The following is a 57,671-nucleotide window of genomic DNA, read 5'->3' as shown; positions in this document are numbered from 1 at the left end:
GACGCTCACCCCGCTGCCCGGCCCGAGCCCGGAGGCGATCCGCGCGCACATCTCCTCGGCGCCGGCGGCGGCGCAGGCCAGGTCGGTGCAGACGTGGAGCACGGTCGCCGGGCGGGGCCGCACGGAGAACAGGGCGTAGAAGGTGGCGACGCCGTACGCCTCGGCCGGCGGGACCGTCAGCCGCCGGCACAGATAGTCGAGGGCGCCGTCGCTGATCCAGCCGATCCGGTCGTTGATCGCGTGCAGCCCCGGCAACAGCAGGTCGCGGCGTTCACGGGCCGCGCGGCCGCCGCGCGCCCACCTCAGGTCCTCGGTCCTCATCTCGTCCCGGGCCGCGCCCTCCCAGGAGGACTGAGGAGGGCCGAGCAGGGCGTCGACGGCCGCCCGTTCCTCGTCCGTCGGCTTGCTGTCGCCGAAGTGCAGATCCACCAGGTCACCTCACTTGGACATGTCGCGTGGGTCGAGCGGTGCGGTCAGCCGACGGTCGTGGTGATCGGCAGCTTCTCGATGCGGATCGCCGACGCCTTGAACTCCGCCGTCCCCGCGATCGGGCAGTTGGCCTCGATCGTCAGCTGGTTGGTGTCGACCTCGTCGGGGAAGTGCATGGTCATGAACGCGAGCCCGGGGCGCAGGGCGGTGTCGATCCACACGGGTGCCACGACCGAGCCGCGCCGCGAGGTCACCCGGACCTCCTCGCCGGCCACGACCCCGTACCGCTCGGCGTCCTCCGGGCACAGCTCGACGTACTCGCCACGACGCAGCGGTGAGGCGAAACCACCGCTCTGCACACCGGTGTTGTACGAGTCGAGCCGCCGTCCGGTGGTGAGCCGGATCGGGTACTCCTCGTCGGTCAGGTCGACCGGCGGGTCGTGCCGGACGAGCCCGAAGGGCGCGAGCCGGCCCCGCTTCGCCGGGTCCGCCTCCCACAACCGGCCGTGCAGATAAGGCGGTTCGAGCAGGTCGGTGCTCCGGCACGGCCACTGGATGCCCTGGTGTTCGGTCAGCCGCTCGTACGTCATCCCGTAGTGGTCCGGCGAGAGGGACCGCAGCTCGTTCCAGACGGCCTCGGCGTCGGCGTACCTCCAGTGGTGGCCGAGCCGACCGGCCAGCTCGCAGAGGATGTCGATGTCCTCGCGCGCCTCACCGGGCGCGGTGACGGCTCGGCGCACCCGCTGCACCCGCCGCTCGCTGTTGGTGGTCGTGCCGTCGGTCTCCGCCCAGCCGGCGGTCGCGGGCAGCACCACGTCCGCCAGTTCGGCCGTCCGCGTCAGGAAGATGTCCTGCACGACCAGGAAGTCCAGCTCCTTCATCCGCCGTACGGCCTGCTCGCTGTCGGCCTCCGACTGGGCCGGGTTCTCGCCGATGCAGTAGACCGCCCGCAGCGTGCCCTCCTCCATCGCCTCGAACATCTCCGTCAGATTGAGCCCGTAGTGCGGCTGGATGACGGTGTCCCACGCCGACTCGAACTTCAGCCGGACGCCGGGGTCGAGGAGGTCCTGGAACCCCGGCAGCCGGTTGGGGATGGCCCCCATGTCGCCGCCGCCCTGCACGTTGTTCTGGCCGCGCAGCGGCTGCAGGCCCGAGCCGTAGCGGCCGACCTGGCCGGTGAGCAGGGACAGGTTGATCAGCGCCCGGACGTTGTCGGTGCCGTTGTGGTGCTCGGTGATGCCGAGGGTCCAGCACAGCTGGGCGCGCTCGGCGCGGGCGTAGGCGTGCGCCAACTCCCGTATCGCGCGGGCCGGTACGCCGGTCACCCGCTCCGCGAGCGACAGCGTCCAGGGCTCGACGAGCGCCCGGTACTCGTCGAAGCCGGAGGTCGCCCGCGCGATGAACGTCTCGTTGGCGAGCCCCGCGTGGATGATCTCGCGGCCGATCGCGTGCGCCATCGGGATGTCCGTGCCGACGTTGAGGCCGAGCCAGCTCTCCGCCCACTCGGCGGTCGAGGTGCGGCGCGGGTCGACCGCGTACATCCGGGCGCCGTTCCTGATGCCCTTCAGCACGTGCTGGAAGAAGATCGGGTGCGCGAAACGGGCGTTGGAGCCCCACATCACGATGACGTCGGTGTGCTCGATCTCCTCGTACGAGGACGTCCCGCCGCCCGAGCCGAACGCGGCCGACAGGCCGGCCACGCTCGGGGCGTGACAGGTGCGGTTGCACGAGTCGACGTTGTTGGTGCCCATCACCACGCGGGCGAACTTCTGTGCCACGTAGTTCATTTCGTTGGTCGCCCGGGCGCAGGAGAACATGCCGAAGGCGCCGTGGTTGCGCCGCAGCCCGCCGGCGGTGCGCTCCAGCGCCTCCTCCCAGCTCGCCCGCCGGAAGGGCTCGTCGCGCCGGTCGCGGACCAGCGGGTGGGTGAGCCGGGTGTAGGTCTTCGGTTGCCGTTTCCTCATGCGGCGCTCCTCAGCGCGAGCAGGTCCGAGATGGCGTGCACGGTGCGCAGGGTGGGCACCTGGACGCCGGTGATTGCCGCCAGTTCGACGACGGCGGCGAGCAGGACGTCGAGTTCCAGCGGCTTGCCGCGCTCCAGGTCCTGGAGCGTGGAGGTGCGGTGGTCGCCGACCCGCTCCGCGCCCGCGAGCCGCCGCTCGATGGAGACCCCGACCTCGCAGCCGAGGGATTCGGCGACCAGGAGGGTCTCGCGCATCATGGTCTCGATGACCCGGCGGGTGCCGCCGTGCAGGCACATCTGCCGCATCGTGGCCCGGGCCAGGGCGCTGATCGGGTTGAACGAGATGTTGCCGAGCAGCTTGAGCCAGATGTCGTTGCGCAGCTCGGGCTCGATGGGGCACTTCAGGCCGCCGGCCCGCATGGCCTCGCCGAAGTCCGTACAGCGCGCCGAGACGCTGCGGTCGGGTTCGCCGACCGAGAACCGGGTGCCTTCCAAGTGCCGTACCACGCCCGGGGCTTCGAGTTCGGTGGCGGCGTACACGACGCAGCCGACGGCCCGTTCGGGCGCGAGCACCGCACTGACCGCGCCGCCGGGGTCCACGCTCTCGACGCGGTGGCCGTCGTGCGGGCCGCCGTGGCGGTGGAAGTACCACCAGGGGATGCCGTTCTGGGCCGCCACCACGGCCGTCCGCTCGTGCAGCAGCGGTTCGATCAGCGGCCCGCACGCCGCGTACGCGTGGGCCTTCAGGCCCAGGAAGACATAGTCGACCGGGCCGACCTCGGCCGGGTCGTCGGTGGCGTGGGCGTGCGCGGTGAAGTCGCCGCGCGGGCTCAGCACCCGTACTCCGTGCTGCCTCATGGCCGCCAGATGCGGTCCACGGGCGATGAGATGCACATCGGCGCCGGCGCGGTGGAGCGCGGCACCGACGTAGGCGCCGATCGCACCGGCGCCGAGAACTGCGACTTTCACGGGGAACGCTCCGTTCGGTTTGAGGGATACCGCGGAGGTGGGGGAGAGGAGGCGTGCTGGTAAGTGCCGGGGAGCGATGGGGAGCGATGTGGACCGAATCTCGTCGACGAAATATTGTCTACAGTATGGGAAGAGGGTCGACAAGGGGCCCGGCGACCGTTCATCGCATGTCGCATACCGCTCATCGCATACGGTCGACCCGACGCCTTCTCAACCATCCCGCGCCTCCCTATCGTTCGCGATCATGAGTCCCCCACTCGCACCGCCGGGGTGGAGCCGCTGGCTCGTCCCGCCCGCCGCGCTCTCCGTCCACCTCTCCATCGGCCAGGCCTACGCCTGGAGCGTGTTCAAGCCGTCCCTGGAATCCGCGCTCCACCTCGACGGCACCCAGAGCGCGCTGCCCTTCCAGCTCGCGATCGTGATGCTCGGGCTGTCGGCCGCGTTCGGCGGCACCCTCGTCGAACGCAACGGACCGCGCTGGGCGATGACCGTGGCCCTCGGCTGCTTCTCCTCCGGCTTCCTGATCTCCGCACTCGGCGCGTGGAGCGAGCAGTACTGGCTGATCGTCCTCGGCTATGGCTTCGTCGGCGGCATCGGCCTGGGCATCGGCTACATCTCGCCCGTCTCCACCCTGATCAAGTGGTTCCCGGACCGGCCCGGCATGGCCACCGGCATCGCCATCATGGGCTTCGGCGGCGGCGCGCTGATCGCCTCACCCTGGTCGGCGCAGATGCTGGATTCCTTCGGCACCGGCCCCTCGGGAATCGCGCTCGCCTTCCTCGTGCACGGGCTGACCTACGCGGTGTTCATGGCACTCGGCGTGTTCCTCGTCCGGGTGCCCCGCGGCACCGACCGCGCCACGGCGGCCGGCGCGCCGAGCGCCGCCGAGGGCGTCCAGGTGTCGGCCCGCAGCGCCGTGCGCACCCCGCAGTTCTGGTGCCTGTGGGTCGTGCTGTGCACCAACGTGACCGCCGGCATCGGCATCCTGGAGAAGGCCGCGCCGATGATCACGGACTTCTTCGCGGATTCCAGCGCTCCCGTCACGGCGTCCGCCGCGGCCGGGTTCGTCGCGCTGCTGTCCGCGGCCAACATGGCGGGCCGCATCGGCTGGTCCTCCACCTCCGACCTGATCGGACGCAAGAACATCTACCGCGTCTACCTGGGCGTCGGCGCGCTGATGTATCTGACGATCGCCCTGTTCGGGGACTCCGCCAAACCGCTGTTCGTGGTGTGCGCGCTGGTGATCCTCTCCTTCTACGGCGGCGGATTCGCGACCGTCCCCGCCTATCTGAAGGACCTCTTCGGCACCTACCAGGTGGGCGCCATCCACGGCCGGCTGCTCACCGCCTGGTCCACCGCCGGAGTGCTCGGCCCGCTGATCGTCAACTGGATCGCCGACCGGCAGGAGGAGGCAGGCAAACACGGCTCGGCCCTGTACGGTCTGTCCTTCGCCATCATGATCGGGCTGCTGCTCGTCGGCTTCGTCGCCAACGAACTCGTCCGCCCCGTCCACGCCCGCCACCACGTGCCCGCGCCGCCGAAGGAGGCCGCCGATGTCCGGCGAGAGCAGTCCGCCTAGCCGCCGTGGCCTGATCGCCTTCGCCTGGGTGTGGGTGGGTGCGCCCCTCGGCTACGGGCTGTACGAACTGGTCCAGAAGGCCACGCAGTTGTTCACGGGATGATCGCCACGGCGTCCGCGGTCCTGACGGAAGCCGACAACGCGGGCGCCCGAATCCTGTGGCCTTACCTGCCGACGTACCCGCGAGTCACTGAACACACTGGTGAATCCCGCTGCCCGTGCCCACAAGGGGGATCCCAGATGAACGGCTCACGCATCGCCGCCGTCGGCCACTACCAGCCCGCCAAGGTGCTCACCAACGAGGACCTGGCGGGCCTGGTCGACACCAGTGACGAGTGGATCCGGTCCCGGGTGGGCATCAGGACCCGGCACATCGCCGGGCCCGAGGAACCCGTGGACGAACTCGCCGCGCAGGCCGCCGCCAAGGCGCTCGCCGCGGCCGGCCTCACCGCCGACGCCATCGACCTGGTCGTGGTCGCCACCTCCACCGCCGTCGACCGGTCCCCGAACACCGCCGCCCGGGTCGCCGCCCGGCTCGGCATTCCACGGCCCGCCGCCCTGGACCTCAACGTCGTGTGCGCCGGCTTCACCCATGCGCTGGCCACCGCCGACCACACCCTCCGCGCGGGCGCCGCGAGCCGGGCGCTGGTCATCGGCGCCGACAAGATGTCCGAGGTGACCGACTGGACCGACCGCAGCACCTGCGTCCTGGTCGGTGACGGGGCGGGGGCCGCGGTCGTCGAGGCGTGCGCGCCCGGCGAGGAACCCGGGATCGGGCCGGTGCTGTGGGGCTCGGTGCCGGAGATGGGGCACGCCGTGCGGATCGAGGGCACGCCGCCGCGGTTCGCCCAGGAGGGCCAGAGCGTCTACCGCTGGGCGACCACCCAGCTGCCGCCCCTGGCCCGCCGCGCCTGCGAGAAGGCCGGGCTCGCCCCCGAGGACCTGGCCGCGGTCGTGCTGCACCAGGCGAACCTGCGCATCATCGAACCCCTCGCGGAGAAGATCGGCGCGGTGCGAGCCGTGGTCGCCCGGGACGTCACCGAGTCCGGCAACACCTCCGCCGCCAGCATCCCGCTGGCCCTGTCCAAGCTCGTCGAGCGGGGCGAGGTGGGTGCCGGCGACCCGGTGCTGCTGTTCGGCTTCGGCGGCAACCTGTCGTACGCCGGGCAGGTCGTGCGGTGCCCGTGAGGCGTGCCGTGAGCCGGTGCGGGCGGTCACCGGCCGCGATGTGACGCGGTCGACCGCCGGTCCCTCTGGCATCGGTGCGCCGTAGACTGTAGACGAAAGACAATCGATACTGGGCTCGGAGCGCGCACGAGCCGTCGTCCGCCGTGCACGGCCCTGCCCAGGAGGGGGACCGCGATGTTGTCGACCGGACTGCCACAGGGGGCCGTGCCCAAGCTCGAACGGCCCGGCCCGCTGCGCGACCGGGTCTACGAGGCACTGCTCGAACTCATCACCACGCGCGCACTGCAGCCCGGCCAGCACCTCGTCGAGAGCGAACTCGCCGGGCATCTCGGGGTGTCCCGGCAGCCCGTGCGGGAGGCGTTGCAGCGGCTCAACACCGAGGGCTGGGTGGATCTGCGGCCGGCCCAGGGGGCGTTCGTGCACGAGCCGACCCAGGACGAGGCCGATCAGCTGCTCACCGTGCGGACGCTGCTGGAGGCGGAGGCGGCGCGGCTCGCCGCGGCGAACGCGGGCAGCGAGGGGATCGCGGCGCTCAAGGAGCTGTGCGCGCAGGGGGAGAAGGCCGTGGCCGCGGACGACGTGGACGGCGCGGTGGCGCTGAACGCGGCCTTCCACGCCAAGATCATGGAGCTGGCGGGCAACGCGGTCCTCGCGGAGCTGGCCGGGCAGGTCGACCGGCGGGTGCGGTGGTACTACACGCCGGTGGCCCGCCGGCGCGGCCGGCAGTCCTGGGTCGAGCACCGCGCCCTGATCGCGGCGGTGGCCGACCGCGACGAACAGCTCGCGACTCAACTGATGCGCGAACACACGGAACACACCCGCCACTCCTACCACGACCACCCGACCCCCTGACCACCGCGACGGCGCCTCGCGCGGGGGTCCGGGCGATGCGGGCTGCGGGTGGGGCCGGGTGTGTGCGGGGGCGCGTCCACGCAACGCCCTGAAGGGGCGCGGGGAACCGCGCGAGCAACGACGACGGCGCCGCGGCCGGGGGACGACCGGACACGGACGGCGGGTCCGCGCCCGCACCGGGTGCGGGTTGTGGGGTGGCTGCGCCCCGGGCGGGCGGGTTTGTCCGCTCGGTTGAGGGCGGGTTGGGCCTCCGGGGGCGGCGAGTCCCGCGTGCGCGTGCGGTGTGCGCCTGCCCCTTGACCGGGCAGGCAGGACTGTTCGGCCGGCCCGAGGCGGGGCCGGTGTGTGAGGCGGCGCGTTCCGTGTGCGGGCGCGCTGTGCCCGGGCGGGTGGCGGCCTGCCGCCTGCCGCCTGCCGGTCGCGCGGGCGAGGTGGGCTGGGGTGGCCTTGGCCGGTTGGGTCGGCGCTGTGGTGGGGCCCCGGCCGTACGTCGATGACGGCTCCTGGCGGCCGCTGGTCCCCGGCGCCGGCTGATCGGGCGAGGCCAGGCTTGTGGGTGCGGCCGGGGTGTGGGGTGTCTGTGGGTGGGGTGATTTTGTGGGGTTTCTTGAGGTTCATCATGGTTCTCTCGCCGGAGGCGGGGCGTCTTTGTCCTGTGAGAGGAGAAAGTTCGCAGGAATCCGTGCACAGCTTCTTCCCAGCTACGGCGGTGACTGCTACGTTCCCCTCGAAAGACACCACCGGATGGCCGAATTGAGGCGGGGAGGGGCACGTGAGACGCATGACCGCACGACCCGCGAACGCCCATCAGGCCAGGCTGCTCAAGCTGCTGCGCGACGGAGGACCCAACTCCCGAGCGCAGCTGGGTGACCAGATCGACCTCTCGCGGTCCAAGCTGGCCGTGGAGGTGGACCGACTCCTGGAGACCGGACTGGCGGTCGCCGACGGCCTCGCCGCCTCCCGCGGCGGACGCCGGTCCCACAACATCCGGCTCGCCCCGAACCTCCGGTTCCTCGGCGTCGACATCGGCGCGACCTCGGTCGACGTCGCCGTCACCAACGCCGAACTGGAGGTGCTGGGACACCTCAACCAGCCCATGGACGTACGCGAGGGCCCCGTCGCGGTCTTCGAGCAAGTCCTCGCCATGGCAGCGAAGTTGCGGGCCTCGGGGCTCGCGGAGGGCTTCGACGGCGCCGGCATCGGCGTCCCGGGACCCGTCCGCTTCCCCGAGGGCGTCCCGGTCGCACCGCCGATCATGCCGGGCTGGGACGGCTTCCCGGTACGGGAGGCGCTCAGCCAGGAACTCGGCTGCCCGGTCATGGTCGACAACGACGTGAACCTGATGGCGATGGGGGAGCGGCACGCGGGCGTCGCGCGTTCCGTGGGCGACTTCCTCTGCGTCAAGATCGGTACCGGCATCGGCTGCGGCATCGTCGCCGGCGGTGAGGTCCACCGCGGGGTGACGGGCAGCGCGGGCGACATCGGGCACATCCAGGCGGTGTCCGACGGCCGGCCGTGCGCGTGCGGCAACCGGGGCTGCCTGGAAGCCCACTTCAGCGGGGCCGCACTCGCCCGCGACGCACTGGAAGCGGCCCAACAGGGCCTGTCGGCGGAACTCGCGGCGCGGCTCGCGGCGAACGGCACCCTGACGGGTGTCGACGTCGCCGCCGCTGCCGCCGCGGGCGACGCCATCGCGCTCGGCCTGATCCGCGAGGGCGGCAACCACGTCGGTCAGGTCATCGCCGGACTCGTCTCCTTCTTCAACCCCGGCCTTGTGGTGATCGGCGGTGGGGTGACCGGCCTCGGCCACACCCTGCTCGCCGCGATCCGCACCCAGGTCTACCGCCAGTCACTGCCGCTGGCCACCGGCAACCTGCCCATCGTCCTTGGGGAGTTGGGTCAGAACGCCGGAGTCATCGGCGCGGCCCGCCTGATCAGCGACCACCTGTTCTCACCCGCGTAGCCGACTCCCGCACCACCCTCCTTCGCGCACCACCCTCCTGTCCGCACACCCTCTTCCGTGCACCACCCGGCAGGGCGCCCCGCGCCGCCCTGCGCTGCTCCCACACGCCTGCGCACGCAGGTCGCCTCGCCCTGACCCAGGCCCCGCACGCCCGCCGAGGGGAACCCACATGGCATCAGAACCACCGCTGCTCAGCATGTCCGGCATCACCAAGTCGTTCCCCGGCGTACGGGCCCTCGACGGCGTCGACCTCGATGTCCAGGCCGGTGAAGTGCACTGCCTGCTCGGCCAGAACGGGGCCGGCAAATCCACCCTGATCAAGGTGCTCGCGGGCGCCCACCAGCCGGACAGCGGCACCATCAACTGGCGCGGCGAGGCGGTCACGCTGCGCTCGCCCATCGCCGCCATGCGCCTCGGCATCGCCACCATCTACCAGGAACTCGACCTGGTGGAGCACCTGTCGGTGGCCGAGAACGTCCACCTCGGCCATGAGCCGACGGCCGCCGGGTTCGTCGTACGCCAAAGGGCCGCGCGCGCCTCGGCGGCCCAGCTCCTCAAGCGACTGGGCCACCCGGAGATCGACCCGGCCCGGCTCGTCGGCGAACTGTCCGCCGCCCAGCAGCAGATCGTCTCCATGGCCCGGGCGCTCTCCCACGACGTACGGCTCATCGTCATGGACGAGCCGTCCGCCGCCCTCGACCCGGACGAGGTGGACAACCTGTTCCGCATCGTCGCCGCCCTGACCGCGGACGGCGTGGCGGTCGTCTACATCTCGCACCGCCTGGAGGAGATCCGGCGCATCGGCGACCGGGTGACGGTACTCAAGGACGGGCGCGCGGTCGCGGGCGGACTGCCCGCCAAGACGACACCGACCCGCGACGTCGTGGCGCTGATGACCGGCCGCAACGTCGAGTACGTCTTCCCCGAGCGGCCCTCCGCCGCGCCCGCCGGCGCCCCGGTCCTGGAGGTCCGGGGGCTGTCCCGGGCGGGCGAGTTCGCACCGCTCGACCTCACCGTCCGGGCCGGGGAGATCGTCGGTCTCGCCGGGCTCGTCGGCTCGGGCCGCTCCGAGGTGCTGGAGACCATCTACGGCGCCCGCAAGCCCAGTTCCGGCCAAGTCCTGGTGGACGGCAGCCCGTTGCGGCCCGGCAGCGTACGCTCCGCGGTGCGCGCCGGACTCGGCCTCGCCCCCGAGGAACGCAAGGCGCAGGCCCTGCTCATGCAGGAGTCCGTCACCCGGAACGTATCCGTCTCCACCCTCTCCCGCTTCTCGCGCGGCGGCTGGCTCGACCGGCGCGCCGAACTGGGCGCGGCCCGCGCGGCGACCCGCGAACTGTCGCTGCGCCCCGACAACCCCTCCGTACCCGTGCGCACCCTCTCCGGTGGCAACCAGCAGAAGGCCGTCCTGGCCCGCTGGCTGCTGCGCGGCTGCCGTGTCCTGCTGCTCGACGAACCGACCCGCGGCGTCGACGTCGGCGCCCGCGCCGAACTGTACGCGGTCGTGCGCCGGCTGGCCGACGAAGGGCTCGCCGTGCTGCTCGTGTCCAGCGAGGTCCCCGAAGTGCTGGGGCTCGCCGACCGCGTGCTGGTACTGCGCGAGGGCCACGTCGTACACGAGGCACCCGCCCGCGAACTGGACGAACACCGCGTACTCGACCTCGTCATGGAAGGAAGCCCGGCGTCATGACGCAGCACGCCTCCCCGCCGCGGGGCAGCACCGACAAGGTGCAGCCGATCGGCCCCCTGCCCGCCTGGCGCTCCCTCGTGGCCCGCGCCGACGTCCGCACCCTCTCGCTGCTCGGCGTGCTGCTCGCACTCGTCGTGGTCGGCGGCATCACCAAACCGGACGAGTTCCTGGACACCCGCAACCTCCAACTGGTCCTCACCCAGGCCTCGGTGATCGGTGTCGTCACGGTCGGCATGACCTTCGTCATCACCTCGGGCGGCATCGACCTGTCGGTCGGCGCGATCGTCGCCCTCGCCTCGGTGTGGGCGACGACGGTGGCCACCCAGGACTTCGGCTTCGCCGGCATCCTGTTCACCGCGGTGCTCGTCGGTGTGGGCTGCGGACTGGTCAACGGCGTACTCATCGCCTACGGCGGCATGGTCCCGTTCATCGCCACCCTCGCCATGCTGGCCTCGGCGCGCGGCCTCGCCCTGCAGATCACCGACGGCAAGACGCAGATCGTGAACGTCGACGGCATCCTCAAGCTCGGCGAGCGCGACTCCTATGTGCTCGGCATCCCGCCGCTCGTGCTGGTCTTCGCGTTCGTGACGATCATCGGCTGGCTGGTGCTCAACCGGACCACCTTCGGCCGCCGCACGGTCGCCGTCGGCGGCAACGCGGAGGCCGCCCGGCTCGCCGGCATCGACGTGCGCCGCCAGCGGCTCTACCTCTACCTGCTGTCCGGACTGTGCTGCGGCATCGCCGCCTTCCTGCTGATCATCCTGTCCGGCTCGGGCCAGAACACCAACGGCAACCTGTACGAACTCGATGCCATCGCGGCCGCGATCATCGGCGGAACCCTGCTCAGCGGGGGTCGCGGCACCATCACCGGCTCCGTGCTCGGTGTCCTGATCTTCACCACGATCACCAACATCTTCGCCCTGAACAACCTGCAGAGCGACGTCCAGCAGATCGCCAAGGGCGCGATCATCGTGGCCGCCGTGCTGGTCCAGCGCCGTACCGCGAGCACGACCTGAGGAAAGGGTTCACCGCCATGTCACAGCTCACCAGCCGCAGAGGACTGCTCTTCGGGACCGCCGCGGTCTCCGCCGGAGCCCTGCTCACCGCTTGCACCAGCAACGAGAGCAAGGACGAGAAGCCCGCAGCGAACGACCAGCCGTCCGCCGACGACAAGCCCGGCAAGCCGGTCACCATCGGATTCGCCGGCCCCCAGGCCGACCACGGCTGGCTCAACGCGATCAACGAGAACGCCAAGAGCCGCGCCAAGAAGTACTCGGACGTCACCCTGGAGATCACCGAGGGCTCCAACGACACCGCCGCGCAGATCGGCCAGATCGAGACCCTGATCAACAAGAAGGTCGACGTGCTGGTGATCCTGCCCGCCGACGGCAAGGCCCTCACCCAGGTCGGGCTGAAGGCGATGCGCGCCGGCATCCCGGTGATCAACCTGGACCGGATCTTCAACACCCCGCAGGCCTACCGCTGCTGGATCGGCGGCGACAACTACGGCATGGGCTTCAACGCGGGCAGCTACATCGGCGAGAAGCTGAAGGGCAAGGCGGACGCCCGCGTCGTGGAACTGGCCGGCATCGACAACCTGGAGCTGACCAAGCAGCGCACCCAGGGCTTCGACGACGCGCTCAAGAACTACCCGAACATCAAGAAGGTCGCCCGCCAGGCCGCCGACTTCACCGTCGAGTCGGGACAGGCCAAGATGTCCCAGCTGCTCCAGGCCCAGTCGAAGATCGACGCCGTCTGGAACCACGACGACGACCAGGGCGTGGGCGCGCTGCGCGCCATCGAGCAGGCCGGACGCGACGAGTTCCTGATGGTCGGCGGGGCCGGGGCGCTCTCCGCCTTCCAGGCGATCAAGCAGGACAACGGCGTGCTGAAGGCGACCGTGCTCTACCCGCCGACCATGGCCGCCTCGGCGATCGACCTGGCGCGCGCCCTCGGACAGAGCAAGGGCATCGGCGGTCTCGCCGAGTACGAGATCCCGTCGTCGATCACGCTGTACTCGGCCGTCGTCGACAAGGACAACATCGACCAGTACATGTCCACGGGCTTCCGCTGACCGGTTCCGCCCCGCACCCCCCACGGCGCCACCGCGGCGCCAGACACGACGAGGACCAGGAGGACTTCCGTATGGGACAGCCGCAGCAGACGGACGGGCCGGAGGCAGCACAGCCACCGATCCGCGTCGGCATGGTCGGATACGCCTTCATGGGCGCCGCCCACTCCCAGGGCTGGCGCACCGTGGGCCGGGTCTTCGACCTGCCCCGACGGCCGGTCCTGGCCGCGATCTGCGGACGGGACGGCGCCGCGGTCCGGGCGGCGGCGGACCGGCACGGCTGGGCGGCGGCCGAGACCGACTGGCGTGCACTGATCGCCAGGGACGACGTCGACCTCGTCGACATCTGCACCCCCGGGGACAGCCACGCCGAGATCGCCCTCGCCGCCCTGGCCGCCGGCAAGCACGTGCTGTGCGAGAAGCCCCTCGCCAACACCGTGGCGGAGGCCACCGCGATGACCCGCGCGGCCGAAGAGGCCGGGGCCCGCGGCCAGGTGGCGATGGTCGGCTTCAACTACCGGCGGCTGCCCGCCACGGCGCTCGCCCGGCGGATGGTCGCCGACGGCCGGATCGGCACCCTGCGGCACGTCCGGGTCAGCTACCTCCAGGACTGGCTGGTCGACCCGGAGTTCCCGCTCACCTGGCGGCTGCGCAAGGAGCAGGCGGGATCAGGCTCGCTCGGCGACCTCGGCGCGCACATCGTCGACCTCGCCCAGTACCTGGCGGGCGAACGGCTGGCCGGGGTCTCGGCGCTCACCGAGACCTTCGTACGGCAGCGGCCGTTGCCCGGCGGCCCGAGCAGCGGCCTGGCCGCGGCGGCGGCCGCCGGCACCGGAGAGGTCACCGTCGACGACGCCGCCCTGTTCACCGGACGCTTCCCCTCGGGCGCGCTGGCCTCCTTCGAGGCCACCCGCTACGCGACCGGACGCAAGAACGCGCTGCGCATCGAACTCAACGGCGAGCGCGGCTCGCTCGCCTTCGACCTGGAGCGGCTGAACGAGCTGTCGTACCACGACGGCACCGAACCCGGGACGCACGCCGGCTTCCGCCGCATCCTGGTCACCGAACCCGACCACCCCTACCTGGAGGGCTGGTGGCCCCCGGGCCACGGCCTCGGCTACGAGCACACCTTCGTCCACCAGGCCCGCGACCTGCTGCTCGCCATCGCCGAGGGCAGTGCCCCCGAACCCTCCTTCGCCGACGGACTACAGGTCCAGCGCGTGCTCGCCGCGGTGGAGGAGAGCGCCGAGAAGAACTCCGTCTACACGCCCATCGCGGCCTGAGGAGGTCCCGCCAATGCCGCGCAGTTTCACGCTCTTCACCGGTCAGTGGGCCGACCTTCCCCTGGAGGAGGTCTGCCGCCTGGCCCGCGACTTCGGCTACGACGGACTCGAACTCGCCTGCTGGGGCGACCACTTCGAGGTCGACAAGGCCCTCGCCGACCCCTCCTACGTGAAGTCCAGGCACCAGCTCCTCGACAAGTACGGCCTCAAGTGCTGGGCCATCTCCAACCACCTGGTCGGACAGGCCGTCTGCGACGCCATCATCGACGAGCGGCACGAGGCGATCCTGCCCGCCCGGATCTGGGGCGACGGCGAGGCGGAGGGCGTACGCCGGCGGGCCGCCGCCGAGATCGCCGACACCGCGCGCGCCGCGGCGGCCTTCGGCGTCGACACCGTCATCGGTTTCACCGGCTCCGCCATCTGGCATCTGGTCGCCATGTTCCCGCCCGCGCCCGAGGCGATGATCGACCGCGGCTACCAGGACTTCGCCGACCGCTGGAACCCCGTTCTGGACGTCTTCGACGCGGAGGGCGTGCGCTTCGCGCACGAGGTCCATCCCAGCGAGATCGCCTACGACTACTGGACCACCCAGCGCGCCCTGGCCGCCGTCGACAACCGGCCCGCCTTCGGCCTCAACTTCGACCCCTCCCACTTCGTCTGGCAGGACCTCGACCCGGTCGGCTTCCTGTGGGACTTCCGGGACCGGATCTACCACGTCGACTGCAAGGAGGCCCGCAAGCGCCTCGACGGCCGCAACGGCCGCCTCGGCTCCCACCTGCCCTGGGGCGACCCGCGCCGCGGCTGGGACTTCGTCTCCGCCGGGCACGGCGACGTCCCCTGGGAGGACGTCTTCCGGATGCTGCGGTCCATCGACTACCGGGGGCCCGTCTCCGTGGAGTGGGAGGACGCCGGCATGGACCGGCTCCAGGGCGCCCCCGAGGCGCTGACCCGCCTCAAGGCGTTCGACTTCGAACCGCCCACGGCCTCCTTCGACGCGGCGTTCGGCAACTAGCCGCTCCGCGAAACGCTCCGCTGGATGGGCCGCGTTGTGTCGTCGGTCGTCCGCGGTGCCGTTGTGGCCGGTCGCGCAGTTCCCCGCGCCCCTTGGGGGGCCGGGCACTGATCGGTCGTCTGCGGCGGCGTCGTGGCCGGTCGCGCAGTTCCTCGCGCCCCTTTTGGGGCGCGAGCACCGGTCCACCCTCTACCACTTCCCCGCTCTTCCGGGATGACGGCGCATCCCGGCGTACCGCACCCGCCCCGTACAACCAGCCCCTTTCTGGAGGCATTCGTGCACGGGAACCACCGCACCACCAGCACCCCCAGTAACGAGACCCACAGACGACGCCGATTCCGCAAGGCGGTGGCCCTGCTCAGCGGGGCGCTGCTCGCGGGCGCCACCCTGAGTCTCACCGCCCCGCAGGCCGGCGCAGCCGTCGTCGACCCGGCAGCCGCGGCGGCCGAGGACTTCCAGCAGGTCACCCTCGCCAAGGGGGCCGCGGAGGTCGGTGAGCCGATGTCGCTGGCCGTCCTGCCGGACCGCTCCGTGCTGCACACCTCGCGCGACGGCACGCTGCGCCTCACCGACGCCGCCGGCAACACCAAGACCGCCGGCAAGCTCGACGTGTACTCGCACGACGAGGAGGGCCTGCAGGGCGTCGGCGTCGACCCCGGCTTCAGCGACAACCGCTTCATCTACCTGTACTACGCGCCCCCGCTCAACACCCCGGCGGGCGACGCCCCGGAGACCGGAACGGCCGCCGACTTCGCCCCCTTCGACGGCGTCAACCGGCTCTCCCGGTTCGTCCTGAACCCGGACGGCACGCTCGACAAGGCCAGTGAGAAGCAGATCCTCGACGTCCAGGCGTCCCGCGGCCTGTGCTGCCACGTCGGCGGGGACATCGACTTCGACAAGGACGGCAACCTCTATCTGTCGACCGGCGACGACACCAACCCGTTCCAGTCGGACGGCTTCGCGCCCCTCGACGAGCGGCCGGACCGCAACCCCGCCTTCGACGCCCGCCGTTCCGCCGGCAACACCAACGACCTGCGCGGCAAGATCCTGCGCATCAAGGTGAACGCCGACGGCTCGTACTCCATCCCCGACGGCAACCTCTTCGCGCCCGGCACGCCCAAGACGCGGCCCGAGATCTACGCGATGGGCTTCCGCAACCCGTTCCGCTTCAGCGTCGACAAGGAAACCGGCATCCTCTACGTCGGTGACTACGGACCCGACGCCGGCGCCGCCAACCCCGACCGCGGCCCCTCCGGGCAGGTCGAGTTCGACCGGGTCACCGGCCCCGGCAACTACGGCTGGCCGCTGTGCATCGGCGACAACCAGGCGTACAAGGACTACGACTTCGCCACCAAGACGTCCGGCGCCGCCTTCGACTGCGCCGCACCGAAGAACACCTCGCCGCACAACACCGGCCTGACCGACCTGCCGCCGGCCCAGCCCGCCTGGATCCCCTACGACGGCCCCTCCGTGCCCGAGTTCGGCGACGGATCCGAATCCCCCATGGGCGGACCGGTCTACCACTACGACCCCGCGCTCGACTCGCCCGTGAAGTTCCCGGAGGCCTACGACGGCAACTTCTTCGCCGGTGAGTTCGGCCGCCGCTGGATCAAGCGCATCGTCAGCGACGCGGACGGCACCGTGCAGTCCATCAACCCCGTGCCCTGGACCGGCACCCAGGTGATGGACATGGCCTTCGGACCCGACGGGGCGCTGTACGTCCTCGACTACGGCACCTCCTGGTTCGGCGGCGACGACAACTCCGGCCTGTTCCGCATCGAGAACGCGACCGACGGCCACTCCCCGGTGGCCCAGGCGGCGGCGAGCCGCACCTCGGGACAGGCGCCGCTGAAGGTGACGTTCTCCTCGGCCGGCAGCAGCGACCAGGACGGCGACGCGCTCACCTACAGCTGGGACTTCGGCGACGGCACCACCGCAACCGGAGCCGGCCCGAGCCACACCTACAAGAGGAACGGCACCTACACGGCCACGGTGACCGCCAAGGACCCGAGCGGACGCACCGGCAGCGCGAGCGTGCAGATCGTCGTCGGCAACACCGCACCCACCGTCACCCTCCAACTCCCGCAGGACGGACAGCTGTTCAGCTTCGGTGACGCCGTACCGTTCAAGGTGAAGGTCACCGACCCCGAGGACGGCAGGGCCATCGACTGCTCCAAGGTCACCGTCAACTTCGTCCTCGGCCATGACACCCACGGCCACCCGCTGACCTCCGCGAACGGCTGCTCCGGCACCATCCAGACCAGCGCGGACGGCGGCCACGACGAGAACGCCAACATCTTCGGTGTGTTCGACGCCCAGTACACCGACAACGGGGGCGGCGGCCAGGCCGCGCTCACCTCGCACGACCGCAACGTCCTGCAGCCCCGGCACCGTCAGGCCGAGCACTTCGGTGACTCCTCCGGCGTCTCGGTGATCACCAAGGCGAGCGCCCACGGCGGCAAGACGGTCGGTGACATCGACAACGGCGACTGGATCTCCTTCACGCCGTACGTCCTGTCCAACGCCAAGCAGATCACGGCACGCGTGGCCTCCGGCGGCGCGGGCGGCACCCTTGAGGTCCGCACGGGCTCCCCGACGGGCAAGCTGCTCGGCAAGGCGACCGTGCCGGTGACCGGCGGCTGGGAGACCTTCCAGGACGTCACCGCCAACCTGTCGAAGGCACCGAAGGGCACCACCACGCTCTACCTGGTCTTCAAGGGGAGCACCGGCAAGGGAGCCCTGTTCGACGTCGACGACTTCGTCTTCACCACGAGCTGAGAGGAGGCCGCGATGCGCTCGACCGGCAGAGTGACGACCGCCGTTCTCGGGGCGGCCCTCCTCCTCGGCTGCGTGGCGGGACCCGCCTCCTCGCAGCCGGCGCAGGACAAGCGGGTGCTGGTCTTCTCCAAGACCGCCGGATTCCGGCACGACTCGATCCCCGAGGGGATCGCGGCGGTCAGGGAACTCGGCGCGGACGGCGGATTCGCCGTCGACGCCACGGAGAACGCCGGCGCCTTCACCGCGAAGAACCTGCGGCGCTACGACGCGGTCGTGTTCCTGTCCACGACGGGAGACGTCCTCGACAAGGCCCAGCAGCGGGCCTTCGAGGGCTACATCCGGCAGGGCGGCGGCTATGTGGGTGTGCACGCCGCCGCCGACACCGAGTACGACTGGGCGTTCTACGGCGGCCTGGCCGGCGCCTACTTCCAGTCGCACCCGGCGATCCAGCCGGCCACGGTGGACGTGGAGGACCGCGCCCACCCGGCGACCTCGGACCTGGCGCGGACCTGGGAGCGCACGGACGAGTGGTACAACTACCGCTCCAACCCGCGCGAAAGGGCCCATGTCCTCGCCTCGCTCGACGAGTCGTCGTACACCGGCGGCACCATGAACGGCGACCACCCCATCGCCTGGTGCCAGGACTACCAGGGCGGCCGGGCCTTCTACACCGGCGCCGGCCACACCAAGGAGTCCTACGCCGAACCCGCCTTCCGGCAGCACCTGCTGGGCGGCATCAGCTGGGTCATCGGCGACGCCCAGGCCGACTGCCGCCCGGAGAACGGCTACCGGCCGCTGTTCGACGGCACCTCCCTGGACGGCTGGCGCCAGGCGGGCCCGGGCTCCTTCACCCTGTCCGAGGACGGCACACTGACCTCGACGGGCGGCATGGGGATGCTCTGGTACGCCGACCGGAGCTTCGGGGCGTACTCCCTGAAGCTCGACTGGAAGATGGACGGCGACGACAACTCGGGTGTGTTCGTGGGCTTCCCGCCCTCGGACGACCCGTGGTCGGCCGTGAACAACGGTTACGAGATCCAGATCGACGCCACGGACGCGCCCGAGAAGACCACCGGGTCCGTCTACGGCTTCCAGTCCGCCGACCTGGCCAAGCGCGACCGTGCGCTGAACCCGCCGGGGGAGTGGAACACGTACGAGATCCGGGTGGAGGGCGAGCGCCTCCGCATCTGGCTCAACGGCGTGAAGATCAACGATTTCACCAACACCGATCCGGCCCGGAGCCTGCGCGACGGACATGTCGGCATCCAGAACCACGGAGCCGACGACCAGGTGTCCTTCCGCGACATCCGGATCAAGGAACTGCCCGCCAAGGGCAGGTGAGCGGCGGCGGGCGGGGGACGCCGGACTCCCGCCCGCCGTCTTCGTCCCCTCTAAGCCGGGGTCCGCGCACGACAAGGAGGCTGCCCATGTCCGCGTCCCTTTCCCCAAACCGCGTGGGAGTGTGGCTGATCGGCGCCCGGGGTTCCGTCGCCACCACCGTGGTCGCGGGCTGCGCCGCCGTGGCGGCGGGCCTGCACCCGCCCACCGGAATGGTCACCGAGACACCCCCGTTCGCCGACTGCGGGCTGCCGCCCCTCGCCTCGCTCGTCTTCGGCGGGCACGACGTGGTCGACTGCCCGCTGCCCAAGCGGGCCGAGCAACTGGCGGCGGGCGGCGTCCTGTCGCACGGCCTGCCCGCCGCGGTCGCGGGCGAACTCGCCGCGGCCGACGCCGAGATCAGGCCCGGTGGCCCGGCACCTGCGGACACCCGGGACCAGGACGAGGTGATCGCCGGCTTCGCCGCGGACATCTCCGACTTCGTACGGCGGTGCGGACTCGACCGCGCCGTCGTCGTCAACGTGGCATCCACCGAACCCACCGCCGACGGTGACGCCCTGCCGCCCAGCTCGCTGTACGCGGCGGCGGCCCTGCGGGCGGGCTGCCCCTACGTGAACTTCACCCCGTCGACCGGTCTGCACCACCCGGCGCTGGCCGCGGCGGCCGCGACCAGCGGCCTGCCGTACGCTGGCCGCGACGGCAAGACCGGGCAGACCCTGCTCCGTTCGGTCCTCGGCCCGATGTTCGCGCAGCGGGCGCTGGCCGTCCGCGCCTGGTCGGGCACGAACCTGCTGGGCGGCGGCGACGGCGCCGCCCTCGCCGACCCCGCGGCGGCCGCCGCCAAGAACGCCGGCAAGGAACGGGTCCTCGCCGACACGCTCGGCGGCACACCGCAGGGCGAGGTGCACATCGACGACGTGCCCGCCCTCGGTGACTGGAAGACCGCCTGGGACCACGTCGCCTTCGACGGCTTCCTCGGCACCCGCATGGTCCTGCAGACCATCTGGCAGGGCTGCGACTCCGCGCTGGCCGCGCCGCTCGTCCTCGACCTGGCCCGGCTGACCGCACGCGCCCACGAACGCGGCCACACCGGCCCCCTGACCGACCTCGCCTTCTACTTCAAGGACCCGCTGGGCGATGCCCCGTCGTCCCTGGCCGACCAGCACACGGCCCTCGTCCGCTTCGCGGAGCGGCTGCGGGAGGGGACGCCCGGCGCGGCGGCCGAGGGACCGGCGGAGGTGCCCGGATGCTGAGGGGCGTGGCATCGCTGCGCCGGTCCGCCGCGGCCCGGACCGAACCGGCCGGCCAGGACCGGCCGCTCCGGTCCACCCCGCCGCACCCGGGCGGCGACGGCCCGGGACCCCGCGCGGGGCGGGCGGCCGACGCTCCGGCCGGGCCGCGGGGCGGTGCCGGCCTGCCCGGTTCCCGGCTGCGGGCCTGGGCCGAGTTGCTGCGGGTGCCCGCCCTGTTCACCGTGCCCGGTGACGTGCTCGCCGGGGCCGCCGCGGTGTCGGCGCGCCCCGGGCGCCACACCCTGCTGGCCATCGGCTCCTCCCTGTGCCTGTACGAGGCGGGCATGGCCCTCAACGACTGGGCCGACCGCGCCGAGGACGCCGCCGAGCGCCCGCACCGGCCGCTGCCGTCCGGCCGTATCCGGCCGGCCGCGGCGCTCGCCGCGGCCGGCGCCTGCACCGCGGCGGGCCTGGCCCTGGCCGCCCGCGCCGGCCGGCCCGCGCTCGCCGTCGCCGCCCCGCTGGCGGCCACCGTCTGGGCGTACGACCTGGTCCTCAAGCACACCCCGGCGGGTCCCGTGGCGATGGCCGCGGCCCGCGGTCTCGACCTGCTGCTCGGCGCGGCGGCCGGCCGGCCCGCCCCCGGCGCCGTGCGCGGCGCGCTGCCCTCCGCCGCGCTGCTCGGCTCCCACACCCTTGCGGTCACCGCGGTGTCCCGGCGCGAGACGACCGGCGGCTCGGCCCTCGCCCCCCTGGCCGCGCTGGCCACCACCGGCGCCCTCACGCTGGCGCTGACCCGGCCACGGCCCGCTGAGCGCTCCGCTGGAGATGCCGCGCTATGCCGTCGGTCGTCTGCGGCACCGTCGTGGCTGGTCGCGCAGTTCCCCGCGCCCCTTCGGGGCGCTGTCGAACCGCAGCGGACGTCACCGGACCTGCCTGGGACCGCCCCCGGCCCGTCGGGGACCTGTCCGCCGAGGCTCCGCCGCACCCCAGGTGGCGCCGAGGACGCACTGCGCGCCGCCCTCGGCGTCGCCTACGCCGCCACGGCCGGCCGGCCCTACCTGCACGCCGTACTCAACCCGTCCCCGCAGCTCACCCAGCGGGCCGTCGGCGGCGGGATCCGCGCCACCGTCCCCCTCCAGGCCGCGCTCTGCGCCCGCGCCGGTGCGCCCGCGAGCGCCCTGCTGACCGCGGCCCTCGCGCCGCTCGCCCGCCGGTTCGCGAAGAAGGTGAGCGTCACATGAGCCCGCACCCCCCGCCCCCACGGCCCACGGCACCCGCGCCCGTGCCGGCTGCTGCCGCCCGGCCCACGGCACCTGCGCCCGCCGCCCGGCCCACGGCACCCGCGCCCGTACCGGCTGCTGCCGCCCCGCCCACGGCGCCCGCAGCGGCCCCCGTCACCCAGGCCACCGCAACCGCACCGGCCGCCCGGCCCACGGCGCCTGCGCCCGCGACCCTACCCACGGCACCTGTTCCCGTACCGGCTGCTGCCGCCCGGCCCACGGTGCCCGCGGCGGCCCCCGTCAGCCAGGCCACCGCAACCGCACCGGCCCCCGGCGGTCAGCCGCTCCGCTTCGGCTACGGGACCAACGGCCTCACCGACCTGCGGCTCGACGACGCCCTCGGGCTCCTCGCCGACCTCGGCTACGACGGCGTCGGACTGACCCTCGACCACATGCACCTCGACCCGCTCGCCCCGGACCTCGGCGCCCGCACCCGCCGCGTCGCCCACCGGCTGGCCCGGCTCGGCCTGGACGTCACCGTGGAGACCGGCGCCCGCTACGTCCTCGACCCCCGGCACAAGCACGGCCCCTCCCTGCTCGACGCCGACCCCGAGGCCCGCGCCCGCCGCGTGGACCTGCTGCTGCGCGCCGTCCGGGTCGCCGCCGACCTCGGCGCGCACGCCGTGCACTGCTTCAGCGGGATCACCCCGGCCGGCACCGACGAGGACACCGCCTGGCAGCGGCTCACCGACAGCCTCGCACCGGTCCTGGACGCCGCCGCCACCGCGGGCGTCCCGCTCGCCGTCGAACCCGAACCCGGCCATCTGCTCGCCACCCTGGCCGACTTCCACCGGCTGCGCCGAACCCTGGGCGACCCCGACCCGCTCGGCCTCACCCTCGACATCGGCCACTGCCAGTGCCTCGAACCGCTGCCGCCCGCCGACTGCGTACGCGCCGCCGCGCCCTGGCTGCGCCACGTCCAGATCGAGGACATGCGGCGCGGCGTCCACGAACACCTGCCCTTCGGGGACGGCGAGATCGACTTCCCGCCCGTCCTCGCGGCCCTCGCCGCCACCGGCTATAGCGGTCTGACCGTCGTCGAACTGCCCCGCCACTCGCACGCCGGACCCCACCAGGCCACCCTCGCCCTGCCGTTCCTGCGCGCCGCGGCCACCGCCGCCGGCGCCGCGGCACCGGGCACCCCGCACCCCGTCCGGGCCCCGGGCGAGCCCCGCGCCACCCCCGAAGGGAGCACCGCATGACCCACCGGCACCCCGCACCCGACACCCCGGTGGCCGGCCCCGCCCACACCCCGCCGGACGACCTGCACACCAGGCTGTACGCCCGGCTCGACGACGCCGCCCGTACCTGGCTGGACCACGCCCTCGCCGAGGCGGCCGCCCACCCGGGCAGCCACGGACCCATCTCCGCCTGGGAGTTGCGCCTCGCGGAGGCCGGCCGGCGCTGCGGCCCCGCCCATGCCGACGCCGCCCGCGTCCTCGTGCTGCACGCGGCCCACGCCGACACCGACGCGCTGACCCGCGTCTACCGGCAGGGCACCGCCGACGAACGCCGCGCGGTCCTGCACGCCCTGCCCCACCTCGTCGCGGACGCCGGCGCGCTCCCGCTCGTCCAGGACGCGCTGCGCACCAACGACACCCGGCTGCTGGCCGCCGCCGTGGGCCCGTACGCCGCACGCCACCTGGCCGCCCACGACTGGCGGCACGCCGTCCTCAAGTGCCTGTTCACCGGCGTGCCCGTGGACGAGGTGGCCGACCTGCCCCGGCGCGCCCGAGGCGATGCGGAACTCGCCCGCATGCTGGACGACTACGCCGCCGAACGCACCGCCGCCGGCCGCCGCGTGCCCGACGACCTGTACCGGGCGCTGACCCTGACCGGGGCCGCGACACCGCCGCACACCACGGACGACCCCGACGGCAAGGAGTCCTGATGCGCATCTTCGACCCCCACATCCACATGACCTCACGGACCACCGACGACTACGAGGCCATGCACGCCGCGGGCGTCCGCGCCGTCGTGGAGCCCGCCTTCTGGCTCGGCCAGCCCCGCACCTCACCCGCCTCCTTCCTCGACTACTTCGACTCGCTCCTCGGCTGGGAACCCTTCCGCGCCGCCCAGTACGGCATCGCCCACCACTGCACGCTCGCCCTCAACCCCAAGGAGGCGAACGACCCGCGGTGCGCGCCCGTCCTGGACGAACTGCCCCGGTACCTCGTCAAGGACCGGGTGGTGGCCGTCGGCGAGATCGGCTACGACTCGATGACCCCGGCCGAGGACACCGCGCTGGCCGCCCAGTTGCAACTCGCCGCCGACCACGCGCTGCCCGCGCTCGTGCACACCCCGCACCGCGACAAGCTGTCCGGGCTGCGCCGCACCCTCGACGTGGTCCGCGAGTCCGCGCTGCCCCTGGACCGCGTCCTGGTCGACCACCTCAACGAGACCACCGTCAAGGAGGCCAAGGACAGCGGCTGCTGGCTCGGCTTCTCCGTCTACCCGGACACCAAGATGGACGAGGCGCGGATGGTCGCGATCCTGCGCTCCTACGGGCCCGACCGGGTGCTGGTGAACTCCGCCGCCGACTGGGGCAGAAGCGACCCGCTCAAGACCCGCAAGGTGGCCGACCTGATGCTCGCCGACGGCTTCACCGAGGACGACGTCGACCGGGTCCTGTGGCGCAACCCGGTCGCCTTCTACGGGCTCAGCGGCCGGCTCGCCCTGGACGTCCCGGAGACCGGCGCCACCCACGAGGGCAGCAGCATCCTGCGCGGCGGTGAGTGAGCGATGCGCTTCAGGCACCCCGACGGCAGCACCGTCCACCTCGCCTACTGCACCAACGTGCACCCCGCCGAGACCCTGGACGGCGTCCTCGCCCAACTCCGCGACCACAGCGAACCCGTACGCCGCAGACTGGGCCGGGACCGGCTCGGCATCGGACTGTGGCTCGCCAAGGACGCGGCCCACGCCCTCGTCACCGACCCGGCCGCCCTGCGCACCCTGCGCTCCGAACTGGACCGCCGCGGCCTGGAGGTCGTCACCCTCAACGGCTTCCCCTACCAGGGCTTCGGCGCCGAGGAGGTCAAGTACCGCGTCTACCAGCCGGACTGGGCCGACCCCGAACGCCTTGAGCACACCACGTCGCTGGCCCGGGTGCTCGCCGGGCTGCTCCCCGACGACGTCACCGAAGGCAGCGTGTCCACCCTGCCGCTGGCCTGGCGCACCCGCTGGGACGACGCACGCGCCGAGGCCGCCCGCACCGCGCTGCGCATCCTCGCCGAACGCCTCGACGCCCTGCGGGAGCTGACCGGCCGCTCCATCCGCGTCGGCCTGGAGCCGGAACCCGGCTGCATCGTCGAGACCACCGCCGACGCCATCGGCCCGCTCACCGCGCTCGCCCACGACCGCATCGGCATCTGCGTCGACACCTGCCACCTCGCCACCTCCTTCGAGGACCCGGACACCGCCCTGGACGCGCTCGACCGGGCCGGCGTCCGCATCGTCAAGTCCCAGCTGTCCGCCGCCCTGCACGCCGCCGAGCCGCGGCACCCCGAGGTCCGCGAGGCCCTGGCCGCCTTCGCCGAACCCCGCTTCCTGCACCAGACCCGCACCCTCACCGACACCGGGCTGCGCGGCACCGACGACCTCGCCGAGGCGGTGCACGGCGACGCGCTGCCCGACACCGCGCCCTGGCGGTCCCACTTCCACGTCCCGCTGCACGCGGCGCCCGCCGCACCCCTGACCGCCACCCTCCCCGTGCTGCGCACCGCCCTGACCCGGCTCGTCGGCGGCCCGCACCCGCTCACCCACCACCTGGAGGTCGAGACCTACACCTGGCAGGCCCTCCCGCCGGACCTGCGGCCCCGCGACCGGGGCCGGCTCGCCGACGGCATCGCCGCCGAACTCACCCTGGCCCGCGACCTGCTGACCGACCTCGGCCTGAAGGAGCTGCCATGAGCGCCGCGCCCGCCGCCGCGGGACCCACCCCGCTGCTCGTCCTCGACGTCGTCGGCCTCACCCCCCGGCTCCTCGACCACATGCCGCACCTCAAGCGGCTCGGCCAGACCGGCTCCCAGGCCACGCTCGGCACCGTCCTGCCCGCCGTCACCTGCGCCGCCCAGTCGACGTTCCTGACCGGCACCATGCCCGCGGAACACGGCATCGTCGGCAACGGCTGGTACTTCCGCGAACTCGGCGACGTCCTGCTGTGGCGCCAGCACAACGGCCTGGTCGCCGGGGAGAAACTGTGGGACGCCGCCCGCCGCGCCCACCCCGGCTACACGGTCGCCAACATCTGCTGGTGGTACGCCATGGGCGCCGACACCGACATCACGGTCACCCCGCGGCCCGTCTACTACGCCGACGGACGCAAGGAACCCGACTGCTACACCCGGCCCCCGGCGCTGCACGACGAACTCACCGAGAAGTTCGGCACGTTCCCCCTCTTCCACTTCTGGGGTCCGGGCGCCGACCTGGTCTCCAGCCAGTGGATCATCGACGCCACCCGGCACATCCTGCGCACCCGCAACCCGGACCTGACGCTGTGTTACCTCCCGCACCTCGACTACGACCTGCAGCGCTACGGCCCCGACGACCCGCGCTCGCACCGGGCCGCCGCCGACCTGGACGCCGCCGTCGCCCCGCTGCTGGACGACGCCCGCGCCGAGGGCCGCACCGTCGTGGCCCTCTCCGAGTACGGCATCACCCGCGCCGACCGCCCCGTGCACATCAACCGGGCGCTGCGCCGGGCCGGCCTGCTGGAGGTGCACACCCAGGACGGGATGGAATACCTCGACCCGATGGCCTCCCGCGCCTTCGCGGTCGCCGACCACCAGATCGCCCATGTGTATGTGCGCCGCCCCGAGGACCTGGACGCCACCCGGGCCGCCCTCGACGGACTGGACGGCATCGACCAACTCCTCGACGAACAGGGCAAGAAGGCCCACCACCTGGACCATCCGCGCGCCGGCGAACTGGTCGCCGTCGCGGAGCCGGACGCCTGGTTCACGTACTACTACTGGCTCGACGACGACCGCGCCCCCGACTTCGCGCAGCTCGTCGAGATCCACCGCAAACCCGGATACGACCCGGTCGAGCTGTTCATGGACCCGCTCGACCCCTACGTCAAGGTCAAGGCCGCCACCGCGCTCGCCCGCAAGAAGCTCGGCATGCGCTACCGCATGGCGGTCGTGCCCCTCGACGCCTCACCCATCCGCGGCAGCCACGGCCGCCTACCCGCGAGCGACGACGACGGTCCGCTCCTGCTGTGCTCCACCCCCCGCGCCGTCGGCGACCGCATCGCGGCCACCGACGTGAAGTCCCTGCTGCTCGCCCTGGCGGGCCTATCGGACCACCAGTCCAGAAAGAGGCACCCGTGAACGACATCGACACCACCGTCACCGGCACCGACGAACCCCTGCGCCGCGCCCTCGGTATCGGCCGACGCGGCTTCCTGAGCACCTGCACCGCCGTCGCGGCGGGCGCGATCGCCGCTCCCGTGTTCGGCGCGGCACCCGTCCAGGCCGCGCCGGCCGCGCCCGCGTCCGGGAAGGGCGGCAGAGGGCAGCTGCTCGTTCCCGCCGACAAGCGGGGCATCATCCTGTACACCGTCCGCGACGCGACCGGCCGCGACCCGCTCTCCACCAGCCTGCCCTCCGGGTTCCGGGCCGTGTTCGAGCAGCTCGCCCGGTTCGGCTACCGGCAGGTCGAGTTCGCCGGATACGGCCAGCACGCGAACGCGCCCGGCGGGGCGAACCTGGAGAGCGTCCAGGGTGCCCGGCTGCTGCGTCGCTGGCTGGACGAGTTCGGGCTGCGGGCCCAGGGCAACCACGGCTTCATCCCGCCCTCCTGGCCGCTGACCACCGCCGACCTGGACACCTTCAAGAAGCACCTGGAGATCGCGAACATCCTCGGCATGGACCACATGGGCACCGGCGGCGACCCCACCGGCAGCTCCTACAAGTCCGACTGGGACGTGGCCGCCGACAAGTGGCAGGCGCTCGGCGCGATCGCCCGCCGGGCCGGGATCAAGCTGTACACGCACAACCACGACGCCGCGTACGGCTTCCTGCTCGACAGCGGACCGCTGGACGCCCAGGGCCGACCGACCCGCAGCTCCGGCATCCGCAAGCTGGAGTACTTCCTGTCCGTCACCGACCCCAAGCTGGTGTGGCTGGAGATGGACATCTTCTGGGCGCACGTGGCCCAGTACAAGTTCCGCAGCTACACCGCTCCCGACGGCTCCACCAGGGAGCAGATCTTCGACCCGGCGGGCCTGGTCGCCTGCCACAACAAGCGCTACCCGCTGTTCCACGCGAAGGACGGCGTCGTCAACAACACCAACGGACAGGGCTATGACATGGTCCCGTTCGGCACCGGCGTCATCGACTACACGACGTTCTTCTCCCGCGTCGGCCAGCGCAACTACCACAACCCGATGGTCGAGCAGGACAACGCGCCCAGCGCCACCGACCCGGCCCAGTCCCTGACCCACGCCCGCACCGGCTACCAGAACCTGGCGTCCCTGCGCCGCAGGTAACCCCACCCCACCAACCCGAGCGGGCCCTCCCCACGCCAGGGGAGGGCCCGCTCGGGTTCCGGGTCAGGGGGTTGGTTGGGGGGTGGGGTGGGGGTCGTGGCCCGGTTGGCGGAGCAGCAGGGCGAGGCATGCCGCGGCCATCGACACGCCGCCGGCCAGGGCGTACGCCCCGTTGTAGCCCCAGGCGCCGACCACCATCGAACCGAGCCCGCCCCCGAACAGGCCGCTGACCAGCTTGCCGCTGTACACCAGCCCGTAGTTGGTGGCGTTGTAGTTCTCGCCGAAGTAGTCCGGGGTCAGCGCCGCGAACAGCGGATAGAACGCGCCGCCGCCGAAACCGGAGAGGAACGCGAAGAACAGGAACAGCCATTCGCTCTTGACGTCACCGGCCCAGATCACTCCGAACTGGGCGAGCCCCAGCACGACGATCACGAACACCAGGGTAGCCTTGCGGCCCCACCGGTCGGACAGCCAGCCCACCACGCCCCGGCCGATGCCGTTGATGACGGCCATGACGCCCATCGACGAGGCCGCGACCAGCGGGCCGAAGCCCACCTCCTTGGCGAAGTCCACCTGGAAGGAGATGCCGAAGATGGAGACACCCGCGGTCATCACGATGGAGATCCACATCAGCGGCAGCATGCCCGTCCTGATGGCCTCCTTCGGGGTGAACTGCCGTGCCGCCGGCGGATTCTTCGCGAGGCTCGACGCCTGCTTACGGTCGCCCGTGTGCTGCAGCGGGTCGATGTCCGCGGGCCACCAGTTCTTCGGCGGGTCCTTGAAGAAGAACGCGCACCCGAAGACCACGATCAGGATGTAGCAGCCGATGAGGTCCAGGACACGGTGGTAGTTCGCGGTGTCGAAGGCGTAGTTGAAGATGAAGATGAACGGCAGCGAACCGTACGCGAACCCGCCGTTGACGAACCCGGTGCGTGCGCCGCGCCGCTCGGGGAACCACTTGCCGACCATGTTGATGCAGGTCGCGTAGACCAGCCCGGCGCCGATTCCGCCCACCACGCCGAAGCCGATGATGGCCAGCCACACATTGCCCAGATGCGACAGGGCGAGGAATCCGAGGACACACAGCACCGAACCGACGTACATCGCGGCCCGCGCCGTCAGGATGCCCTTCTCCCGCAGCCAGCCCGCCGGGAAGGCGACACCGGCCTGGAAGAACACCCAGACGCTGAGGATCCAGAAGGTGTTGGACTGTGTCCAGCCGTGGGCGTGGGACAGGGTGTCCTCCGCCGAGCCGTACGCGTACTCGAAGACGCTGATGGCCATCATGGCGATCCACGGCAGATACACCATGAGCTTGCGTGAGTGACCGAGGATGTCCCGGTCGGTCTCGCCGACGCGGTACACCCGGCCGCGCGCGTCGGTCACTTCGCGGTAGGGACGGTGCGCCGGACCGGATGCGGCCGACGAACCGGTGGCTATCGGGTCTGCCGTCATGTCACGCCATCTCCTCGCCCAGAGGCTGCGGGTTGGGGACGATGCTCCGGGCGTCCGGCCTGCCCGGTGCCTTCAAGAAGAGCGCCAGTACCGCCGAGGCCAGGCCGATGGAGCCGGCCAGCACGAAGGCACCGTGGTAGTCCCACGCGCCGACGACGACCGCGCCCAGACCGGAGCCGACCAGCCCCGAGATCAGCTTCGAGCTGTAGACCATTCCGTAGTTGGTGGCGTTGTTGTTCTCGCCGAAGTAGTCCGCCGTCATGGCCGCGAACAGCGGGAAGATCGCCCCGCCGCCGAAGCCGGAGACCATCGAGCAGAACAGGAAGAACGGCATGCTGCCCAGTTGTCCGGAGACCAGCACGCCGAACTGCGCGGTGCCGAGCACGACACACACGATGATCAGGGTGTTGCGGCGCCCGTAGCGGTCGGATATCCAGCCGATGACGCCGCGCCCGGTGCCGTTGACGATCGCCTTCAGGGACATGGCCGTGGCCACGATCCCGCCCGCGAAGCCCATGTCCTTGCCGAACGGCACCTGGAAGGCGATGCCGAAGATGTTGATGCCGGCCGTGCACAGCAGACAGAACCACATCATCCACAGGACGGGTGTGCGGGCGGCCTCCTTCGGGGTGTACTGCTTGACGGCCGGCGGGTTCTTCAGCAGCGCCCGGCGGATCCGGGGATCGTCGGTCGCCTTCAGCGGGTCGACGTGTGCGGGCCACCAGTTCTTCGGCGGGTCCTTGAAGAACCAGCCGGAGGCGGCCACCACCAGGCACAGCCCGACGCCGACCGCCGAGAGCACGACCTTGTAGTTGCCCAGGTCGAGTACCGAGGTGAACAGGAACACGAACGGCACGGACCCGTAGGCGAAACCGCCGTTGACGAAGCCCGTCTTGCCGCCCTTGCGCTCCGGATACCACTTGCCGACCATGTTCACGCAGGTCGCGTAGACCAGGCCGGCGCCGATCCCGCTGCACATGCCGAAGCCGAGGTAGGCGACGAACACAGTGGGCGCGAACGCCAGCGCGAGATAGCCGAGCAGCGTGCCCACGGCGCCGATCAGCATGGCCGTGCGGGCGGGCAGCCGTCCGCTCTCCCGCAGTTGCCCGGCCGGGAAGGCCACGGCCGCCTGGAAGAACACCCAGACGCCCATCAGCCAGAAGATGTGTCCGCTGCTCCACAGATGCGCCGCGTGGAGCGTGTCCTCCGCGGAGGTGAACGCGTATTCGGCGGAGCTGATGCCCATCATGCCCACCCAGGGCAGGACGACCATCCACTTGCGTGGCCGGCCCATGATGTCGACGTCCGACTCGCCGATCCGGTACATGCGGCCGTTGCGGTCCGTCACTTCCCGGTACGGGACGGACGTGGAGTAGTCGGTGGTTGTCATCTGTTCAGCACCCCTTGCGTCGAAAGCTCTTGGCCAGCGCCCCCTGTCCAATGCGTTTCGTGCGCGCTCGGGTCCCGGGGCCGGCCGACGCGCACCGCCGGCCGGCCCGTTCGTCACTCAGCTCATTTACCGCCCCCCAGCAAACCGGCCGCACGGGCCCAGCGGTACTTGGCGCCGAGCACGGCGACGGGCTGCTCCGTGGTGTACGGGTAGGCCACCACCCCGCGCTCGTACAGATACCGGCAGGCGTCCTCGACCTCGACGTCACCGGCGAGCGAGGCGACGACGGGCTTCTCGATGCCGCGCGCCCGGAACTCGGCCACCACACGCGCGGTCAGCTCCGCGAACACCATGGGAGGCGTGACGATCGTGTGCCAGTAGCCGAGGACCAGGGCGTGGATGCGCGGGTCCTCAAGACCGAGCCGGATCGTCGCCTCGTACGTCGACGGCGGCTCGCCCCCGGTGATGTCGACCGGGTTGCCCGCGGCCCCGAAGGGCGGGATGAACGCCCGGAAGGCCGCGTCCAGGTCCGGTGGGATCTCCATCAGGGACAGGCCGTTGTCCGTCACCGCGTCCGAGAGCAGCACACCGCTGCCGCCCGCCCCGGTGATGATCACCACGTTGTCGCCCTTGGGGGTGGGGAGCACCGGCAACGCGCGCGCGTACTCCAGCATCTCGTTCAGGCCCGGCGCCCGGATGACACCGGCCTGGCGGAGGATGTCGTCGTACACGGCGTCGTCGCCCGCGAGCGCCCCGGTGTGCGAACCGGCCGCCTTCGCGCCGGCCGCCGTACGGCCCGCCTTGAGGACCACGACGGGTTTCCTGGGCACCGTGGCGCGCGCCGCCTCGACGAACGCCCGCCCGTCCTTGAGGTCTTCCAGGTGCATCGCGATGCACTCGGTGTGCGGGTCCTCACCGAACCAGGTCAGCAGGTCGTCCTCGTCCAGGTCCGACTTGTTGCCGAGGCCGACGATCGCCGACACACCCGTCCCGGTGGTGCGCGCGAAGCCCAGGATGGCCATCCCGATGCCGCCGGACTGCGAGGTCAGCGCCACCGGGCCCTTGACGTCGTAGGGCGTGCAGAACGTGGCGCACACGTCCTGCCAGGTGGAGTAGTAGCCGTAGATGTTGGGCCCGAGCAGCCGGATGCCGTACCGCTCGGCCAACGCCACGATCCTGTCCTGCAGTTCGTGCTCGCCGGTCTCCGCGAACCCGGAGGGGATCAGTACGGCGTTGGGGATGTTCTTGCGTCCCACCTCTTCCAGGGCCGCGGCGACGAACCGGGCGGGGATCGCGAAGACCGCCACATCCACCTCACCGGGAACGTCCGTGACACTCTTGTACGCCTTGCGGCCCAGGATGTCATCGGCCTTGGGGTTCACCGGGTGGATGTCCCCGGCGAAGCCGCCGTCGACGAGGTTGCGCATGACCGAATTGCCGATCTTGCCCTGCTCGTTGGAGGCGCCGATCACGGCGATCGACGACGGCTGCATCAGCCGCCGCATGGAGGCGAGGATCTGCTCACGCGTGTACGTCCGGCGCGGCGGCGGCTGCTTCTCCGCCAGGATCACCCGGATGTCGGCGGCCACCGCGGACTCCGGTGTGGCGATCACCGGGTTGAGGTCCACCTCGGCTATCTCCGGGAAGTCCGCGACGAGTTGGGAGACCCTGCGGATCTGCTCGGCGATCGCCCATCGGTCCACGCCCGGCTGCCCGCGCACCCCGCGCAGGATCTGCGCCGAGCGGATCGAGTCCAGCATGGACAGTGCCTCGTCGGCGTCCACCGGCGCGAGGCGGAACGTCACGTCCTTGAGCACCTCGACCAGCACTCCGCCGAGCCCGAAGGCCACCACCTTGCCGAACGTCGGATCGGTGACCGCGCCGACGATGACCTCCTGCCCCCGGGGCAGCAGCTCCTGTATCTGCACGCCCTCGATCCGGGCCGCGGCGTCGTGGGCGCGCGCGTTCGCCACGATCCGGTGGAAGGCGGCCCGTACGTCCGCCGCGCCCTCGACGCCGACGATCACCCCGCCGGCGTCGGTCTTGTGCAGGATGTCGGGCGAGACGATCTTCATCACGACGGGTCCGCCGAACCGTGCCGCGTGTGCGACCGCCTCGTCCACGTCCGTCGCCAGTTCCTCGCCGGGTACGGCGATGCCGTACGCGTCGGCGATGACCTTGCCCTCCGGGGCGGTCAGCGCGGTGCGGCCCTCGGCGCGCACCGCGTCGAGCAGTGCCCGCACCCTCAGCACCCGGTCCTCGGCCATCACGTCAGATCACTCCGTTCGACTTGAGCAGGCGCAACTCCTCGTCGCCGAGGCCGAGTTCGCCCACGTACACCTCGGCGTTGTGCTCGCCGAGCAGTGGTGAGGCAACCACCTCGACGGGGGAGTCGGAGAGCTTGAGCGGGCTGCCCACGGTGATGAACTCGCCGCGCTCGGGGTGCGGGACGGTGACGACCATCTCGTTGGCGACCAGCGAGTCGTCCTCGATGATCTCCTTCGTCGACAGGATCGGCCCGCACGGGATGTTGTGGGCGTTGAGCCTTTCCAGCACCTCCCACTTGGGGAGCGTCGAGGACCACTCCTCGATCAGCTGGAACATCTTGCCGAGCTTGGGCAGCCGCGCCTCGGGCGTCGCCCACTCGGGGTCGTCGGCCAGTTCCGGCCGGCCGATCAGCTCGCTGATCGGCTTCCAGCCGACGGGCTGCACGATCACGTACACATAGTCGTTCGGGCCGCCCGGCGCGCACCGCACCGCCCAGCCGGGCTGGCCGCCCCCGGACGCGTTGCCGGAGCGGGGCACCTCGTCGCCGAAGTCCTCGTTGGGGTACTCGGCGAGCGGGCCGTGTGCGAGGCGCTGCTGGTCGCGCAGCTTCACCCGGCACAGATTGAGCACCGCGTGCTGCATGGCGACGTTGACCCGCTGCCCGCGTCCGGTGTGCTCGCGCTGGAGCAGCGCCGCGAGGATCCCCGCCACGGCGTGCACACCCGTGCCCGAGTCCCCGATCTGGGCGCCGGTGGCGAGCGGCGGCCCGTCGTCGAAGCCGGTGGTCGACATCGACCCGCCCATGGCCTGCGCGACGACCTCGTACGCCTTGAAGTTGGTGTACGGGCCGTCGCCGAAGCCCTTGATGGAGGCGTAGACGATGCGCGGGTTGATCTCCTTGATGCGGTCCCAGGTGAACCCCATCCGGTCGACGGCGCCGGGACCGAAGTTCTCGACCATGACGTCGGAGCGCCGGATCAGCTCGGTGAGGAGTTCCTTGCCGCGTTCGGTCTTGGTGTTCAGGGTGATGCTGCGCTTGTTGCAGTTGAGCATCGTGAAGTAGAGGGAGTCGACGTCCGGCAGATCGCGCAGCTGTTTGCGCGTGATGTCACCGGTCGGCGCCTCCAGCTTGACGACGTCGGCGCCGAGCCAGGCGAGCAGTTGGGTCGCCGAGGGCCCGGACTGCACGTGGGTCATGTCCAGGACGCGGATGCCGTCGAGTGCCTTGCTGGTCACCGGAGTTCACCTCACTTGTACATGGTCTGGTTCATGGTTCCGGGGGCGTACGCGTCGGGATCGACCCAGACGTTGATCAGCGAGGGCTTCCCCGACTCGCGGGCGCGCCGCAGCGCGGGCCCGATGTCGGCCGGGTCGCGGACCTCCTCGCCGTAACCGCCCAGCATCTGCGCGAACTTGTCGTACGCGACATCGCCGAGGGTGTTGCCGACCCGCTCGCGTTCCACGCCGTACTTCTGGGCCTGGCCGTAACGGATTTGGTTCATCGAGGAGTTGTTGCCGACGATGCCGACGAACGGCAGGTCGTAGCGGACCAGGGTCTCGAAGTCCCAGCCGGTCAGTGAGAACGCGCCGTCGCCGAAGAGGGCGACGACCTCCTTGTCGGGGCGGGCCTGCTTGGCGGCCAGCACAAAGGGCACGCCGACGCCGAGGGTGCCCAGCGGGCCCGGGTCCATCCAGTGGCCGGGCGACTTGGGCTGGACGACCTGCCCGGAGAAGGTGACGATGTCGCCGCCGTCGCCGATGTAGATCGAGTCCTCGGTGAGGAAGTCGTTGATCTCGCTGACCAGCCGGTACGGGTGGATCGGGGAGGCGTTCGACCTGAGGCTCGGCAGCCGCTTGTCGAGGGCCGTCTGCTCGGCCGCGCGCAGCTCGTCGAGCCATTCCTTGCGCCGCGACGCACCGCCGTTGACCCGTCCGCCGGCCGCCTCGGCGACGGACTTCAGCACCAGGCCGGCGTCGCCGACGATGCCGAGGTCGATGTCCCGGTTCTTGCCGACGGTGCGGTAGTCGAGGTCGATCTGCACCACGGTCGCGTCCGGCGAAAGACGCTTGCCGTAGCCCATCCGGAAGTCGAAGGGCGTGCCCACGATGACGATGACGTCGGCGTGGGAGAAGGCGTACCGGCGCGACAGCTGGAAGTGGTGCGGGTCGCCGGGCGGCAGGGTGCCGCGGCCTGCGCCGTTCATGTACGCCGGGATGTTGAGGGTGCGCACCAGCTCGATGGCGGCCGTGGTGCCCCGGGTCGTCCACACCTGGCTGCCGAGCAGGATGGCGGGTTTCTCGGCGTGCACCAGCAGGTCGGCGAGTTCTTCGATCGCCTCGGGGTCGCCGGCCGAACGCGGCGAGGCACGGTAGTGGCCCGGCCTCGGCACCCGGGCCGTGCCGGCCGGGACCTTGGCGTCGAGGACGTCGCGCGGTATCTCCAGGAAGGCGGGGCCGGGTGCGCCGTGGTAGCACTCGCGGAACGCCATCGAGACCATGTCCGCCGCGCGCGCCGTGTCCGGCACGGTCGCCGCGAACTTGGTGATGGGCGTCATCATGGCGACGTGCGGCAGGTCCTGCAGGGACCCCATCTTGTGCTGGGTGAGGGCCCCTTGGCCGCCGATCAGCAGCATCGGGGACTCCGCGCGGAAGGCGTTGGCGACACCGGTGACGGCGTCGGTCGTCCCCGGTCCCGCGGTGACGACCGCGCAGCCCGGCCTGCCGATGATGCGCGCGTAGCCGTCGGCGGCGTGGGCGGCGACCTGCTCGTGGCGTACGTCGACGACCTCGATGCCCTCGTCGACGCAGCCGTCGTAGATGTCGATGATGTGGCCGCCGCACAGGGTGTAGATGCGGTCGACCCCCTCGGCCTTCAGCGCCTTGGCAACGAGATGACCACCGGAAATCACGTCCTGGGTGTCGTCGGGCATGGCGAAGTCCTGTCCCTTCGTAGGGGGTGGGAACGCTCTCGCGGTACATTGCATACAGTCGACGAATACTGTATGAAGCTTGTTATCCCGCATCCGGTGGGTGGTGTCCAGGGGGCGTGCGGCACTTTCAGACAGGAGCCGGTGATGGACCTGTACGAACACCAGGCAAGGGAACTCTTCGAGGAACACGGCATCGTGGTGCCGAGGGCCGAGATCACCGATTCGCCCAAGGAGGCACGCGAGATCGCCCGCAGGCTCGGCGGCAGGGTCGTGGTGAAGGCGCAGGTGAAGACCGGAGGCCGGGGCAAGGCGGGCGGCGTCAAGCTCGCCGCCGACCCGGCCGCCGCCGAGCTGACCGCACGTCAGATCCTCGGCATGGACATCAAGGGCCACCGTGTCGGCACCGTGATGCTGGCCCGACCCGTCGACATCGAGACCGAGTTCTATGTCTCGTATGTGCTCGACCGCGCGGCCGGCGGCTTTCTCGCCATCGCCTCGGCCGAGGGCGGCATGGAGATCGAGGAGGTCGCCGCGAGCCGGCCCGAGGCCGTCGCCCGCATCCCCGTCGACCCGGCCGAGGGCGTCACCTCGGCGAAGGCCGCCGAGATCGCCGCGGCGGCCGGGCTGCCGCCGCGGACCGTGGACGTCCTCGTCCGGCTGTGGGAGGTACTGGTCCGCGAGGACGCCCTGCTCGTCGAGGTCAATCCGCTCGTACGCACCCGGCAGGGCCGGCTCCTCGCCCTCGACGGCAAGGTCACCCTTGACGACAACGCCCGCTTCCGGCAGGCCCGTTGGGGCGCCGAGGAGGCCGAGCACCACGACCCGCTGGAGGCCGCGGCCGCCGCCCGCGGCCTCAACTACGTCAAGCTCGACGGCGAGGTCGGCGTCATCGGCAACGGCGCCGGCCTCGTCATGTCCACCCTCGACGTGGTCGCGGGCCGCGGCGCCCGCCCCGCGAACTTCCTCGACATCGGCGGCGGGGCCTCCGCACAGGTCATGGCGGACGGCCTGGCGGTCATCCTGTCCGACACGGCCGTCAGGTCGGTCCTCGTCAACGTCTTCGGCGGGATCACCGCCTGCGACGCGGTCGCCGACGGCATCGTCCAGGCCCTCGACACCGTCCGGCTGACCAAGCCGCTGGTCGTCCGCCTCGACGGCAACAACGCCGCCCGCGGCCGGGCGATCCTCGACGAGCGCGCACACCCGCTGGTCCAGCAGGCCACCACCATGGACGGCGCCGCCGCCCAAGCCGCCCGGCTCGCCGCCGCTGCCTAAGGAGACAGGGACGCCATGGCGATCTACCTCACCAAGGAGAGCAAGGTCCTCGTCCAGGGCATGACCGGCGGCGAGGGCATGAAGCACACCCGCCGCATGCTCGCGGCGGGCACCGACGTCGTCGGCGGCGTCAACCCGCGCAAGGCGGGGCAGAGCGTCGACTTCGCCGACCGGGCCGTCCCCGTCTTCGGCACGGTCCGCGAGGGCATCGAGGCGACCGGCGCCGACGTCACCGTCGTGTTCGTGCCGCCCGCCTTCGCCAAGGCCGCCGTGCTGGAGGCCGCCGACGCCGGCATCGGACTCGCCGTCGTCATCACCGAGGGCATCCCGGTCCATGACTCGGTCGCCTTCACCGCCCACGCCCGGGCGAAGGGCACTCGGATCATCGGCCCCAACTGCCCGGGCCTGATCACCCCCGGCCAGTCCAACGCCGGGATCACCCCCGCCGACATCGCCAAACCCGGCCGCATCGGACTGGTCTCCAAGTCCGGCACGCTCACCTACCAGCTCATGTACGAGCTGCGCGACATCGGCTTCTCCACCTGCGTCGGCATCGGCGGCGACCCCGTCGTCGGCACCAGCCACATCGACTGCCTCACCGCCTTCCAGGACGACCCCGACACCGAGCTGATCGTCCTCATCGGCGAGATCGGCGGCGACGCGGAGGAACGCGCCGCCGCGTACATCAGCGCCCACGTCACCAAACCCGTCGTCGGCTACGTCGCCGGGTTCACCGCCCCCGAGGGCCGCACCATGGGCCACGCGGGCGCGATCGTCTCCGGCTCCTCGGGCACCGCCCGCGCCAAGCAGGAGGCCCTTCGGGCGGCCGGCGTCCGGGTCGGCGGCACGCCTACCGAGACGGCCCGGCTGGTACTGGAGACACTGGACGCAAGCGGCGACGCCGCGCGCGGCTGACCCGGGCGAAGCGTCCCGCCCCGACCGACGCACCCCCTACGACCCCGCGCCCCCCTCCGCGCCCCGCCCCCGTTTCGCCCGCGCCCGCGCCGCCGAGCGCGGCGCCCGGGCCCGGGACGCGGTGGACGGGCGCGGGGGCGGCCCCCCTGCCCCATCCGCCCGATCGTGCACCGAGAGCGGAGCCGACCCCATGGCCACCAGCCCCACCACGAACCACCCCACCCTCACCCTCAAACCCGGCACGTCCTGGAACGACGCCTGGCGGCGCTGCCTCGCCCTCGCCCCCGAGGCCTTCCGGGACGACGGCGTGCGCAACCTCTGGGGCGCCGCCTGGCAACCGGAGGGCCACGCACTGCCCGCCACCACCCCGGTCGACGGCAGCCCCATCGCGGGCGCCCCACGCCTGGACGCGACCACCGCCCGGCAGGCCGTACGCGCGTCGCTCGACCAGCACCGCGCCTGGCGGCACGTCCCCCTCGACGAGCGCCGGGCCCGCATCGCCGCCACCCTGGACGCGCTCACCGAACACCGCGAACTGCTCGCCCTGCTGCTCGTCTGGGAGATCGGCAAGCCCTGGCGGCTCGCCCAGGCCGACGTCGACCGGGCCATCGACGGCGTGCGCTGGTACGTCGACGGCATCGAACCGATGCTCGCCGGCCGGGCCCCGTTGGACGGACCCGTCTCCAACATCGCCAGCTGGAACTACCCGATGAGCGTCCTCGTGCACGCCCTGCTGGTCCAGGCGCTCGCCGGCAACGCGGTCATCGCCAAGACCCCGACCGACGGCGGGGTCGCCTGCCTCACCCTGGCCGCCGCGCTCGCCGCCCGCGAGGGCATCCCCGTCACCCTGGTCAGCGGCAGCGGCGGCGAACTGTCCGAGGCCCTGGTGCGGGCCCCCGAGATCGGCTGCGTCTCCTTCGTCGGCGGTCGCGACACCGGCGCCGCCGTCGCCACGGCCGTCGCCGACCTCGGGAAACGGCACGTACTGGAACAAGAGGGCCTGAACACCTGGGGCGTCTGGAACTACTCCGACTGGGACGCGCTCACCGCCGTCGTCCCCAAGCTCTTCGACTACGGCAAGCAGCGCTGCACCGCCTACCCCCGCTTCGTCGTGCAGCGCGCCCTGTTCGACGAGTTCCTGGCCGCCTACCTCCCCGCGGTCCGCACCGTCAGGGTCGGCCACCCGCTGGCGGTCGAGCACCCCGACGACGCCTGCCCCGAGCTGGACTTCGGACCGTTGATCAACGCGGCCAAGGCCAAGGAACTGCAGGACCAGGTCACCGAGGCCATCGACCGCGGCGCCGTACCCCTGCACCGCGGCAGGGCCGCCGACGCCCGCTTCCTGCCCGGCCAGGACACCTCCGCCTACGTCCAGCCGGTCACCCTCCTGGGCCCGCCGCCCTCCTCCCCGCTGCACCACGCGGAGCCCTTCGGGCCGGTCGACACCATCGTCCTGGTCGACACGGAGGCGGAGCTGCTGGCGGCCATGAACGCCTCGAACGGCGCGCTGGTGGCCACGCTGGCCACCGACGACCGGGCCACCTACGACCGGCTGGCCCCGCAGATCCGCGCCTTCAAGACCGGGCACGGCAAGCCGCGCTCCCGCGGCGACCGCGACGAGCTGTTCGGCGGCTTCGGCGCGTCCTGGCGGGGCGCCTTCGTCGGCGGGGAACTCCTGGTCCACGCGGTCACCCGGGGCCCAGCGGGCGAACGCCTGCCGGGGAACTTCCCGGACTACCAACTCATGCCATAGCCCCTGCGCCCTTGCGACACCGTGTCCGGACGCCACGCGAACTGTTGCGTCCCCGTCCGGACACGGTCTGTGACGAGGCCGGGCGGCGCGCCGTCGACCGCGCCGCCGGCCCCGTCCAGGTCACGGAAACGCAGGTGAATGCCACTGCGAAACCTTGGTATTGTTGTGCCTGTCGCCACGGGGCACACCCCCGGCAAGGCGGCAGACACCAAGTCCGGGTGGCGGAATGGCAGACGCGCTAGCTTGAGGTGCTAGTGCCCTTTATCGGGCGTGGGGGTTCAAGTCCCCCCTCGGACACCACCAGAAACCCCAGTTGATCTGGGGTTTTCTGTTTCTTCGGCTGCGGCGTGACCAACCGCGTGACCAACAGCCGAGCGAACCCCCAGACCAGACCAGGGACGACAGTTGGGGGTGAAGTGGGCGGGTCACGGCAGTCGTCATGTTAGTGGTGGGTGGCTTTGCAGGTGGTCAGGTGTGTTTTGGGGAGGTAGTGCGTGCTGTGAGGGTTGGTGTCCGCCGGGAGCAGGAGCTTGCGGTCCGGTGGGGTGAGGACCTCGGTCAGTTCGTGGATCGGGTAGCCGAAGAGGTCGATGTCGCCGAAGGCGACCGGGACCTCGGCGGCCCGGTCCGGGACCCGGTCGGTGCGCTCGACGATCAGGTGTCCCATGGTCTGCCCGGCACACGCCGTGCAGGCATAGGCGGTGACCAGGACGTCGCGGTGGCTGAAGAAGAAGGCCCAGTGCGTCTCGCGCAGCCACCCGCCGGCGCGGATGTCCGCCAGGGTCGACGCCGTCCACTGCGCCGCACGCTCGGTCATGCCGAATCGCAGGACGCCCGCGTTCGCCGGGAGGACGAGCCCGGTGCCGGGCAGCAGGCGGAAGGTCACTCGCCCAGTCTGCCGGGACGCGTCGGCCGGGTCACCTCGTTTGCGTTCCGTTCGTCCGGGCACAGATGTGAACCTCGTACGGCTTCCGGCCCTATCCGGTTCGTCCACGACGAGGTCGCGTTCCCCGGGCGGCGGTTCACCGTCCGGGGACGCCCTCAGCCGCCGGGCCTGATCGACAGGGCGTGCCGGAAGACGTCGCGTGGGTCCCAGCGCCGTTTGGCCTCGCGCAGACGGGCGTGGTTGTCCTTGTGGTACAGGGTCTCCCACGGCGTGCCCGAGGTGTTCCAGTGCGGGTCGGCGAGGTCGGTGTCGGGGTAGTTGATGAAGGCCCCGTCGGCTGCCGGGCCCGGGACGGGGACTCCGCCGGTGTCGGCGAACAGGTCGCCGTAGCACGCGCGTATCCAGGCCAGATACTCGGGCGCCTGCTCCGGTTCGGCCCAGGACGCGAGGCAGGAGAGCTTCAGTACGGAGTCGCGGTGCGGCATGGCCGTGGCGTCGGACGGTACGGCGTTGACGGCTCCGCCGTAGGTGTTGACGACGACGCTGCCGGCGAGCACCCCGGTGTCCTCGCGGGTCAGATGGCGGTGGACCACGGCGATCTGGCGGTCCGTGAGCCGCCGGCGCAGAAACGCCGACTTGATCTTGATGTGCCAGTCGCCGACGGCCTCACCGGAGCCGCGCAACGCGGCGTCCAGCCAGGGCAGGCGCCGGGTGGTCACACGGGCGGGGCGGGCGGTGCCTTCACTCACCGCGTGGAGGAACGCGTCGAGCAGACGGCGGTCCCGGCCGGGCTCGGCCGCGACCTGGCCGAGCAGCAGGTGGGCGCCGGCCGCACGGCGCGTCAGGGCGAACTCGGCGTACAGCGCCGCGTTCGGGTCGGTGGCGGCGGCATGGCGTTCCGCCCACCGCCCGTGGTTGCGCACCATGCGGGAAAACCGCTCCTCGTCCATGCCCTCCCAGCTCCACTCGGCGGTGAAGGTGAGCGCGGTGGCCGGCGGAGTGGGCGGCGAGCGGAACCAGAAGCGGGTGACGACGCCGAAGGTGCCCCCTCCGCCGCCCGTGTGCGCCCACCACAGGTCGCGGTGCGGGTCGTCACGCTCCCGTGTGGCGACGACGGCGCGCACGGTGCCCGCGCGGTCGACGACCACGACCTCGACGGCGTAGAGATAGTCGCTGACCAGGCCGAACAGCCTGCACAACGGCCCGTATCCGCCGCCGGGCACATGGCCGCCGACGCCGACCTCGGCGTGGTATCCGGCCGGCACGGTGACCCCCCAGCCGAGGTAGAGCTTCTGGTACACCTCGCCCAGCGTGGCCCCCGCTTCGACGGCGTACGCCCGGCGCTGCTCGTCGAACGTCACCTCCCGCATGGGGGACATGTCGATGACGGTGGTGATGTCGGGGTGGTCGACGAAGTCCTCGAAGCAGTGCCCGCCGCTGCGGACCGCGAGCCGCGCGCCGGAGGCCACCGCCTCGCGCACGGCCCGCACGACGTCCTCCGTCGAGCCGACGAGACAGACGCGCTCCGGCCTCCCCCGGAAACGGTTGCTCGCTCCCCGCGCCACCAGATACGCGTAGCGGGGGTCGTCGGGTGTCACGCGGAGGGGCCCGTCGGGCAGCCACGCGGGGGCGGCGCTGCCGTCCTCCGGGACCACCGAGGGGGCCGCCGCCGCACCGCCGTCCTTCGGGACCGCCGCCGAGGCCACCGAGGGGGCCAGCGCCGCCGCCGCGCCCGCGGCCGCCGCCGCGCGGACGATGGCACGCCTGCCGGGCCCCTTTGCCGAACCGTTCGAACTCATGCCGCCTCCTTGCGGGTTGGAGTGCCGTGTGGTCGACGCTAGGCCGGAGCGGCCGGTACGGCAGGAGGGCTGAGCGGCGGGTGTGGGGTGTACCCGGTGACACCACGGCCCACCCGGTGACCCCACCGCCCCGGCAGGACCCGCCTTCACAGATGCCGTGGGAGTGTCCAATTCCGCTTCGGTACAGGGCACTTGACGCCTCGAAGGTGCGCTCCTACGTTCCCCGCAGGCTCAATACGTATTGGGGAACCGCGTGGCTGAAGAACGCAAGCGGCGTCGGCCGACGCAGATCGACATCGCGCGGCGGGCCGGAGTGTCCCAGGCGACCGTCTCACAGGTGATCAACGGGGTCTCGGGCGACTATCAGATCGCCCCGGCCACCCGGCAGCGGGTGCTGGACGCGGTCCGTGAGCTGGGGTACGTCGCCAACCCGGTGGCCCGCAGCCTGAAGAGCGGCCGGAACCAGATGCTCGGCCTCTACACCTTCGAGGCCGTCTTTCCAACCGATCACCGGGACTTCTACCACCCCTTTCTGCAGGGCGTCGAGGCGGAGGCCGCCGAGCGCGGCTACGACCTGGTGCTCTTCACCTCCGCGGGGGCGGCCCGCGAGCGCGGGCTGTTCGCCGGCGGGGCCAACCGGCTCAAGGTCGCGGACGGCTGTGTGCTGCTCGGCCGGCATCTGCGGCGGGCCGAGCTGGCCCGGCTGGCCGAGGAGGACTTCCCGTTCGTCTTCATCGGACGCCGTGAGATCGAGGGCGCCCGGATCAGCTACGTGGCCGCGGACTACGCGACCGCGACCAGCCGGATCGTCGCCGAACTGGCGAAGCTCGGGCACCGCCGCATCCGCTACCTCAAGGTGCCGGGCGACGCCGAACCGACCCGTGACCGGTTGAGCGGCTTCCGGCGGGGCCTCAAGGAGGCGGGGCTCGAACCCGTCGGCACGGAGGCGGGGCTCGAACCCGTCGGCACGGAGGCGGGGCTCGAACCCGTCGGCAAGGGGGCCGGGCTCGAAGCCGTCGGCAAGAAGGCGGGGCTGGAAGCCGTCGGCGTCCACCTCGTCGCCGAGCCGGGCGAACTGCGGCCCGGCCTGGTGCGTACATGGCTGGACGACGGGGTCACCGCCTTCGTCGTGGAGCCGACCGAGGACGACCGGGCGGCGGCCGCCCTGTGCGCGGCGGCCGAGGAGGCCGGCGCCGCGGTGCCGGCCGACTGCTCGGTCGCCGTGCTCGGCGACCCGCCGTCGTACTGCTCACCGCCGCGCGACTGGATGCGCTTCGCCATCCCCCGGGAGCAGATGGGCCGCGACGCCGTCGATCTGCTCATCGGGTTGCTGAACACACCCGACGCCGAGGCGCGCACGCTGCTGGTGCCGTGCGCGTTCCTCCGCGGCGCGACGGCCGGACCCGTGCCGGGCGCGGAGCGGCGGTCATGACCGGCATCGTCGTACGCCGGATCCTCATCGGCCTGTTCGTCATCTGGGGCGCGGTCACCCTGATGTTCGTCATCGTCCGTCTGGCCCCGGGCGACCCGGCCACGCTGCTGCTCGGGCCCGACGCCTCGGCGGCCGACATCCGGCAGGTGCGCTCGCGGATGGGTCTCGACGACCCCGTTCTCACGCAGTACGCGACCTACCTCTGGCACGCCCTGTCGCTCGACTTCGGCACCTCCTACCGGCTCGACGAGCCGGCCGTGGACGCGGTGCTCGGCTCGCTGCCGAACACCCTCGAACTGACCTGCGCCGCCAGTGTCATCGCCGTCGTCGTCGGCCTGCCGCTGGGGGTGCTGGCGGCCCGCCGCCCCGGCGGCCCCGTGGACCGGCTCGTCTCCGGCTTCACCCTGCTGCTGCAGTCGCTGCCCACGTTCTGGGTCGGGATCATGCTCGTCCTCCTCTTCGCGGTGACGCTGGGGCTGCTGCCCACCTCGGGCGCCGGTTCGCCCCGCTACCTGGTGCTGCCGGCGGTCACGCTGGCGCTGCCGTTCACCGCGATGGTGGGGCGGCTGACCCGGGCCGGGGTGGTGGAGGCGATGTCCGAGCCGTACATCCGAACCGCGCGCTCCAAGGGGCTCACCGAGGGCCAGGTGCTGTTCGGGCACGCCCTGAAGAACTCCCTCATTCCGGTGATCACGGTGGTGGGGCTGCAGATGGGGACGCTGCTGGGCGGCGCCGTGATCGTGGAGAACGTCTTCGCCTGGCCCGGCCTCGGCACGATGGTCGTCGCGTCGGTGGCCGGCCGTGACTACGCCGTGGTGCAGGCCGCGGCGCTGTTCGTCGCCGCGATCGTGGTCGCCCTCAACCTCGCCGCCGACCTGCTGTACTCACGGCTCGACCCGCGTATCCGGACCGAGGTGCGGCGATGACGGCCCTCACCCAGGTCACCCGCCCGCTGAGGTCCGCCGTCCGCGGCGCCTCGCCGATGGCCCGGATCCCGGCGCTCCTGGTCGGCGGCTTCGTCCTGCTGGCGGTCCTCGGGCCGCTGCTCGTGCCCTACGATCCCACCGCCACCCACGTCGGCGACCGGCTGCTCGCGCCGGGCGCCACGACCCATGCCGGGCACACCGCCTGGCTGGGCACCGACGCGCTGGGCCGCGACATGCTCGCCCAACTGGTCCACGGCGCCCGCACTTCCCTGGTCGTCGGCACCGCGACGGCGGTCGTGGCCGGGGTGTTCGGGGTGCTGTGCGGGCTCGTGGCGGGGTACGCACGCGGACTGGTCGACGCGGTCGTGATGCGGCTGATCGACATCCAGCTGGCCTTCCCCGGCATCCTGCTCGCCATCGTCATCTCCGGCGTCATGGGACGCAGCTTCACGACCGTGGTGGTGGCGCTGGCCGTCACCCGGTGGATCGCCTTCGCCCGGGTCGTACGCGGTTCCACCCTCTCGCTGCGTGAACGTGAGTGGGTCGCGGCGGCGCGCCTGCTGGGGCTGCCGCGGCGGGCGGTGCTGCTGCGGCACGTGCTGCCGTTCGTGGCCGGACCCGTGATGGCCCTCGCCACCCTGGAGTTCGGGCTGATCGTGCTGTCCGAGGCCGGGCTGAGTTTCCTCGGCATCGGCCTGCCGAACAGCGCCGTGTCCTGGGGGCAGACGATCGCGCTCGGAAAGGAGTACCTCGCCACCGCGTGGTGGATCTCCGCGTTCCCCGGGCTCGCCCTGGCCCTCCTGGTCATCGGCGTGGGTTTGCTCGGTGACCAGCTCACCCATCGTTTCGGCAGCGCTCGCCGCACCGGCTGAGCCGCTGGAGAAGGAGCAGGCATGAGACTGCCATCACGCGGTACCGCGACGGTGATCGCCCTGTTCACACTGGCCGCATGCGGCGGCACATCCGGCGGGGGCGCGGGCGGCGCGGGCGGGCTGACCGTCGCCCCCAACTGGCCGCTGGTGAACCTCGATCCGCACAGCCCGCGGGCCGACGGGGCCACCGCCTCCGCCGGCCGGCAGATCTTCAGTCGGCTGGTGACGCTCACCGACGGGCGCTACGAGCCGGACCTCGCGACGAGGTGGCGGACCTCGCCGGACGGCCGGACCTGGACGTTCGACCTGCGCGAGAACGTGAAGTTCTCCGACGGCTCCGCACTGACCTCCGCCGATGTTGTCGACTCGGTCAAGCGGATCGCGAGCCTCAACGGGCCGCAGGCCGCCTCCTGGGCGGACGTGACCCCGAAGGCGCCGTCCCCGGGCCGGGTGGTGCTGGAGTCGAAGAAACCGGACGTGAGCATCCTCGGCAAGCTCACCGCCCTCTTCGTCACCCCCGCGGGCCAGGCGGAAAGGGAAGGCTTCTTCACCAAGCCGACCGGCTCCGGGCCGTTCAAGGTGCAGAGTTTCAAGCCGAACGAGCGACTGACCCTGGTGCCCAACGAGCGCTACTACGGCACCAGACCGAAGCTGCGCAAACTCGTGTTCCGCAGCATCACGGAGATCTCGGCGCGGGTCGCGGCGCTGCGCACCGGCGAGGTGCAGGCCGCCTGGGGACTGCCCGACGACCAACTGGACCAGCTGAAGGGCACCGGCGAGATCACCGTCAAGGCCGTGCCGAGCTTCGCCGTCTACACCATGTGGTTCAACTCCGGTCGCCCCGCCTTCAAGGACGCGGCGGTGCGGCGGGCGCTGTGGCAGGCGATCGACTACCACAGCATCATCTCCTCGCTGTACCCGCGCACCGGCCGTCCCGCCGACTCGCCGGTCCCGCAGGGGGTGCCGGGGCACGCCCGGCAGACCCCCGTGACCTACGACCCCCGGGCCGCGAAGGCGGCGCTGGACCAGGCCGGCTTCGACTACGCCAAGACCTATGAACTGCAGTTCTCCGGAGCCGAGTTCCGGCAGTTCGCGCAGGCCGTCGCCTCCGACCTGGCCAAGATCGGGGTCAGGGCGGAGCCGCGGGACAAGGAGAAGGCCGTCTTCCTCGACGACCTGCTCGGCATGAGGTGGGACATCAATCTGCAGTCCCTCGCCCTGGACACCGGTGACCTGGCCGGCAACCTCGGCCGCCTCTACCCGTGCGCGGCCGGGCGGACCGGCTACTGCAACCCGGACCTCGACACGATCCTCGCCAGGGCCGGCGGCACGGCCGCCGCGGACGCACGCAACAAGCTGTGGGGCGAGGCCCAGAAGATCATCTGGGACGACGCGGTCGGCATGTACCCGATGTTCGTCAACATCGCCTACGCCTGGCGGGGCGACGTGCACGGGCTGAAGACCAGCCCGGCCTTCCAGCCGGACCTGACCGGGGTGACCGTCTCATGACCCCGCTGCTCGACGTGGCGGACCTGGTGGTGCGGCTGCCCGGTCCGCGCGGGCCGGTCGACGTACTCGACCACGTCGGCTTCGGTGTCTCCCGTGGCCGTACCACCGGGCTGATCGGCGAATCGGGCAGCGGCAAGACGATGACCGCGCTCGCGGTGATCGGTCTGCTGCCCGACGGCGCCACCGCCTTTGGCCGGATCGGCTACGACGGCGAGAACACCCTGGAACTGGACGCCACCCGGCGGCGCCGGCTGCGCGGGCGCGAGATGGCGATGGTCTTCCAGGACCCGCTCGCCGCGCTCAACCCGGTGCTGACCATCGGACGGCAGGTCGGGGAGATCCTGCGCCGCGACGGCCGGTCGCGGGCCGCGGCGCGCAAGGCCGCCGTCGAACTGCTGGAGCGGGTGGAGATCCCACGGGCGGCGTCCCGGGTCGACGACTACCCGCACCAGTTCTCCGGTGGCATGCGGCAACGCGCCATGATCGCCCTCGCGCTCGCGGGACGGCCGCGCCTGCTGCTCGCCGACGAGCCGACCACCGCCCTCGATGTCACCGTGCAGTCCCGCATCCTCGACCTGCTGCGCCGGCTGCGGGACGCGGAACACATGGCGATGCTGCTGGTCAGCCATGACCTGCGGGTGATGGCGCACACCGCCGACGCCCTCGTCGTGATGTACGCGGGGCGGGTGTGCGAGACCGGCCCGGCCGGCGAGGTGCTGCGCCGGCCGGCGCACCCGTACACCAGGGCGCTGATCCGCAACGTGCCGACCGTACACGTGAAGACGCCGCTCACCGACCCGCTGCCCGGCACGCCCGCCGGACCCTTCACCCGGCCCGGCGGGTGTGCCTTCCGCACCCGCTGCCCCATGGCGCGCGAGCGCTGCCGGGAACAGGTGCCGTGGCCCCGGCCGGTCGCGAAGGAGCGGACGAGCGCCTGCCACTATGCCGAGGAGCTGGTCTGAGTGGAGGAACTGCTCACCGTACGGGACCTGCGGGTCAGTTACGCCTCCCGGCGGCGGGGTGCGCGGCTCGCCGCGGTCAAGGGCGTCGACCTCGACGTCGGCGCCGAGGAGATCGTGGCGCTCGTCGGGGAGTCCGGCTCGGGCAAGACCACCCTCGCCCGTGCGGTGGTGGGGCTGACCCGGGCGGACAGTGGCACCATCGCCTTCCGCGGGGTACCGGTCGGCAGGCCGGGGCGCTGGCCGCCGGCGCAGCGGCGGGCCGTCCAGATGGTCTTCCAGGACCCCAAGTCGTCGCTCAATCCCCGGATGCCGGTCGAGAAGATCATCGCGGAGGCGTGGCGTGCCCACCCCGAAGCGGCACCCGAGGGCGACCGGCACCGGGCGGTCGGCGGCCTGCTCGACCAGGTCGGCCTCGATGGGACCGTCGCGGGGCGGCGGCCCGGTGAGCTGTCCGGCGGACAGTGCCAGCGGGTCAGCATCGCCCGCGCGCTCGCTCTGCGGCCCGCGCTGCTGGTGTGCGACGAGGCGGTGTCCGCGCTGGACGTGTCCGTGCAGGCGCAGATCCTCGGGCTCTTCGCCGAACTGCGCGGCCGGCACGGGCTGTCGCTGCTGTTCATCTCGCACGACCTCGGCGTGGTGCGGCAGATCGCGGACCGGGTCGCGGTGATGTACCTCGGTGAGATCGTCGAGTGCGCCCCGACCGAGGAGATCTTCACCGCGCCCCGGCACGCGTACACCCGCATGCTGCTCGACGCCGCACTCGACTTCGTCGTCTGAGGGACACCGACCGCACCGTGCAAGGGACACCGACCGCCATGCATCGACCTGCCCCGGACGACTGGAACACCTGGGACGTCCGCTACCACACCGCCGTGGTGCACCCGCCCTCCGGCATCCGCATCCGCGCCGGCATCCGCACGCCCGACGGCCGAGTGATCGACGACTTCACCTGGCGCCGCGGCCTGGTCAGCCTCGGCCACCACACGGTCGACGGCACCTTCGCCGAGGTCACCGTCGACTGCACCGAGGACTGCTGTGGCGCGGCCCGGCTGCGGCTGCGCTTCGCCAGGACCGCTCCGGGCGTGCTGTCCGGCTCGGCCGAGCTGAGCGGGGACGCAGCCGGGCACGCCATCGTGCTGCGCACGGACGGGTTCACCGGCGGCCGGCGACCGGACCTGTCCGCGCCCGCGAGCTTCGAGACGGCAGGAGAACTCCACTTCGACGTCGGCGAGCTGCGGTTCGGCTGCGCACCGGCCGGGGGTGCCCGCCCGCTCGACGCGGATCTGGACGAAGCGGGCCGCAGAGCGAACGCCGCGGCCCTCGCCACCTCCGGGCTGCTCGGCCGCGCGGGGGAGGGGTACACGCGCTCGCTCACCTGGAACACCGTGCTGCGTTCCGACGGCGCCCGCGTCATCACCCCGACCTCCCGCGACTTCGTCAGCCGGGAGCGGCGCGGCTTCTACGGCACCTGGGCCCTGCACTGCTGGGACACCTTCTTCTCCGGCCTCACCGCCACCTGGATCGACCCCGACTACGCCCGTGGGATCTTCGGTCAGATGCTGGAACAGGCCACCCCGCGGGGCCTTGTACCCAACCGTGTCTCCGACGACCGGGGCCGCACCGACGACCGCTCGCAGCCACCCGTCGGCGCGTACACCGTCCTCAAGGCGTACCGCAGCACCGGACTCAGCGACGCCACCCGCGACCGGCGCCTGCTGACCGAGGCGTACGACGTGCTGCGGGACTGGCACGACTGGTGGCCGCGCGCCCGGCGCGGCCCGCACGGGCTGCTCGCCTGGGGCTCCGACCCGACGGACGACCCCGGGTCGGCCACCGCGGACAGCACCAAGCGCGAGTCGGGCATGGACGACTCCCCGATGTGGGACGAGATCGCCTACGACCCGCTGACCCACACCATGGACCTCGCCGATGTCGGCCTCAACGCCCTGCACGCGGCCGACGCCGAGGCCGTCGCGGACATCGCGGGCCTGCTCGAAGACGCGCGGACCGAACGGCGGCTGCGGGCCGAACACGCCGCCACCGCCGCCCGGATCGAGGAGCGCATGTGGGACGAGGCCGCAGGACACCACCGCAATCTGCGCGCCGACGGCGGCTTCGACCGCCACCTGGCACCGTCCATGCTCTATCCGCTGCTGGCCGGCACCCCCTCGGCGCAGCGCGCGCGGCGCCTTGCCGCAACCCTGCTGCGTCCCGAACTGCTGGGCGGCTCACCGCCGTTGCCGAGCGTGTCCCGCAGCGACCCCGGGTACGACCGGCACTACATGCGGGGCCGGGTCTGGGGCCCGGTGGCCTTCCTCGCCGTCGAAGGGCTGCGCCGCTACGGGCTGCGCGAGCGGGCCGCCGCCATCGCGGACGAACTGCTGGGCATGTTCCGCCGGGAGTGGGAGGAGCACAGCCACGTCCACGAGAACTACCCCTCCGCCCCGGGCGAGGACATCCACTTCTTCGAGGCCCGCTCCGACTACCTGCTGACCTGGGGCAACCTCCTGGCGTACCTCGCCATGCAGGAACTCGCCGACCCGCTGCCCGTCGGCTGGCGCTTCGGCCACCCCGGCAGGCCGGCGGCGCTGCACCGGCTGCGGCTGCGCGAGGGGCCGCTCACCGTCGAGGCCGGCCACCGCCTGCGGGTGACCCTCGACGGAGCCCCGCTGCTGGACGCCCCGCCCCGCACGGTGATCGAGGAGTACGTCCGTGCCCCCGGCGAGGTGCGCGCCGTGGTCCACGGGCCCGAGGCCGAGGTGGTGTTCGGCGTGCCCGCACCCGCCGGCTCACACGTGTGCACGCAGGTCGGAGGACACGTCGGCACCGGCCGGGTCGCCGCCGACGGGACCGTGCGCCTGACCGCCGGGAGAGGGACCGCGGTGCGCATCACCGGCTGAGAAGCGTCGCAGAAGCCTCGGAGAAACGTGAGAAACATGAGAGCTGTGAGAAACGTGTGAGACGGAGGAGGGGTACTGACGTGACCGACGGACGCGAGCTGCTGCGCGGCGTCATGGTGCCGCTCGTCACCCCGATGGAGCGGCCCGGCATCCCCAGCGCCGCGCACGCCCAGCCGCTGCTGGAGGAACTGCACCGGGCGGGCGTGCGAAGCCTGATGCTGCTCGGCAGCAACGGCGAAGGACCCCTCATCCCCACCGACCGCATCGGCACGTTCGCGGCCGGTGTCGCGGCGCGCTGGCGGGCGCTGCGCCCCGACGGGCCGGTGCTCGTCAACGTCACCGCTCCCGGAACCGCCGAGGCGGTACAGCGCGCCGAGGCCGTGCGGGCGGCGCGGCCGGACGCGCTGGTGCTGAGCCCGCCGCTGTACTTCGCCCACCGCGAGGACGAGATCGTGGCGCACTACGCGGCGCTGAAGGACCTCGGCGTGCCCGTGGTCGCGTACAACGCCCCCGCCTACGCCTGCCCGTTCACCCCCGGGCTCGTGGACGCCGTGCTCGCCCTGGAGCACGTGGCGGGCATCAAGGACAGCTCAGGTGACCCCGCGCTGCTCGACCACCTGCTGGCGCGGGCGGCGCGGCAGCCCGCGACGGGGGTGAGCCAGGGCGCCGAGACGGCGCTCGCACCGGCGCTGCGGCGCGGCGCCGACGGCATCGTGCCGGGCATCGCCAACGCCGCGCCGGGCCCGGTCGTCGCCCTGTACGAGGCCGTACGCGCGGGCGACGACACGGCGGCCGACCGGTGGCAGGACATCGTGACGAAACTGCTGGGGGTGCACCGCGTCCGCCGCGGCGTCCCCGTCATCAAAGAACTGCTCGCCGCACGCGGGCTCTGCCCCGCCCATGCCGCGCCGCCCTTCACCGCCTGCACCGCAGCCGAACGCGCCGCGCTCGCCGCGTACCTGGATCCGCTGTCCGAACACCTCGTCCCCGCAAGGAGCAGCCCGTGACACGTGTGCTCACGCGCCTGGCCTGCACGGCCGCGCTCGCCCTGCTGCTCGCTGTGCTCCCCGCGCCCGGCTCCGCACAGGACGCCGGAACCACCACCGGGCACTTCACCGAGACGACCCTGTGGGACTCCACCCACGGGACACATGTGAACTACCACGTCCAGGGGCTCGCCGTGCTGCCCCACGACAGGGTGCTGGTGTTCGCCGAAGGGCGGCTCACGGCCTGCGACGCCGGGCCGCACGACATCGTGATGCGGCGCAGCACCGACGGCGGCCGCACCTTCGAGGCGAGCCGCGTCATCGTGCCGGCCGCCGACGGCGAGTCGTGGAGCAACCCGACGCCCGTCGTCGACACGAAGACCCGCACCGTCTATCTCTTCGTCAGCAGCACCACCCGCGACGAGGGCAACACCACCTGCTCGGCGGACCGTTCGACGATCCACGTCATGCGCAGCGCCGATGCCGGCCGGACCTGGAGCGCGCCGCGCGACCTCACCGAACTCTTCGACGCCAACGCCTACGACTGGACCCTGCACGGCGCCGGGCCGGGGCACGGCATCCAGCTCGACAACGGGCGGCTGCTGGTGCCGGTCGCACACCGCCGCACGATCGTCGGTCACACGACGGCCGAGCGGATGTACGGCCTCGCCATGCTCTTGAGCGACGACCACGGCAGGACCTGGCAGGCCACCGCACCGGTGCCGGTCTCCCCGGACTACCCGGTCAACGAGAGCCGGGTCCACCAGCGCGCCGACGGCACCGTCGTCGTCAACGGCCGTGCGGCCGCCGGCGGCACCCGCTACCGCATCACGGCCACCAGCACGGACCGCGGCAGCACCTGGTCCAGGCCCGTACTCGACGGCGCCACCCGCGAGTTCGTCGCCATCGACGCGGGACTGCTGCGCTACGGCGGCGGCCCCGACGGTGACGGCCCGGGCCGGCTCCTGTTCTCCCGCCCCGACGCCTCGGCCCGCGAGAACCTCACCGTCTCCGTGAGCTATGACGAGGGCCGCAGCTTCCGCTACCACAAGGTCGTACACGCCGGCCCGTCGTACTACTCCGACCTGGCCCGGCTCTCGGACGGCACGGTCCTGCTCGTCTACGGCCGGGACGGCACCAGCCCGGCCTTCCCCGAGCGGATCGCGCTCGCCCGCCTCGACCTCGCCTGGCTGACCGGCGGACGCGACCGCGGCGGCCGGGGCACCGGCCTGACCTCACGCGCGTACGAACTCGCGGGCCGGCCCGGCACGACGACCGCCCCGGGCACCGCCGCCGAGACCGTCGCCGACGTCAACGCACAGGGCGGCAGCGTGCTGCGCTACGCGGCACAGCAGCCCGGCGACTACGTCGAGATCCCCTTCCGCACGCCCCGCTCCGGCCGCTTCGAGCTGTCGGTGCGCCTGCAGCGGGCGGCCGACCGCGGTCTCGCCGAGGTCAGCGTGGACGGCACGACGCTGCCCGCGGGCCGCGTCGATGCGACGCTCTCCTCGCTCCAGGGCTACCAGGTCGTGTCCCTGGGCAGCGACGAACTGTCCGCGGGAAGCCACCGGATCCGCTTCACCCTGGCCGGTCGGGGCCGCGGCGGCGGCACGGTGATCGCCCCGGATCAGCTCACCCTGACCCGGGCCGTCCACCCGGCCGACCCGCCCCGTGTCATCGCCGACGACGACTCGCTGTTCAGCTTCGCGCAGGCCGGGCAGTGGTCGAGGGCCACGGGCACCGACGGCTTCTACGGGCAGAGCTACCGCATCCACCCGGCCGGCGACGGCTCCGCGGTCGCCCGCTGGTGGCCGGACGTACCCGAGGCGGGCCGCTACGAGGTGCAGGTGCGCTACACAGCGGACCCCAACCGCGCCTCCGACGCGCCCTACACGGTGCGTGCCGCCGACGGCTCGCAGACCACCCGCGTCGACCAGCGCTCCGGGGGCGGGCAGTGGGTGTCCCTGGGCACCCACCGCTTCGACGCCGGCACCGGCGGCGGCGTCGAGCTGAGCGACGCGGCCGACGGGTACGTGGTGGCGGACGCCGTCCGGCTCATTCCCGCCAGATGAGCGCCCGCAGCCCCGGCGCCGCCGGCGACGACGGCGCGCGCTCGGGGCCCGCGGCCCGGAACGCGCTGGGCGTCACGCCGTACACGGCCTTGAACCGGCGGGAGAGATGGTAGGCGTCCGCGAAGCCGCACTGCTGCGCCACCGCGCGCAGGCTCAGGTTGCTCAGCCACAGCAGCGGCTCGGCCCGTGCGAGCCTCAGCAACTCGACGGCGGCGACCGGACCGGTGCCGAAGTGCCGGCGGAACAGCCGGCACAGGGTGCTCTCGGACACCCCTGCCGCCGACGCCAGTTCCGCGAGCGTCAGCGGCTCGGCGGTGCCGCCCGACCACCGCTCGCGTACGTACGCCGCCAGGGCCGCCAGCGGCGTGGGCACTGTGTCGCGGGGTTCGCCCGGCGCGGGCAGCGGGCCCGTGGTGAAGACGGACAGCAGCAGCCGCAGCACCCCGGCCGCCCTGTGCCGCCAGCCGTCGGGACGCTCGGTGCCGAGCCAGAGGAGGTAACGGCACAGGGCCGCCATGGGGTCCGCGCGCCCGCCGAGGTCGCGCACCAGCGGCCAGCGTTCCTGGTCCGGCTCGGCGCAGAGCGCGAAGTGCACGTAGCCGTGGCGGGTGAAGCCGCCGGGATCCCACGCGAAGTGATCGCGCATCCCCGGCCGGACCAGCAGCAGCGTTCCGGGCCGCAGATCCTGGGTCATCTCGCCGCAGGTCCAGCGGGCCCGGCCGCGGATGATCCAGACGAACTCGAAGTTCGCGGCCGTACGCGGTCCGAACACGGCGCCGGGCGGGTAGTCCCCGACCGCGGGCCCCAGCCGGTCGACGAGCCGCGGGCGGTCCTCGGACCGGGGGCCGTCCTCAGCGGTCACAGCCGCCCTCGCGGTCGGGCCGCACATACGGCTCGCGGATGTCCGCGATGCCCTTGTAGGCGTACGGGTCCTGCCCCGCCACCATCACGATGTCGCGGAAGTCCGCCTGACCCATGTGCTCGCCGGGGCCCGGCGGCTGCCAGGGGAGCAGCGACCGCGCGGACATGTAGTGCCCGACCAGTGCCCTGCGGTAGCCGTGGCGGCCGGAGTTGGGCAGCGACCTGTGCAGCAGATAGCCGTTGAACAGGAGCACCGAGCCGGCCGGCATCTCGACGGGCACGGCGTCGGCCTCGGTGTAGGGGAAGCCGTACAGCTCCACCGTGCAGTCGTAGCGCGGGTCGTGTTGCTCACGGTCGGGGTAGAGCACGCCGCGGCGGTGGGAGCCGGGCAGCACCCACAGGCAGCCGTTCTCGACGGTGGCGTCGTCCAACGCGATCCAGGCGGCGGTGAGCGACCGGTCGCGGGTGGGGATGAAGAACTCGTCCTGGTGCCAGGCCTGACCGGGCTTGCCCTCGGACTTGATGAACAGCATCGACTGCATGGCCTTCACATCCGGCCCGATGACCTCGGTGAGGGCGGCGACCAGCGCCGGATGGCACAGGGTGTCGCGGACCAGCGCGGACAGCTTGTGCGGATAGTGGACGCACAGGTGGCGGCGGAGCACCGCGTCGTCGTCCCACTCCGGTTCGAGCGCGGGGGCGCGGGCCACCTGCCCGCGCTCACCGCGGCAGATCGCCACCGTCTCCGCGCGCAGCCGGTCCACCTCGGCGGGGGTCAGGGCGCCGTCGAGGACGGCGAAGCCGTCCTGTGCGAAGCGCGCGGCCGTTGTCCCGTCCGGGTCCGCCGCCCTGCCGTTTCCTGGCACCATCGCCTCCCGGGTCCGCACCTGTCGTGTACTCCATGGTCTGCTCAGCGGCCCTGCCGGGCCATGGCCCGTACGGTCGAGGCGATGGCGAATCCGGTCGATCCGTCCCTCGGCAACTCATGGCCGCCGCCCGCCGTGCCGAGCGTCGCCAAGGCGGCCTCCCGGTGACCACGGTCACCGGGTGGGCTGTCACAGCATGCGGGGTTGTCGATGTCGTTCTCTCGATCGTGGGGATCGACCGGGTGCGCAACCCCTGCTGCACCGGCAAGCTGCGGCAGGAGGAGATCGTCCGCAGCGGGGCGGTGCCGTGGACGATTCCGCGGGCGACGCAGTTCCACGAGTTCCCGGGTCAGCTGCTGAACGGCGTGCCCGGGCCGGTCGCGGTGGTCCCGACGGGGCGTATCCAGCCCATCGCCGTACGCGAGGTGGCCGAAGCCCTCGCCGGCCTCGCCCCCGAGCCGCCGCTGGGGATGGCCCCGAGCCGGCCGGGCCGCGGGTCGAGTCGCCGGTCGACATGGCCCGGCGCCTCATCGCCGCGGGCGGCGCCCGCCGGCGCCCGGTCCTGCCGCTGCGCGTACCCGGCGGGATGAGCGGCGGCGGCCTGCTTCCGACCGGCGCCGGCCCCCGCGGCACCCGGACGTTCGCCGACTGGCTCAGCGAGAAGACCTCCGTCACGCCCGCCTGACGGTGCGCGGGGCACGCACGGGCAAGGCGCCGGTCCCGGCGCTCGGGTTGCGCGTCCCGGCGGCCTCGTCAGGATGGATAGCGAGACGGATACGGTCACATGCCGGCGCGCGGGCCCCGCCTGTGCGGACCCCTCCGGGCCGACACGTCGTGTCACGGGTGGCTTCGGCCGGGCGCCGGCGTGGGACGGGGGGAAGGACGTCCGGCTACGCGTACGACGCACCGAGTGGGAGGCCGTCGGCGGTGGACAGCTTTTCCTTCCTGCTCATGGCGGTCATCGTGACCGCGTTGGCCTTCGATTTCACCAATGGCTTCCACGACACCGCCAATTCCATGGCGACCTCCATCGCGACGGGGGCCTTGCAGCCCCGGGTGGCGGTCGCGGTGGCGGGCGTGCTGAACCTCGCCGGTGCGTTCCTGTCCACCGAGGTGGCCGCGACGATCTCGAACGGGCTCGTCAACGACTCCAGGGTCTCGCTGGTCATGATCTTCGCCGGTCTGGTCGGCGCGATCCTGTGGAACCTGACGACCTGGCTGTTCGGACTGCCCTCCAGCTCGTCGCACGCGTTGTTCGGCGGACTGATCGGTGCGGTGTGGGTGGGAGCGGGCGGATCGGCCATCCACTTCACCCAGGTGGTGGAGAAGATCGTGATTCCGGCGATCGCCTCACCGATCCTCGCGTGTGCGGTGTCCCTGGTCGCGACGTATCTGGCCTACAAGATCACCCAGCGCACCGCGGAGCACAAGGTCAACAAGGGTTTCCGGGCGGGCCAGGTCGGATCGGCCTCCCTGGTGGCCCTGGCCCACGGC

Annotated in this window: 46 protein-coding genes and 1 tRNA gene (2 of these 47 cut by a window edge); 35 read left to right on the top strand and 12 right to left on the bottom strand. The window is 72.2% G+C overall.

Annotated elements, in window-relative coordinates:
- The 3 genes in view from ACIRFL_RS14355 to ACIRFL_RS14345 are tightly spaced (at most 44 nt apart) and all read right to left on the bottom strand, a layout consistent with a single transcriptional unit that may run on beyond the window.
- Positions 1-429, bottom strand: partial view of an NADH-ubiquinone oxidoreductase-F iron-sulfur binding region domain-containing protein gene (locus tag ACIRFL_RS14355; RefSeq protein ID WP_404027884.1) — the 5' portion only. Its footprint begins 1,404 nt before the window's first position; only the first 429 of its 1,833 coding nucleotides appear in the window; the start codon lies at positions 427-429; its stop codon lies beyond the left edge, outside the window.
- Positions 430-473: 44 nt separating this feature from the next.
- Positions 474-2,393, bottom strand: coding sequence for a molybdopterin oxidoreductase family protein (locus tag ACIRFL_RS14350; protein WP_404027881.1), 1,920 nt, complete (start codon positions 2,391-2,393; stop codon positions 474-476).
- Positions 2,390-3,361, bottom strand: a complete 972-nt coding sequence (locus tag ACIRFL_RS14345) for a 2-dehydropantoate 2-reductase (protein ID WP_404027878.1) — start codon at positions 3,359-3,361, stop codon at positions 2,390-2,392. Before ACIRFL_RS14345 ends, ACIRFL_RS14350 begins: the two co-directional genes overlap by 4 nt.
- Before the next feature lie 244 nt (positions 3,362-3,605).
- Here ACIRFL_RS14345 and ACIRFL_RS14340 point away from each other — a divergent pair, with 244 nt between their 5' ends.
- The 20 genes from ACIRFL_RS14340 to ACIRFL_RS14245 all read left to right on the top strand — a co-directional run bounded on the left by ACIRFL_RS14340 (position 3,606) and on the right by ACIRFL_RS14245 (position 28,120).
- Positions 3,606-4,940 (top strand): OFA family MFS transporter, encoded by a 1,335-nt coding sequence (locus tag ACIRFL_RS14340; protein WP_404027875.1) that lies wholly within the window; start codon positions 3,606-3,608, stop codon positions 4,938-4,940.
- On the top strand, positions 4,915-5,043 hold the full coding sequence (locus tag ACIRFL_RS14335) for a hypothetical protein (RefSeq protein WP_351740054.1): 129 nt from the start codon (positions 4,915-4,917) through the stop codon (positions 5,041-5,043). Before ACIRFL_RS14340 ends, ACIRFL_RS14335 begins: the two co-directional genes overlap by 26 nt.
- Before the next feature lie 137 nt (positions 5,044-5,180).
- On the top strand, positions 5,181-6,128 hold the full coding sequence (locus tag ACIRFL_RS14330) for a beta-ketoacyl-ACP synthase III (protein ID WP_404027871.1): 948 nt from the start codon (positions 5,181-5,183) through the stop codon (positions 6,126-6,128).
- 174 nt (positions 6,129-6,302) lie between these two features.
- On the top strand, positions 6,303-6,980 hold the full coding sequence (locus ACIRFL_RS14325; protein WP_404027868.1) for a GntR family transcriptional regulator: 678 nt from the start codon (positions 6,303-6,305) through the stop codon (positions 6,978-6,980).
- Positions 6,981-7,761: 781 nt separating this feature from the next.
- On the top strand, positions 7,762-8,943 hold the full coding sequence (locus ACIRFL_RS14320) for an ROK family protein (RefSeq protein WP_404027865.1): 1,182 nt from the start codon (positions 7,762-7,764) through the stop codon (positions 8,941-8,943).
- A 169-nt stretch (positions 8,944-9,112) separates the two neighbouring features.
- Complete coding sequence (locus ACIRFL_RS14315; protein ID WP_404027862.1) at positions 9,113-10,630, top strand: sugar ABC transporter ATP-binding protein; 1,518 nt, start codon at positions 9,113-9,115, stop codon at positions 10,628-10,630.
- On the top strand, positions 10,627-11,646 hold the full coding sequence (locus tag ACIRFL_RS14310; RefSeq protein ID WP_404027859.1) for an ABC transporter permease: 1,020 nt from the start codon (positions 10,627-10,629) through the stop codon (positions 11,644-11,646). Before ACIRFL_RS14315 ends, ACIRFL_RS14310 begins: the two co-directional genes overlap by 4 nt.
- Positions 11,647-11,663: 17 nt before the next feature.
- Positions 11,664-12,704, top strand: coding sequence for a substrate-binding domain-containing protein (locus tag ACIRFL_RS14305; protein ID WP_404027856.1), 1,041 nt, complete (start codon positions 11,664-11,666; stop codon positions 12,702-12,704).
- A gap of 71 nt (positions 12,705-12,775) precedes the next feature.
- Positions 12,776-13,984 (top strand): Gfo/Idh/MocA family protein, encoded by a 1,209-nt coding sequence (locus tag ACIRFL_RS14300; protein WP_404027853.1) that lies wholly within the window; start codon positions 12,776-12,778, stop codon positions 13,982-13,984.
- A 13-nt stretch (positions 13,985-13,997) separates the two neighbouring features.
- A complete protein-coding gene (locus ACIRFL_RS14295) occupies positions 13,998-14,996 on the top strand; it encodes a sugar phosphate isomerase/epimerase family protein (RefSeq protein ID WP_404027851.1) in 999 nt (332 codons plus the stop codon).
- A gap of 276 nt (positions 14,997-15,272) precedes the next feature.
- Entirely contained in the window at positions 15,273-17,774 is a 2,502-nt protein-coding gene (locus ACIRFL_RS14290) for a PQQ-dependent sugar dehydrogenase (protein ID WP_404027848.1), read from the top strand.
- A 12-nt stretch (positions 17,775-17,786) separates the two neighbouring features.
- Entirely contained in the window at positions 17,787-19,115 is a 1,329-nt protein-coding gene (locus ACIRFL_RS14285; protein ID WP_404027846.1) for a ThuA domain-containing protein, read from the top strand.
- Positions 19,116-19,201: 86 nt separating this feature from the next.
- Positions 19,202-20,365, top strand: a complete 1,164-nt coding sequence (locus ACIRFL_RS14280) for an inositol-3-phosphate synthase (RefSeq protein WP_404027843.1) — start codon at positions 19,202-19,204, stop codon at positions 20,363-20,365.
- Positions 20,359-21,588, top strand: coding sequence for an SCO3242 family prenyltransferase (locus ACIRFL_RS14275; protein WP_404027841.1), 1,230 nt, complete (start codon positions 20,359-20,361; stop codon positions 21,586-21,588). The genes ACIRFL_RS14280 and ACIRFL_RS14275 overlap by 7 nt, the downstream gene beginning before the upstream one ends.
- A 260-nt stretch (positions 21,589-21,848) precedes the next feature.
- Complete coding sequence (locus ACIRFL_RS14270) at positions 21,849-22,829, top strand: sugar phosphate isomerase/epimerase family protein (RefSeq protein WP_404027991.1); 981 nt, start codon at positions 21,849-21,851, stop codon at positions 22,827-22,829.
- Entirely contained in the window at positions 22,826-23,518 is a 693-nt protein-coding gene (locus ACIRFL_RS14265; RefSeq protein WP_404027839.1) for an EboA domain-containing protein, read from the top strand. Before ACIRFL_RS14270 ends, ACIRFL_RS14265 begins: the two co-directional genes overlap by 4 nt.
- Positions 23,518-24,366: a TatD family hydrolase gene (locus ACIRFL_RS14260; protein WP_404027836.1), complete on the top strand. Its 849-nt coding sequence runs from the start codon at positions 23,518-23,520 to the stop codon at positions 24,364-24,366. The genes ACIRFL_RS14265 and ACIRFL_RS14260 overlap by 1 nt, the downstream gene beginning before the upstream one ends.
- Before the next feature lie 3 nt (positions 24,367-24,369).
- Complete coding sequence (gene eboE / locus ACIRFL_RS14255) at positions 24,370-25,539, top strand: metabolite traffic protein EboE (RefSeq protein ID WP_404027834.1); 1,170 nt, start codon at positions 24,370-24,372, stop codon at positions 25,537-25,539.
- The gene (locus ACIRFL_RS14250; RefSeq protein WP_404027830.1) at positions 25,536-26,960 is read left to right on the top strand and encodes a nucleotide pyrophosphatase/phosphodiesterase family protein; all 1,425 of its coding nucleotides are present in this window, start codon (positions 25,536-25,538) and stop codon (positions 26,958-26,960) included. Before eboE ends, ACIRFL_RS14250 begins: the two co-directional genes overlap by 4 nt.
- Entirely contained in the window at positions 26,957-28,120 is a 1,164-nt protein-coding gene (locus ACIRFL_RS14245; protein WP_404027827.1) for a sugar phosphate isomerase/epimerase family protein, read from the top strand. The genes ACIRFL_RS14250 and ACIRFL_RS14245 overlap by 4 nt, the downstream gene beginning before the upstream one ends.
- A 63-nt stretch (positions 28,121-28,183) precedes the next feature.
- Here ACIRFL_RS14245 and ACIRFL_RS14240 read toward each other — a convergent pair whose 3' ends face one another.
- The 5 genes from ACIRFL_RS14240 to ACIRFL_RS14220 all read right to left on the bottom strand — a co-directional run bounded on the left by ACIRFL_RS14240 (position 28,184) and on the right by ACIRFL_RS14220 (position 36,163).
- Positions 28,184-29,575, bottom strand: coding sequence for an OFA family MFS transporter (locus tag ACIRFL_RS14240; RefSeq protein WP_404027824.1), 1,392 nt, complete (start codon positions 29,573-29,575; stop codon positions 28,184-28,186).
- A gap of 1 nt (position 29,576) precedes the next feature.
- Complete coding sequence (locus tag ACIRFL_RS14235; RefSeq protein ID WP_404027822.1) at positions 29,577-30,965, bottom strand: OFA family MFS transporter; 1,389 nt, start codon at positions 30,963-30,965, stop codon at positions 29,577-29,579.
- 122 nt (positions 30,966-31,087) lie between these two features.
- Positions 31,088-33,232 (bottom strand): acetate--CoA ligase family protein, encoded by a 2,145-nt coding sequence (locus tag ACIRFL_RS14230; protein WP_404027988.1) that lies wholly within the window; start codon positions 33,230-33,232, stop codon positions 31,088-31,090.
- A gap of 4 nt (positions 33,233-33,236) precedes the next feature.
- The gene (frc, locus tag ACIRFL_RS14225) at positions 33,237-34,469 is read right to left on the bottom strand and encodes a formyl-CoA transferase (protein ID WP_404027820.1); all 1,233 of its coding nucleotides are present in this window, start codon (positions 34,467-34,469) and stop codon (positions 33,237-33,239) included.
- Positions 34,470-34,480: 11 nt separating this feature from the next.
- Entirely contained in the window at positions 34,481-36,163 is a 1,683-nt protein-coding gene (locus ACIRFL_RS14220; RefSeq protein WP_404027818.1) for a thiamine pyrophosphate-binding protein, read from the bottom strand.
- A gap of 144 nt (positions 36,164-36,307) precedes the next feature.
- Here ACIRFL_RS14220 and sucC point away from each other — a divergent pair, with 144 nt between their 5' ends.
- The 4 genes from sucC (at position 36,308) to ACIRFL_RS14200 (ending at position 40,406) form a co-directional block, all read left to right on the top strand.
- Positions 36,308-37,438 (top strand): ADP-forming succinate--CoA ligase subunit beta, encoded by a 1,131-nt coding sequence (gene sucC / locus ACIRFL_RS14215; RefSeq protein WP_404027816.1) that lies wholly within the window; start codon positions 36,308-36,310, stop codon positions 37,436-37,438.
- Positions 37,439-37,453: 15 nt separating this feature from the next.
- Positions 37,454-38,353 (top strand): succinate--CoA ligase subunit alpha, encoded by a 900-nt coding sequence (gene sucD, locus ACIRFL_RS14210; RefSeq protein WP_404027814.1) that lies wholly within the window; start codon positions 37,454-37,456, stop codon positions 38,351-38,353.
- A 190-nt stretch (positions 38,354-38,543) separates the two neighbouring features.
- Complete coding sequence (locus tag ACIRFL_RS14205; RefSeq protein WP_404027812.1) at positions 38,544-40,106, top strand: aldehyde dehydrogenase family protein; 1,563 nt, start codon at positions 38,544-38,546, stop codon at positions 40,104-40,106.
- Between the two features lie 212 nt (positions 40,107-40,318).
- Positions 40,319-40,406: transfer RNA gene (locus tag ACIRFL_RS14200), tRNA-Leu, on the top strand.
- Between the two features lie 142 nt (positions 40,407-40,548).
- Here ACIRFL_RS14200 and ACIRFL_RS14195 read toward each other — a convergent pair.
- Positions 40,549-40,992 carry a hypothetical protein gene (locus tag ACIRFL_RS14195; RefSeq protein ID WP_404027809.1) on the bottom strand — a complete coding sequence of 148 codons (444 nt, stop codon included), beginning with the start codon at positions 40,990-40,992 and terminating at the stop codon, positions 40,549-40,551.
- Between the two features lie 155 nt (positions 40,993-41,147).
- Positions 41,148-42,791 (bottom strand): FAD-binding oxidoreductase, encoded by a 1,644-nt coding sequence (locus tag ACIRFL_RS14190; protein ID WP_404027806.1) that lies wholly within the window; start codon positions 42,789-42,791, stop codon positions 41,148-41,150.
- A gap of 253 nt (positions 42,792-43,044) precedes the next feature.
- Here ACIRFL_RS14190 and ACIRFL_RS14185 point away from each other — a divergent pair, with 253 nt between their 5' ends.
- From ACIRFL_RS14185 to ACIRFL_RS14145, 9 genes are all read left to right on the top strand, one after another.
- Positions 43,045-44,223: a LacI family DNA-binding transcriptional regulator gene (locus ACIRFL_RS14185; RefSeq protein ID WP_404027802.1), complete on the top strand. Its 1,179-nt coding sequence runs from the start codon at positions 43,045-43,047 to the stop codon at positions 44,221-44,223.
- Positions 44,220-45,149, top strand: coding sequence for an ABC transporter permease (locus tag ACIRFL_RS14180; protein ID WP_404027799.1), 930 nt, complete (start codon positions 44,220-44,222; stop codon positions 45,147-45,149). The genes ACIRFL_RS14185 and ACIRFL_RS14180 overlap by 4 nt, the downstream gene beginning before the upstream one ends.
- Positions 45,146-46,021, top strand: a complete 876-nt coding sequence (locus ACIRFL_RS14175) for an ABC transporter permease (protein ID WP_404027797.1) — start codon at positions 45,146-45,148, stop codon at positions 46,019-46,021. Before ACIRFL_RS14180 ends, ACIRFL_RS14175 begins: the two co-directional genes overlap by 4 nt.
- A 21-nt stretch (positions 46,022-46,042) precedes the next feature.
- Positions 46,043-47,530 (top strand): ABC transporter substrate-binding protein, encoded by a 1,488-nt coding sequence (locus ACIRFL_RS14170; protein WP_404027793.1) that lies wholly within the window; start codon positions 46,043-46,045, stop codon positions 47,528-47,530.
- Positions 47,527-48,492: an ABC transporter ATP-binding protein gene (locus tag ACIRFL_RS14165; protein ID WP_404027790.1), complete on the top strand. Its 966-nt coding sequence runs from the start codon at positions 47,527-47,529 to the stop codon at positions 48,490-48,492. The genes ACIRFL_RS14170 and ACIRFL_RS14165 overlap by 4 nt, the downstream gene beginning before the upstream one ends.
- Positions 48,493-49,269 carry an ABC transporter ATP-binding protein gene (locus ACIRFL_RS14160; protein ID WP_404027787.1) on the top strand — a complete coding sequence of 259 codons (777 nt, stop codon included), beginning with the start codon at positions 48,493-48,495 and terminating at the stop codon, positions 49,267-49,269.
- Positions 49,270-49,307: 38 nt separating this feature from the next.
- Positions 49,308-51,392, top strand: coding sequence for an amylo-alpha-1,6-glucosidase (locus tag ACIRFL_RS14155; RefSeq protein WP_404027784.1), 2,085 nt, complete (start codon positions 49,308-49,310; stop codon positions 51,390-51,392).
- An 80-nt stretch (positions 51,393-51,472) separates the two neighbouring features.
- Entirely contained in the window at positions 51,473-52,399 is a 927-nt protein-coding gene (locus ACIRFL_RS14150) for a dihydrodipicolinate synthase family protein (protein WP_404027781.1), read from the top strand.
- Positions 52,396-54,450, top strand: a complete 2,055-nt coding sequence (locus tag ACIRFL_RS14145) for an exo-alpha-sialidase (protein ID WP_404027778.1) — start codon at positions 52,396-52,398, stop codon at positions 54,448-54,450. The genes ACIRFL_RS14150 and ACIRFL_RS14145 overlap by 4 nt, the downstream gene beginning before the upstream one ends.
- Here ACIRFL_RS14145 and ACIRFL_RS14140 read toward each other — a convergent pair.
- Both ACIRFL_RS14140 and ACIRFL_RS14135 read right to left on the bottom strand, forming a co-directional pair.
- Entirely contained in the window at positions 54,434-55,312 is an 879-nt protein-coding gene (locus tag ACIRFL_RS14140) for an AraC family transcriptional regulator (protein ID WP_404027776.1), read from the bottom strand. The genes ACIRFL_RS14145 and ACIRFL_RS14140 overlap by 17 nt on opposite strands.
- The gene (locus ACIRFL_RS14135) at positions 55,302-56,198 is read right to left on the bottom strand and encodes a phytanoyl-CoA dioxygenase family protein (RefSeq protein WP_404027774.1); all 897 of its coding nucleotides are present in this window, start codon (positions 56,196-56,198) and stop codon (positions 55,302-55,304) included. The genes ACIRFL_RS14140 and ACIRFL_RS14135 overlap by 11 nt, the downstream gene beginning before the upstream one ends.
- A 493-nt stretch (positions 56,199-56,691) precedes the next feature.
- On the opposite strand from ACIRFL_RS14135, the gene ACIRFL_RS14130 reads away from it, so the two are divergent.
- Positions 56,692-56,862, top strand: a complete 171-nt coding sequence (locus ACIRFL_RS14130) for a hypothetical protein (protein WP_404027772.1) — start codon at positions 56,692-56,694, stop codon at positions 56,860-56,862.
- A gap of 242 nt (positions 56,863-57,104) precedes the next feature.
- A protein-coding gene (locus ACIRFL_RS14125; RefSeq protein WP_404027770.1) for an anion permease crosses the window boundary here: on the top strand, positions 57,105-57,671 show its 5' portion. 570 nt of this gene lie beyond the right edge of the window; the window shows 567 of its 1,137 coding nt (coding positions 1-567); it begins with the start codon at positions 57,105-57,107; the stop codon falls past the right edge of the window.

Source organism: Streptomyces sp. NPDC102462, from assembly GCF_044765425.1.
GTDB lineage: Bacteria > Actinomycetota > Actinomycetes > Streptomycetales > Streptomycetaceae > Streptomyces.
The sequence above is the reverse complement of the archived record's forward strand: the minus strand, read 5'-3'. Positions and strand labels throughout refer to the sequence as shown.

Bases quoted from the DNA above. Each gene is read 5' to 3' on its own strand.
- ACIRFL_RS14175 (WP_404027797.1), top strand. From the start codon at position 45,146: ATGACGGCCCTCACCCAGGTCACCCGCCCGCTGAGGTCCGCCGTCCGC.
- ACIRFL_RS14250 (WP_404027830.1), top strand. From the start codon at position 25,536: ATGAGCGCCGCGCCCGCCGCCGCGGGACCCACCCCGCTGCTCGTCCTC.
- ACIRFL_RS14155 (WP_404027784.1), top strand. From the start codon at position 49,308: ATGCATCGACCTGCCCCGGACGACTGGAACACCTGGGACGTCCGCTAC.
- ACIRFL_RS14300 (WP_404027853.1), top strand. From the start codon at position 12,776: ATGGGACAGCCGCAGCAGACGGACGGGCCGGAGGCAGCACAGCCACCG.
- ACIRFL_RS14260 (WP_404027836.1), top strand. From the start codon at position 23,518: ATGCGCATCTTCGACCCCCACATCCACATGACCTCACGGACCACCGAC.
- ACIRFL_RS14205 (WP_404027812.1), top strand. From the start codon at position 38,544: ATGGCCACCAGCCCCACCACGAACCACCCCACCCTCACCCTCAAACCC.
- ACIRFL_RS14230 (WP_404027988.1), bottom strand. From the start codon at position 33,232: ATGGCCGAGGACCGGGTGCTGAGGGTGCGGGCACTGCTCGACGCGGTG.
- ACIRFL_RS14295 (WP_404027851.1), top strand. From the start codon at position 13,998: ATGCCGCGCAGTTTCACGCTCTTCACCGGTCAGTGGGCCGACCTTCCC.
- ACIRFL_RS14235 (WP_404027822.1), bottom strand. From the start codon at position 30,965: ATGACAACCACCGACTACTCCACGTCCGTCCCGTACCGGGAAGTGACG.
- ACIRFL_RS14265 (WP_404027839.1), top strand. From the start codon at position 22,826: ATGACCCACCGGCACCCCGCACCCGACACCCCGGTGGCCGGCCCCGCC.
- ACIRFL_RS14325 (WP_404027868.1), top strand. From the start codon at position 6,303: ATGTTGTCGACCGGACTGCCACAGGGGGCCGTGCCCAAGCTCGAACGG.
- ACIRFL_RS14340 (WP_404027875.1), top strand. From the start codon at position 3,606: ATGAGTCCCCCACTCGCACCGCCGGGGTGGAGCCGCTGGCTCGTCCCG.
- ACIRFL_RS14315 (WP_404027862.1), top strand. From the start codon at position 9,113: ATGGCATCAGAACCACCGCTGCTCAGCATGTCCGGCATCACCAAGTCG.
- ACIRFL_RS14130 (WP_404027772.1), top strand. From the start codon at position 56,692: ATGGCCCGGCGCCTCATCGCCGCGGGCGGCGCCCGCCGGCGCCCGGTC.
- ACIRFL_RS14305 (WP_404027856.1), top strand. From the start codon at position 11,664: ATGTCACAGCTCACCAGCCGCAGAGGACTGCTCTTCGGGACCGCCGCG.
- ACIRFL_RS14320 (WP_404027865.1), top strand. From the start codon at position 7,762: ATGACCGCACGACCCGCGAACGCCCATCAGGCCAGGCTGCTCAAGCTG.
- ACIRFL_RS14180 (WP_404027799.1), top strand. From the start codon at position 44,220: ATGACCGGCATCGTCGTACGCCGGATCCTCATCGGCCTGTTCGTCATC.
- sucD (WP_404027814.1), top strand. From the start codon at position 37,454: ATGGCGATCTACCTCACCAAGGAGAGCAAGGTCCTCGTCCAGGGCATG.
- ACIRFL_RS14190 (WP_404027806.1), bottom strand. From the start codon at position 42,791: ATGAGTTCGAACGGTTCGGCAAAGGGGCCCGGCAGGCGTGCCATCGTC.
- ACIRFL_RS14240 (WP_404027824.1), bottom strand. From the start codon at position 29,575: ATGACGGCAGACCCGATAGCCACCGGTTCGTCGGCCGCATCCGGTCCG.
- ACIRFL_RS14350 (WP_404027881.1), bottom strand. From the start codon at position 2,393: ATGAGGAAACGGCAACCGAAGACCTACACCCGGCTCACCCACCCGCTG.
- ACIRFL_RS14335 (WP_351740054.1), top strand. From the start codon at position 4,915: ATGTCCGGCGAGAGCAGTCCGCCTAGCCGCCGTGGCCTGATCGCCTTC.
- ACIRFL_RS14170 (WP_404027793.1), top strand. From the start codon at position 46,043: ATGAGACTGCCATCACGCGGTACCGCGACGGTGATCGCCCTGTTCACA.
- ACIRFL_RS14330 (WP_404027871.1), top strand. From the start codon at position 5,181: ATGAACGGCTCACGCATCGCCGCCGTCGGCCACTACCAGCCCGCCAAG.
- ACIRFL_RS14280 (WP_404027843.1), top strand. From the start codon at position 19,202: ATGTCCGCGTCCCTTTCCCCAAACCGCGTGGGAGTGTGGCTGATCGGC.
- ACIRFL_RS14310 (WP_404027859.1), top strand. From the start codon at position 10,627: ATGACGCAGCACGCCTCCCCGCCGCGGGGCAGCACCGACAAGGTGCAG.
- ACIRFL_RS14220 (WP_404027818.1), bottom strand. From the start codon at position 36,163: ATGCCCGACGACACCCAGGACGTGATTTCCGGTGGTCATCTCGTTGCC.
- ACIRFL_RS14285 (WP_404027846.1), top strand. From the start codon at position 17,787: ATGCGCTCGACCGGCAGAGTGACGACCGCCGTTCTCGGGGCGGCCCTC.
- sucC (WP_404027816.1), top strand. From the start codon at position 36,308: ATGGACCTGTACGAACACCAGGCAAGGGAACTCTTCGAGGAACACGGC.
- eboE (WP_404027834.1), top strand. From the start codon at position 24,370: ATGCGCTTCAGGCACCCCGACGGCAGCACCGTCCACCTCGCCTACTGC.
- ACIRFL_RS14275 (WP_404027841.1), top strand. From the start codon at position 20,359: ATGCTGAGGGGCGTGGCATCGCTGCGCCGGTCCGCCGCGGCCCGGACC.
- ACIRFL_RS14165 (WP_404027790.1), top strand. From the start codon at position 47,527: ATGACCCCGCTGCTCGACGTGGCGGACCTGGTGGTGCGGCTGCCCGGT.